The organism is Stenotrophomonas sp. STEN035 (assembly GCF_056759935.1).
On record NZ_JBRRDY010000025.1, the window covers coordinates 1 to 56989 of the forward strand.

48 protein-coding genes, 1 tRNA gene and 2 pseudogenes (1 of these 51 cut by a window edge) are annotated in these 56989 nt (G+C 62.2%); 15 read left to right on the forward strand and 36 right to left on the reverse strand.

From position 1 onward, the window contains the following. Nucleotides 1-551: 551 nt before the first annotated feature. Both ACVOLL_RS13840 and ACVOLL_RS13845 read right to left on the reverse strand, forming a co-directional pair. A complete protein-coding gene (locus ACVOLL_RS13840; RefSeq protein WP_481513421.1) occupies nucleotides 552-800 on the reverse strand; it encodes a hypothetical protein in 249 nt (82 codons plus the stop codon). Nucleotides 801-1850: 1050 nt separating this feature from the next. Continuing rightward, nucleotides 1851-2216, reverse strand: coding sequence for a hypothetical protein (locus tag ACVOLL_RS13845; protein WP_481513422.1), 366 nt, complete (start codon nucleotides 2214-2216; stop codon nucleotides 1851-1853). Nucleotides 2217-3996: 1780 nt separating this feature from the next. Here ACVOLL_RS13845 and ACVOLL_RS13850 point away from each other — a divergent pair. Next, nucleotides 3997-5022 (forward strand): integron integrase, encoded by a 1026-nt coding sequence (locus ACVOLL_RS13850; protein WP_481513423.1) that lies wholly within the window; start codon nucleotides 3997-3999, stop codon nucleotides 5020-5022. Nucleotides 5023-5031: 9 nt separating this feature from the next. Here the strand turns inward: ACVOLL_RS13850 and ilvD are convergent, their stop codons facing one another. Continuing rightward, nucleotides 5032-6870: a dihydroxy-acid dehydratase gene (gene ilvD / locus ACVOLL_RS13855; protein ID WP_481513424.1), complete on the reverse strand. Its 1839-nt coding sequence runs from the start codon at nucleotides 6868-6870 to the stop codon at nucleotides 5032-5034. Between the two features lie 507 nt (nucleotides 6871-7377). Here ilvD and ACVOLL_RS13860 point away from each other — a divergent pair. After that, nucleotides 7378-7944, forward strand: a complete 567-nt coding sequence (locus ACVOLL_RS13860; protein ID WP_481513425.1) for a DUF1190 domain-containing protein — start codon at nucleotides 7378-7380, stop codon at nucleotides 7942-7944. 4 nt (nucleotides 7945-7948) lie between these two features. Next, nucleotides 7949-9136 carry a glutathionylspermidine synthase family protein gene (locus ACVOLL_RS13865; protein ID WP_481513426.1) on the forward strand — a complete coding sequence of 396 codons (1188 nt, stop codon included), beginning with the start codon at nucleotides 7949-7951 and terminating at the stop codon, nucleotides 9134-9136. A 172-nt stretch (nucleotides 9137-9308) separates the two neighbouring features. Here the strand turns inward: ACVOLL_RS13865 and ACVOLL_RS13870 are convergent, their stop codons facing one another. The 10 genes from ACVOLL_RS13870 to ACVOLL_RS13915 form a co-directional block, all read right to left on the reverse strand. Further along, nucleotides 9309-10607 (reverse strand): DUF58 domain-containing protein, encoded by a 1299-nt coding sequence (locus tag ACVOLL_RS13870; RefSeq protein WP_481513427.1) that lies wholly within the window; start codon nucleotides 10605-10607, stop codon nucleotides 9309-9311. 238 nt (nucleotides 10608-10845) lie between these two features. Next, entirely contained in the window at nucleotides 10846-11871 is a 1026-nt protein-coding gene (locus tag ACVOLL_RS13875) for an AAA family ATPase (protein WP_481513428.1), read from the reverse strand. Beyond that, nucleotides 11868-13016 carry a DUF4350 domain-containing protein gene (locus tag ACVOLL_RS13880; RefSeq protein ID WP_481513429.1) on the reverse strand — a complete coding sequence of 383 codons (1149 nt, stop codon included), beginning with the start codon at nucleotides 13014-13016 and terminating at the stop codon, nucleotides 11868-11870. Before ACVOLL_RS13880 ends, ACVOLL_RS13875 begins: the two co-directional genes overlap by 4 nt. Then, a complete protein-coding gene (locus tag ACVOLL_RS13885) occupies nucleotides 13013-14602 on the reverse strand; it encodes a DUF4129 domain-containing protein (protein WP_481513430.1) in 1590 nt (529 codons plus the stop codon). Before ACVOLL_RS13885 ends, ACVOLL_RS13880 begins: the two co-directional genes overlap by 4 nt. After that, the gene (locus tag ACVOLL_RS13890) at nucleotides 14592-15584 is read right to left on the reverse strand and encodes a stage II sporulation protein M (RefSeq protein ID WP_481513431.1); all 993 of its coding nucleotides are present in this window, start codon (nucleotides 15582-15584) and stop codon (nucleotides 14592-14594) included. Before ACVOLL_RS13890 ends, ACVOLL_RS13885 begins: the two co-directional genes overlap by 11 nt. Then, a complete protein-coding gene (locus tag ACVOLL_RS13895; RefSeq protein ID WP_481513432.1) occupies nucleotides 15581-16276 on the reverse strand; it encodes an RDD family protein in 696 nt (231 codons plus the stop codon). Before ACVOLL_RS13895 ends, ACVOLL_RS13890 begins: the two co-directional genes overlap by 4 nt. A 183-nt stretch (nucleotides 16277-16459) precedes the next feature. Then, nucleotides 16460-17380, reverse strand: coding sequence for a DUF2167 domain-containing protein (locus ACVOLL_RS13900; RefSeq protein ID WP_481513433.1), 921 nt, complete (start codon nucleotides 17378-17380; stop codon nucleotides 16460-16462). A gap of 78 nt (nucleotides 17381-17458) precedes the next feature. Beyond that, nucleotides 17459-17998, reverse strand: a complete 540-nt coding sequence (locus ACVOLL_RS13905; RefSeq protein WP_481513434.1) for a gamma carbonic anhydrase family protein — start codon at nucleotides 17996-17998, stop codon at nucleotides 17459-17461. 331 nt (nucleotides 17999-18329) lie between these two features. Next, nucleotides 18330-20219: a tRNA uridine-5-carboxymethylaminomethyl(34) synthesis enzyme MnmG gene (gene mnmG, locus ACVOLL_RS13910; protein ID WP_481513435.1), complete on the reverse strand. Its 1890-nt coding sequence runs from the start codon at nucleotides 20217-20219 to the stop codon at nucleotides 18330-18332. A 491-nt stretch (nucleotides 20220-20710) separates the two neighbouring features. Further along, a complete protein-coding gene (locus ACVOLL_RS13915) occupies nucleotides 20711-21325 on the reverse strand; it encodes a hypothetical protein (RefSeq protein WP_481513436.1) in 615 nt (204 codons plus the stop codon). Between the two features lie 144 nt (nucleotides 21326-21469). Here ACVOLL_RS13915 and ACVOLL_RS13920 point away from each other — a divergent pair, with 144 nt between their 5' ends. Continuing rightward, nucleotides 21470-22432 carry a pyridoxal-phosphate dependent enzyme gene (locus ACVOLL_RS13920; protein WP_481513437.1) on the forward strand — a complete coding sequence of 321 codons (963 nt, stop codon included), beginning with the start codon at nucleotides 21470-21472 and terminating at the stop codon, nucleotides 22430-22432. Then, entirely contained in the window at nucleotides 22429-23037 is a 609-nt protein-coding gene (locus ACVOLL_RS13925) for a YdcF family protein (RefSeq protein WP_481513438.1), read from the forward strand. The genes ACVOLL_RS13920 and ACVOLL_RS13925 overlap by 4 nt, the downstream gene beginning before the upstream one ends. Before the next feature lie 224 nt (nucleotides 23038-23261). On the opposite strand, the gene bioC is transcribed toward ACVOLL_RS13925, so the two are convergent. From bioC to bioB, 4 genes are all read right to left on the reverse strand, one after another. Next, complete coding sequence (bioC, locus tag ACVOLL_RS13930) at nucleotides 23262-24149, reverse strand: malonyl-ACP O-methyltransferase BioC (RefSeq protein ID WP_481513439.1); 888 nt, start codon at nucleotides 24147-24149, stop codon at nucleotides 23262-23264. A gap of 98 nt (nucleotides 24150-24247) precedes the next feature. Further along, nucleotides 24248-25015 (reverse strand): pimeloyl-ACP methyl ester esterase BioH, encoded by a 768-nt coding sequence (gene bioH / locus ACVOLL_RS13935; RefSeq protein WP_481513440.1) that lies wholly within the window; start codon nucleotides 25013-25015, stop codon nucleotides 24248-24250. Nucleotides 25016-25032: 17 nt separating this feature from the next. Beyond that, nucleotides 25033-26241 (reverse strand): 8-amino-7-oxononanoate synthase, encoded by a 1209-nt coding sequence (gene bioF / locus ACVOLL_RS13940; protein WP_481513441.1) that lies wholly within the window; start codon nucleotides 26239-26241, stop codon nucleotides 25033-25035. A 90-nt stretch (nucleotides 26242-26331) separates the two neighbouring features. After that, nucleotides 26332-27360, reverse strand: a complete 1029-nt coding sequence (bioB, locus tag ACVOLL_RS13945; RefSeq protein ID WP_481513442.1) for a biotin synthase BioB — start codon at nucleotides 27358-27360, stop codon at nucleotides 26332-26334. Nucleotides 27361-27433: 73 nt separating this feature from the next. Here bioB and ACVOLL_RS13950 point away from each other — a divergent pair, with 73 nt between their 5' ends. Both ACVOLL_RS13950 and ACVOLL_RS13955 read left to right on the forward strand, forming a co-directional pair. Further along, nucleotides 27434-28135: a ComF family protein gene (locus ACVOLL_RS13950; protein WP_481513443.1), complete on the forward strand. Its 702-nt coding sequence runs from the start codon at nucleotides 27434-27436 to the stop codon at nucleotides 28133-28135. A 144-nt stretch (nucleotides 28136-28279) separates the two neighbouring features. Then, complete coding sequence (locus ACVOLL_RS13955; RefSeq protein WP_481513444.1) at nucleotides 28280-28861, forward strand: HdeD family acid-resistance protein; 582 nt, start codon at nucleotides 28280-28282, stop codon at nucleotides 28859-28861. A gap of 158 nt (nucleotides 28862-29019) precedes the next feature. On the opposite strand, the gene ubiA is transcribed toward ACVOLL_RS13955, so the two are convergent. Beyond that, on the reverse strand, nucleotides 29020-29913 hold the full coding sequence (gene ubiA / locus ACVOLL_RS13960; RefSeq protein ID WP_481513445.1) for a 4-hydroxybenzoate octaprenyltransferase: 894 nt from the start codon (nucleotides 29911-29913) through the stop codon (nucleotides 29020-29022). Between the two features lie 127 nt (nucleotides 29914-30040). Here ubiA and ACVOLL_RS13965 point away from each other — a divergent pair. Beyond that, nucleotides 30041-30117, forward strand: a tRNA-Arg gene (locus ACVOLL_RS13965). A gap of 321 nt (nucleotides 30118-30438) precedes the next feature. Further along, nucleotides 30439-31456: pseudogene (locus tag ACVOLL_RS13970) on the forward strand (IS30 family transposase). Here ACVOLL_RS13970 and ACVOLL_RS13975 read toward each other — a convergent pair. Then, nucleotides 31428-32066, reverse strand: a complete 639-nt coding sequence (locus ACVOLL_RS13975) for an ABC transporter transmembrane domain-containing protein (protein WP_481513446.1) — start codon at nucleotides 32064-32066, stop codon at nucleotides 31428-31430. The pseudogene ACVOLL_RS13970 and the gene ACVOLL_RS13975 sit on opposite strands and share 29 nt — an antisense overlap. Before the next feature lie 337 nt (nucleotides 32067-32403). Between ACVOLL_RS13975 and ACVOLL_RS13980 the strand changes: the two genes are divergently transcribed. Next, nucleotides 32404-32679, forward strand: a complete 276-nt coding sequence (locus ACVOLL_RS13980) for a hypothetical protein (protein ID WP_481513447.1) — start codon at nucleotides 32404-32406, stop codon at nucleotides 32677-32679. Nucleotides 32680-32715: 36 nt separating this feature from the next. Here the strand turns inward: ACVOLL_RS13980 and ACVOLL_RS13985 are convergent, their stop codons facing one another. The 4 genes and pseudogenes from ACVOLL_RS13985 to ACVOLL_RS14000 all read right to left on the reverse strand — a co-directional run bounded on the left by ACVOLL_RS13985 (nucleotide 32716) and on the right by ACVOLL_RS14000 (nucleotide 37411). Further along, nucleotides 32716-33735: a TraB/GumN family protein gene (locus ACVOLL_RS13985; protein WP_481513448.1), complete on the reverse strand. Its 1020-nt coding sequence runs from the start codon at nucleotides 33733-33735 to the stop codon at nucleotides 32716-32718. Between the two features lie 15 nt (nucleotides 33736-33750). Beyond that, on the reverse strand, nucleotides 33751-34671 hold the full coding sequence (locus ACVOLL_RS13990; RefSeq protein ID WP_481513449.1) for an LpxL/LpxP family acyltransferase: 921 nt from the start codon (nucleotides 34669-34671) through the stop codon (nucleotides 33751-33753). 86 nt (nucleotides 34672-34757) lie between these two features. Continuing rightward, complete coding sequence (locus tag ACVOLL_RS13995) at nucleotides 34758-35435, reverse strand: hypothetical protein (RefSeq protein ID WP_481513450.1); 678 nt, start codon at nucleotides 35433-35435, stop codon at nucleotides 34758-34760. Between the two features lie 642 nt (nucleotides 35436-36077). Further along, a pseudogene (locus tag ACVOLL_RS14000) lies at nucleotides 36078-37411 on the reverse strand (IS701 family transposase). A 259-nt stretch (nucleotides 37412-37670) separates the two neighbouring features. Between ACVOLL_RS14000 and ACVOLL_RS14005 the strand changes: the two are divergent. The 4 genes from ACVOLL_RS14005 to ACVOLL_RS14020 all read left to right on the forward strand — a co-directional run bounded on the left by ACVOLL_RS14005 (nucleotide 37671) and on the right by ACVOLL_RS14020 (nucleotide 43115). After that, entirely contained in the window at nucleotides 37671-38090 is a 420-nt protein-coding gene (locus ACVOLL_RS14005) for a helix-turn-helix domain-containing protein (protein ID WP_481513473.1), read from the forward strand. Between the two features lie 298 nt (nucleotides 38091-38388). Beyond that, on the forward strand, nucleotides 38389-38898 hold the full coding sequence (locus ACVOLL_RS14010; RefSeq protein ID WP_481513451.1) for a sigma-70 family RNA polymerase sigma factor: 510 nt from the start codon (nucleotides 38389-38391) through the stop codon (nucleotides 38896-38898). Between the two features lie 5 nt (nucleotides 38899-38903). Further along, the gene (locus ACVOLL_RS14015; RefSeq protein ID WP_481513452.1) at nucleotides 38904-39887 is read left to right on the forward strand and encodes a FecR domain-containing protein; all 984 of its coding nucleotides are present in this window, start codon (nucleotides 38904-38906) and stop codon (nucleotides 39885-39887) included. Between the two features lie 78 nt (nucleotides 39888-39965). Continuing rightward, nucleotides 39966-43115: a TonB-dependent receptor gene (locus tag ACVOLL_RS14020; protein WP_481513453.1), complete on the forward strand. Its 3150-nt coding sequence runs from the start codon at nucleotides 39966-39968 to the stop codon at nucleotides 43113-43115. A gap of 162 nt (nucleotides 43116-43277) precedes the next feature. Here ACVOLL_RS14020 and ACVOLL_RS14025 read toward each other — a convergent pair whose 3' ends face one another. From ACVOLL_RS14025 to ACVOLL_RS14085, 13 genes are all read right to left on the reverse strand, one after another. Then, nucleotides 43278-44033: an energy transducer TonB family protein gene (locus ACVOLL_RS14025; RefSeq protein ID WP_481513454.1), complete on the reverse strand. Its 756-nt coding sequence runs from the start codon at nucleotides 44031-44033 to the stop codon at nucleotides 43278-43280. Continuing rightward, nucleotides 44030-44452, reverse strand: a complete 423-nt coding sequence (gene exbD / locus ACVOLL_RS14030; RefSeq protein ID WP_481513455.1) for a TonB system transport protein ExbD — start codon at nucleotides 44450-44452, stop codon at nucleotides 44030-44032. The genes ACVOLL_RS14025 and exbD overlap by 4 nt, the downstream gene beginning before the upstream one ends. A 2-nt stretch (nucleotides 44453-44454) precedes the next feature. Further along, nucleotides 44455-45153: a tonB-system energizer ExbB gene (gene exbB, locus ACVOLL_RS14035; protein WP_481513456.1), complete on the reverse strand. Its 699-nt coding sequence runs from the start codon at nucleotides 45151-45153 to the stop codon at nucleotides 44455-44457. Then, nucleotides 45150-45467: a hypothetical protein gene (locus ACVOLL_RS14040; protein WP_481513457.1), complete on the reverse strand. Its 318-nt coding sequence runs from the start codon at nucleotides 45465-45467 to the stop codon at nucleotides 45150-45152. The genes exbB and ACVOLL_RS14040 overlap by 4 nt, the downstream gene beginning before the upstream one ends. 11 nt (nucleotides 45468-45478) lie before the next feature. Continuing rightward, on the reverse strand, nucleotides 45479-45850 hold the full coding sequence (locus ACVOLL_RS14045; RefSeq protein ID WP_481513458.1) for a YbaN family protein: 372 nt from the start codon (nucleotides 45848-45850) through the stop codon (nucleotides 45479-45481). Next, a complete protein-coding gene (locus tag ACVOLL_RS14050) occupies nucleotides 45850-46458 on the reverse strand; it encodes a biliverdin-producing heme oxygenase (protein WP_481513459.1) in 609 nt (202 codons plus the stop codon). Before ACVOLL_RS14050 ends, ACVOLL_RS14045 begins: the two co-directional genes overlap by 1 nt. Nucleotides 46459-46492: 34 nt before the next feature. Continuing rightward, entirely contained in the window at nucleotides 46493-48004 is a 1512-nt protein-coding gene (locus ACVOLL_RS14055; protein WP_481513460.1) for a surface lipoprotein assembly modifier, read from the reverse strand. A gap of 94 nt (nucleotides 48005-48098) precedes the next feature. After that, the gene (locus ACVOLL_RS14060) at nucleotides 48099-48926 is read right to left on the reverse strand and encodes a HupA family protein (protein ID WP_481513461.1); all 828 of its coding nucleotides are present in this window, start codon (nucleotides 48924-48926) and stop codon (nucleotides 48099-48101) included. An 88-nt stretch (nucleotides 48927-49014) separates the two neighbouring features. Beyond that, on the reverse strand, nucleotides 49015-52101 hold the full coding sequence (locus ACVOLL_RS14065; RefSeq protein WP_481513462.1) for a TonB-dependent receptor: 3087 nt from the start codon (nucleotides 52099-52101) through the stop codon (nucleotides 49015-49017). A gap of 186 nt (nucleotides 52102-52287) precedes the next feature. Beyond that, nucleotides 52288-53244 (reverse strand): FecR family protein, encoded by a 957-nt coding sequence (locus ACVOLL_RS14070; RefSeq protein ID WP_481513463.1) that lies wholly within the window; start codon nucleotides 53242-53244, stop codon nucleotides 52288-52290. A gap of 106 nt (nucleotides 53245-53350) precedes the next feature. Beyond that, nucleotides 53351-53857 carry an RNA polymerase sigma factor gene (locus ACVOLL_RS14075; RefSeq protein ID WP_481513464.1) on the reverse strand — a complete coding sequence of 169 codons (507 nt, stop codon included), beginning with the start codon at nucleotides 53855-53857 and terminating at the stop codon, nucleotides 53351-53353. 379 nt (nucleotides 53858-54236) lie between these two features. Continuing rightward, nucleotides 54237-55193, reverse strand: a complete 957-nt coding sequence (locus ACVOLL_RS14080; RefSeq protein ID WP_481513465.1) for a hydroxymethylglutaryl-CoA lyase — start codon at nucleotides 55191-55193, stop codon at nucleotides 54237-54239. After that, on the reverse strand, nucleotides 55193-55363 hold the full coding sequence (locus ACVOLL_RS14085; RefSeq protein ID WP_481513466.1) for a hypothetical protein: 171 nt from the start codon (nucleotides 55361-55363) through the stop codon (nucleotides 55193-55195). The genes ACVOLL_RS14080 and ACVOLL_RS14085 overlap by 1 nt, the downstream gene beginning before the upstream one ends. Before the next feature lie 516 nt (nucleotides 55364-55879). On the opposite strand from ACVOLL_RS14085, the gene ACVOLL_RS14090 reads away from it, so the two are divergent. Further along, nucleotides 55880-56989, forward strand: partial view of an aminotransferase-like domain-containing protein gene (locus ACVOLL_RS14090; RefSeq protein WP_481513467.1) — the 5' portion only. 306 nt of this gene lie beyond the right edge of the window; only the first 1110 of its 1416 coding nucleotides appear in the window; it begins with the start codon at nucleotides 55880-55882; its stop codon lies off the right edge, out of view.

Here is a 56989-nt window from a genome sequence, read left to right on the forward strand (position 1 = left end):
CTTGCCGCTGCCAAGAGCAGTTGGAACTGTTACCCGGAGCCGACCGGTGACTTGCCGATGTTGCTGTCGAAAGAAGAAGGGCCAGCCAACCAATACACCGCCGCCTAACTCCGGAATTAAGCCGCGCCGTGAAGCGGCGTCGGCTTGAATGAATTGTTAGGCGGCAGCTTACCGCCCATAGGCCCGACTAGCCTCCTGGAAGAGCGTGGCCAGATCTGAGTCGGACATCTTGCTGAGACTGTCATATGCGGGCTCGGTAGCGGACTTGGCCCCAGTACCTTCGCCGTGAAGTGCAATGCCGCCGCCACCGTCCGGGGTAAGGATAAAGACGAACGGAGCAGCGGGATTGGGCGCGCCGGCAGTGACTACTACGGAATGGCCGTCAGCACAGCCATACACAAGCCAGTCATTGCCTCCGAATTGTTTCACGGCAGGTCCAATGTTGCATTCAAGCGCTGGTCGCTCAGTGACAGGCACAGTCGCCGTGCCAGTAGCAAGAAGTGCGATGATTAGAGTTGCGATCATGTCTGCTGTGCCGCCTAACTCTGGAATTAAGCCGACCCGCGCAGCGGGTTCGGCTTGAATGAATTGTTAGAGGGCACCCGCGCCAAGTCATCGGCAAAGTAGCGCTTTGACACCTGTCCTCCGTCTACCTCTAAGTAGTAGTTGTAGCAGGCGTCTTTGTGGTGCCAGATGGCACGAGCAATCAGACCCGTGCGAGTTGTGCTGTTGCGTTGATTTGTCAGCACCTCGACTGGGTCTCCGATCTCAAACTCCTGCTGCGGCAGTCCGGATGACATGAGTGACCTCTAACTCTGGAATTAAGCCGACCCGCGAAGCGGGTTCGGCTTGAATGAACTGTTAGGCATCCTGATCTCGAACTACAAAGGATTCAAGTCTTTGGGCTGCGGGCTGAATTGCTGGGTGTCGCATGACCCATAACTCTCCGAGGAACTGGGGGACGGTAGCCGAGCTCAATGCGCTATTGAGGTTTCCGGCTTTGCTAGCTCGAAGCAATTCGTGCGCGAGACTTAGGACATGCTCCGTGGTATCTGCGGCTGAGGTGCCCAGCTCTGAACCCCATTCCTTCTGGACCGCTGACACCAACATGCCTGCAGCTACTTCGGCTCCGGTGCGCGTTTTCGGCATGCCTAACTCTGGAATTAAGCCGCGCCGCGAAGCGGCGTCGGCTTGAATGAACTGTTAGGCGGCTGTGGCCAACTACCGCCCTGACCAATACTGTCTTGCTTGTGCAACCCAACGCGAACCGATCATGCCACAGCTCGCGGGATGGAGCTTGCCCGGGAAACCTTGCCGAGCGCTGCCGCCGAAGTGCGATGAAATGATTGCGGCAGAGCAGTGAGGCGTAAGACGAAATGGCGAGCTTGCTATTCCGGGAACAATTGGAACTGTTACCCGGAGCCGACCAGTGACTTGCCGATGTTGCTGCCGAAAGGAGAAGGGCCAGCCAACCAACACACCGCCGCCTAACTCCGGAATTAAGCCGACCCGCGTCGCGGGTTCGGCTTGAATGAGCTGTTAGGCCTCACGGTCCTGTCTGGTGTGCCAGCTGTCATGAACTGTATTCCGCTCGGCCACCCATCCAGGACGAAGGTCCGCAATGGTCAGGAGGGAGCTATCCATGTCAACGATCTCTCCCATACCGACCACTCGTGCGTCATTGCTAGAGGGCGAGTCGGCTCCTAGGAATGCCCAAGAGTGATCATCGGAGTAGTGGATCACCACGAGAACTGGAGCTCCTTCTTGCAGCACCTGTCGGGTAGTGATCGTTGCTACGTCGCGATCTTGATCAAACGGCCAAGTTTCAGTCATGAGGCCTAACTCTGGAATTAAGCCGACCCGCGCAGCGGGTTCGGCTTGAATGAATTGTTAGGCGGCGCCCCGGGATGCAGGCGCTGAGCGCTAAGAAAGTAGATGCAGAGCGTTGCACAGCCGAGCGCAAGGAGAAGTGCGCCGAAAAGCAAATGAACGTCCAGGCTCAATCGCAATGTGTCGATAATTTGAAGCGTCGCCTCATGTAGATAGGATGCTGCGGATTGTTGCGATTGATCGGCAATCCAATGAGAGATGTCGCCGCGGTTACGGATGGGTGATCCGAGATGAAGTGAGGCCTCTCCGGCCCACAGGACGAACCATAGCTGCAGTATGCCTGCGGCCAATTGGACGATCCCGATACACAGGATTGTGATCCTCATGAAACTCCCCTAGCCGCCTAACTCTGGAACTAAGCCGACTCGCGAAGCGAGTTCGGCTTGAATGAACCGTTAGGCCTCGCAGCAGAACAGCGTGGCTGCAGGCCTTTGGCAATGCTAGAGCCCACGAAATGATCCACTGCATGTGCCGCAAGGACAGGAGTGTACCCACGCACAGGGGGGATTGCCTCGGGCCTCTACTGAAATTGGCGCGCCACACCTGGGACAGCTGGAGGTAACTGACTCGCCGCTATTGAACTGACCAAGCGCGATTAGTACCGGGCCTGCATGGTCCGGAAGTCGAGACAGATCGAGATCAGCCAGGTATTTGCTTGTGTCGTCGCTCATCTAGAGGCCTAACTCCGGAATTAAGCCGACTCGCGAAGCGAGTTCGGCTTGAATGAACTGTTAGGCCTCTTTGCTGCCAGTGCGAGGAGGCCTGCGCTTGCGAAAACGAAGTTGAAAAATGGCTACTGCGCACGCGAATAGACCGAGGTACGGACCAACATCGCTTGCGACTTGCCCAATGTAACCCCCGAACCTGTAACCCGCAGCATAGCCTGCGCTGTAAGGACTATCGCTGGCAAATGCCATCATTGGAATGGCGGAAAGAGCAACCAATAGGGCTAAAGCGGTCTTTGCCATGCGGGTTCCGTTCTCCAATATGACGCCTAACTCTGGAATTAAGCCGACCCGCGAAGCGGGTTCGGCTTGAATGAACTGTTAGGCCCCATTTTGCACCATCAGAATTTGCTGAGGTTCTAGCCCCAGGGAGTGCGAATCGACTACGTCTTGCCCCTCATACCAGAACTTTTCCACCCAGGCGCGTCCCCACTGATCTACTTCATACACTTTGAAGGCCTCGCCTATCATGGATAGAACGCGATCCTTCTCAGGTTGCGACAGGTATCTGGTGGTGGACTCCTGCAGATGGGTAATGCGGATAACCGCACCTACATGTACTGATTGGCCAGTGCTATCAGTCGTGGCGTGATCTGCCATGAGGCCTAACTCTGGAATTAAGCCGACCCGCGAAGCGGGTTCGGCTTGAATGAACTGTTAGGCATCCTGATCTCGAACTACAAAGGATTCAAGTCTTTGGGCTGCGGGCTGAATTGCTGGGTGTCGCATGACCCATAACTCTCCGAGGAACTGGGGGACGGTAGCCGAGCTCAATGCGCTATTGAGGTTTCCGGCTTTGCTAGCTCGAAGCAATTCGTGCGCGAGACTTAGGACATGCTCCGTGGTATCTGCGGCTGAGGTGCCCAGCTCTGAACCCCATTCCTTCTGGACCGCTGACACCAACATGCCTGCAGCTACTTCGGCTCCGGTGCGCGTTTTCGGCATGCCTAACTCTGGAATTAAGCCGACCCGCGCAGCGGGTTCGGCCTGAATGAATTGTTAGAGGGCACCCGCGCCAAGTCATCGGCAAAGTAGCGCTTTGACACCTGTCCTCCGTCTACCTCTAAGTAGTAGTTGTAGCAGGCGTCTTTGTGGTGCCAGATGGCACGAGCAATCAGACCCGTGCGAGTTGTGCTGTTGCGTTGATTTATCAGCACCTCGACTGGGTCTCCGATCTCAAACTCCTGCTGCGGCAGTCCGGATGACATGAGTGACCTCTAACTCTTAGTAGACCGCCTAAAAGCGGCGTAAAACCGAGTATGCCCACTTCTTCTTCGGTTTTAAATCGGAAGATTCTCACAAAGAAACAATGGCTTACGAGATTCTCCAGCCCGCATCGCCATATCAAGCTTCAACTTTATTGCCGCCCGGAAGGCGTCATATGGAATACACCCCTGTCTCAGCAGGCGTAAAAGCGGCTAAACCCCAACGATTGCTGGATCGAGTCAGGGAGCATATCCGGGTCCGGCACTACAGCTTGCGTACCGAGCAGGCTTACGTTGGCTGGATACGGCGTTTCATCCTTGCCAATGGCAAACGCCATCCGCAGGAGCTTGGTGTAGTTGAAGTTGGGGAGTTTCTGACCCGCCTGGCGACGGTGAGACACGTGTCGGCTTCTACCCAGAATCAAGCGTTGTCGGCGTTGCTGTTTCTCTACCGCGTGGTGCTGGACATGGAGCTGCCGCGCTTGGATCAGGTGGTGCGCGCCAAGCAACCGCGTCGCCTTCCGGTTGTTCTGTCACCGGACGAGGTTGCGCGTCTGCTGCAAGCCATTCCTGAGGGGCAAACGGGGATGATGGCGCAACTGCTGTACGGCACCGGCATGCGCTTGATGGAGTGTGTTCGGCTTCGCATCAAAGACGTGGATTTCGGACGCAACGAGATATGTGTGCGTAGTGGCAAGGGCAACAAGGACCGACGTGTGCCGCTGCCCATCTCGCTCTGTGAGCGCCTGCTGCGGCAACGCGAGCGGGCGCTGCTGATACTCCGCACCGATATCGACGAAGGAAGGGGTCGGGTTCAGTTGCCGTATGCGTTGGCACGCAAGTATCCAAATGCAAACGCAGAACCGGGTTGGCAGTACCTGTTCCCTTCTGCGCGGCTGTCTACCGATCCGCGAACCAGGGCAATCGGGCGGCATCACGTCAGCGAAGAGCCGTTGCAGCATGCGGTGAAATCGGCACGGGCCCTTGCAGGCATCACGAAGCCCGCAACCTGCCATTCCTTGCGCCACTCCTTTGCGACGCATCTATTGGAAGCTGGGCATGACATCCGTACTGTGCAGGAACTGCTTGGGCACAAGGATGTCACTACCACCCAGATCTACACGCACGTGCTTGGGCGGGGTGCAGGCGGTCTGCTCAGCCCCTTGGACCGGCTGCCGGGAGTGCCGCCACTCCCGGCGTGAAGGCAGTGATCAGCCGTCCAGCAGTGCCTTGTCGCGCACCGCGCCCTTGTCGGCACTGGTCGCGAGCAGGGCATATGCCTTCAACGCTGTGGTGACCTTGCGCGGACGCGCTTCCGCGGGCTTCCAGCCCTTGGTATCCTGTTCACTGCGGCGACGTGCGAGCTCAGTATCGTCGACCAGCAGGTTGATGCCACGCTGCGGGATGTCGATCAGGATGCGGTCGCCGTCGCGGACCAGGCCGATGGTGCCGCCTGCGGCTGCTTCTGGCGAACAATGGCCGATGCTCAGGCCGGAGGTGCCACCGGAGAAGCGGCCGTCGGTGAGCAGGGCGCAGGCTTTGCCCATGCCCTTGGATTTCAGGTAGCTGGTTGGGTACAGCATTTCCTGCATGCCCGGGCCGCCCTTGGGCCCTTCGTAGCGGATCACCACCACGTCGCCAGCCTGCACCTCATTGCCGAGGATGCCCTTCACTGCGGCGTCCTGGCTTTCATAGACGCGGGCATTGCCTTCGAACACATGGATGGATTCGTCCACGCCGGCGGTCTTCACCACGCAGCCATCGGCGGCGAGATTGCCGTACAGCACGGCCAAGCCGCCTTCGTTGGAGAACGCATGGGCAACGTCACGAATGCAGCCTTCAGCACGGTCCATATCCAGCGACGGCCAACGCGTGGACTGGCTGAAAGCAACCTGCGTTGGAATACCGGCAGGGCCGGCCTTGTAGAACTGATGTACCGCCGCGTCCTGGGTCTGGGTGACATCCCATTGCGCGATGGCATCGCCCAGGCTGCGGCTGTGCACGGTGGATGCGTCGGTATGCAGCAGGCCGCCGCGCGCCAACTCGCCGAGAATGGCCATGATGCCGCCAGCGCGGTGCACGTCTTCGATGTGGTACTTCTGCGTGTTCGGGGCCACTTTGCACAGCTGTGGCACGCGCCGTGACAGGCGATCGATATCGCGCTGGTCGAAGGCCACTTCGGCCTCCTGGGCAGCGGCCAGCAGATGCAGGATGGTGTTGGTGGAGCCGCCCATGGCGATATCCAGCGTCATCGCATTCTCGAAGGCTTCGAACGTTGCGATGCCGCGCGGCAGCACGTTGGCTTCTTCGCCGCCGTACCAGCGATGGCAGAGCTCGACGATCAATCGGCCGGCGCGCTTGAACAACGCCTCGCGGTCGCTGTGCGTGGCCACCACGGTGCCGTTTCCCGGCAGCGACAGGCCCAGTGCTTCGGTCAGGCAGTTCATCGAGTTGGCGGTGAACATACCCGAGCAGGAACCACAGGTTGGGCAGGCGCTGCGTTCGATCGCGGCCACCTGTTCGTCGCTGACCTTGTCGTCGCCTGCTGCAACCATCGCGTCGATCAGGTCGAGTTTGTGGTCGGCCAGTTTGGTCTTGCCGGCTTCCATTGGGCCGCCGGAAACGAAAACGGCGGGGATGTTCAGGCGCAGCGCGGCCATCAACATCCCCGGGGTAATCTTGTCGCAGTTGGAGATGCACACCAGCGCATCGGCGCAGTGGGCATTGGCCATATATTCGACCGAGTCAGCGATGATCTCGCGGCTGGGTAGCGAGTACAGCATGCCGTCATGGCCCATCGCGATGCCGTCATCCACGGCGATGGTGTTGAATTCCTTGGCAACGCCGCCGGCCGCTTCGATCTCGCGGGCCACGAGCTGGCCGAGGTCCTTCAGGTGCACGTGGCCAGGCACGAACTGGGTGAAGGAATTGACCACCGCGACGATGGGTTTGTGGAAGTCACCATCGGTCATGCCGGTGGCACGCCACAGGGCGCGGGCGCCGGCCATGTTGCGGCCAGCGGTGGAGGTTTTAGAGCGGTAATCAGGCATGGCGAGCGAGCGGGGCGGTCGTGCAGAAGTGCAGTGCGATTGATTCTGCATGAAGTTCCCGGTTGCAGCTGCAACCATTGGTTTGTGGTGGTTTGAAGGTGGAATGGGGCAGTTGGTTGGGGGCTGGAGGTTGCTTGGCCGGGTTGGTGGAAGGGCCGGGGCCAAGCGAAGCCAAAAGCACCCCTCCCCAACCCTCCCCTGCGCTGCGCGCAAGGGAAGGGGTAAAGGCGGCTTGCTCGTGGTCTGAACGAGCGCAGCAGACAGCCCCCTCCCTTGCGCGCAGCGCAGGGGAGGGTTGGGGAGGGGTGCTCTGGATTTTGATCTTCCAAAGCATCAACAGCGCCCGCGCGCTGAATATCTACGCAAGCAAAGAAATACCCAAACCCCAGCCACCCCAAGGCTTCCCCCGCACCAGCTGAAAACCGATTCAGTTTCAGGAGTTTTCCGGTTTCCGCCTTGCAGCCCTCATCGGGCATTATTGGGAATCAAATTGACGGGGAACCGACCATGAAGCGATCCAAGGCCACCGCACTGGTGCTGATGAGCGCCGTGCCGCTGCTGCTGACCGCCTGCCAGAAGGAAGAGGCCGTGCAGACGCAGGAAGGGCTGTACACCTCGGTGGAAGCCTGCAGCGAAGCGACCGGCGATCCGTCCAGCTGCCGCGAGGCGTTTGCCACCGCGCAGAAGCAATCCGCCGATGCTGCGCCCAAATACGCCAGCAAGGAAGAGTGCGCCAAGGAATACCCGGCCGAGCAGTGCGTGCAGCAGCAGACCAGCGCCGGCACCTCGTTCATTGGCCCGATGATGATGGGCTTCTTCATGTCGCAGATGCTCAACGGCAGCCGTGGCGCCGTGGCCGCACCGCCGGCATCGCAGCCGGCGTTCAAGGACAAGGCCAATGGTTGGGCCAAGCCGGCCGCACCGGGCGGTACAGGCGGTTTGAACACCGGTAGCGGCATTGGTGCCGGCAAGGCTGGCCTGGCGCCGGTCAACGCCACCCCGAACCGTGCCGTCACCGCCAGCCGAGGTGGTTTTGGCGCGCGTAGCGGCGGCCGCAGCAGCGCAGGCGGTTGATGCAGTGAAGCGCGTTGCAATTGCCGAACGTGGTAACTGGAAGGCCCGTGCTGCGGAGGCGGGCTTCCGCTTCCACACCATCGACGGTGCGCCGTACTGGGATGAAAGCGCGTACTACGCTTTCACCCTGCGCCAGATCGAAAACGATATCGAAGACCCCAGCGCCGAGCTGCATGCGATGGCGATGGATCTGGTTGGCGAGGTGGTGGGCAGCGAAGCGCTGATGGCGCAGCTGGCCATCCCCGAGGCGTTCCGCGACTGGATCGCCGAAAGCTGGCGCCGGCGTGATCCGCATCTGTATGGCCGTTTGGATTTCGCCTACGACGGCAATGGCCCGGCAAAGCTGTACGAACTGAACTACGACACGCCGACGTCGTTGTACGAGGCATCGTTCTTTCAGTGGCAGTGGTTGGAAGACCAGCGCAACCGTGGCGTGCTGCCGCAGCAGGCCGATCAGTTCAACTCCATCCACGAGACCTTGGTTGAGCGTTTTGCCGAGTTGACCTCACGCCTGCCACCGCCGTTGTATTTCAGTGCGGTTGGCGAATCCGAGGAAGACCAGGGCACGGTGGCTTATCTGCGTGATTGCGCGGCACAGGCCGGGCTGCACGCGGCGGCGATTGCGATCGAAGATATCGGCTTGTCGGCCGACGGCCGCTTCACCGATCTGGATGACGTGGTGATCGGCAGCCTGTTCAAGCTGTACCCGCTGGAAGACCTGATGCGCGAAGAGTTCGGCGCAGCCTTGCCGCGTTCGGGTGTGCAGTTGCTGGAGCCCGCGTGGAAGGCAGTGCTGAGCAACAAGGGCATCCTGCCGTTGTTGTGGGAGCGCCATCGCGGCCACCCGAATCTGCTGGAGTCCTACTTCGACGATGGCAGTGCCTTGCCGGCCGGTTGGGTGCGCAAGCCACTGCATTCGCGCGAAGGTGCCAACGTGGCGATGCACATGAGCGACGGTAGCTGGCAGGAAAGCGAAGGGCCGTACAACGGACCGAGCATTCGTCAGGCGTTCCATGCCTTGCCGGTGTTTGATGGCAATTACCCGTTGGTTGGTAGCTGGATCGTGGGTGACCGCGCCTGTGGTGTTGGCATTCGCGAAGACAATAGCCGCATCACCCGCGACAGTGCTCGTTTTCTGCCGCACGCCATCATTGATGATGCGCCGCAGGGCACCACCCGGATCTATCTGTAAGCGGTTGTGTTTTTTTGTAGGAGCGGCGTAAGCCGCGAAGCCGATGATGTCTGTAGAGCCGAGCCATGCTCGGCTGAGGCTCTACCGATGAAGCCCCTGCCGAGCATGGCTCGGCACTACATGACCCGTTTTTTGTGGGAGCGGCGTGAGCCGCGAAGCCGGGACAAATGGGCTATAGCAGGCCGTCGCGCTTCACTGCCAGATAGCGTTCCACCAATGCTGCCGGTAGCTCTTCTGCCGTGACGTCCAATACCATCACCCGATGGCTGCGCAGCGCTTCATGGGCGTCGCTGCGCTGCTGCAGGTAGGCGGCAATGGCGCCGGCCTGTATCGCCTCGGGCACGGTTTCCACTTCGCGCGTCAGTGCCTGGTCCAGTTCGCGTTCGCGCAGGCTGGCCACGCAGACCAGATGCCGTTTCTGCAGCAGGCGCACGGCGGCCAGCAGGTCTTCGATGTCTTCATCGCGTACGTTGGTTACCAGCATCACCAGGCTGCGCCGCGATTGCCGCAGCGACAACTCGGTGGCCGCAGCAAGATAGTCGGTAGCCACCGGCTTGGGCTGCAGGTCGTAGCTGGCACGCAACAGGCTGTCGATCGCGCCCATGCCGCGTTTTGGTGCTACCCAGCGACTGTCACCACCACTGGCGAACAGGCCTACGCCGTCGCCCTGGCGCAACGCCAGATACGACACCACCAGCGATGCGTTGAGTACATGGTCGAAATGCGACAGGCCACCTTCGTCGGCCATCATCCGCCGGCCGGTGTCGATCATCATCACCAGCTGTTGGTTCTTTTCGTCCTGGTATTCGCGTGAAATCAGCTTGCGCGCACGTGAGGTAGCCTTCCAGTCGATCTGGCGCAGGCTGTCGCCGACGCGGTACTCGCGCATCTGATGGAAATCGGTACCTTCGCCGCGACGCCGCTTCAGGTGCGCGCCTACCAGTCGTGATGCCATCTCCGCGCTGAGCAGGGCGAAGCGGGTGAGTGGGGCAAAATTGGGATAAACACGCACGGTCTGCGGTGTGCCTACGGTGCGTTGCTGCCACCACAGGTGCAGCGGTGAATGCAGGCGCAGGTGCACGCCATCAAACACGAAGGTGCCGCGATTGCTTGGGGTGAAGCGGTAGCTGAAACGCGTTTCGCTGGCTTTGCCCAGTTTCAACCGGCGCGGCAGGCCGTCGCTGTTCCAGCCATCGGGCAGCAGGTCGAATATGTCGACGCGCTGCTTGCCGTAGGAATCCAGTTGCAGCCATGTCTCACGTTCGACACCCAGGGCGAGGGAGTCGGGTAGTTCGCGACGCACCTGCGGGCTGGGTTTGCGCCAGAGCAATGCGAGGTCAATCAGGGCGAGCAGGGCAATTGCCGCGGCGCTGATGGTCCATGCCTGCATGGGCAGGTAGTGCAGGGCGACTGGCAGGCCTAGCAGGCTCCAGAGCACCAATAGGGTGATCAGTAGGGGAGCGGGTCTCACTGCGTGGCCCTGGTTGTTTGGAGATTTTGCGCTTGGCATGGACGCGCGAAAGCAAAAACCGAAGCACCCCTCCCCAACCCTCCCCTCCGCGCTGCGCGCGCAAGGGAGGGAGCAAGATCAGCAGCCGAAGCCGAAGCCGAAGCAACAGGTGCCCTCACCAAACCGCTCCGGTGCGCTACGCGTGCAGGGGCCAAGGCAAGGGCTTCGTTTGGCGTGCTGGCGCTTGTTGCCGTTTTGCTCACTTGCGCGGCGCCTCCACCTTGGCGAGCAGGGCGGTCAGGGCGTCGTCGGCGGATTGGCCTTCGATCTGCAGTTCCGGGGCCAGCGCGATGCGGTGACGCAGTGCCGGCTTGGCGATCTCGCGCACGTCGTCCGGGGTGACGAAGTCACGACCGGAAAGTACGGCCTGTGCGCGGGCGGCGCGCACCAGCGCGATGCTGCCGCGTGGGCCTGCGCCCAGGGCGATACCTGGCCACTTGCGGGTCGCCGCGACAATGCGCACGGCGTAATCAATCACCTGCGGGTCAACGGTGATTGCGGCAACCGCCTTCTGTAGCTCCACCACATCGGCACCGCTGAGGACGCGCGGTACCTGGGTGAGGTTGAAGTCGCTGGCGGTGCGGCCAGTGGTGATGGCCTGCACCATCTGCTTCTCGTCTTCCAGCTGTGGGTAGTCGATCAGCACCTTCAGCAGGAAGCGGTCCAGCTGTGCTTCCGGCAGCGGATAGGTGCCTTCCTGTTCGACCGGGTTCTGCGTGGCCATGGTCAGGAACGGGGGAGTCAGCGCGAAAGCCTTGCCTTCGATGGTGACCTGGCCTTCCTGCATTACTTCCAACAATGCGGACTGGGTCTTGGCCGGGGCGCGGTTGATTTCGTCGGCCAACAGCAGGTTGGTGAAGACCGGGCCGCGACGGATCTTGAAGCTCTCGGTCTTAGGATCGTAGACGGCGTGGCCGCTGACGTCGCTGGGCATCAGGTCCGGAGTGAACTGCACGCGCGCGTAGTCCAACTCCAGTGCCTGCGCCAGGGCGCGGACCAGTAGCGTCTTGCCGAGTCCGGGCACGCCTTCGATCAGTACATGGCCGCCGGCCAGCAAGGCGATCAGGATCTGGTCGAGCACATCGCTCTGGCCGATGAAGGCATGGCCAACTGCTTCGCGGATGCGTTCGACGCGTTCAATCAGGTCCGTATTGAACGGCGCCGGAGCAGGCGTCGGCGCGGGTGCATCGCCGGGGAGGGCGGGCGGAGTGAGCTCGTCGGTCATAGCTGGTTTCTCATCTGGATGAGCAAGCGGATACGGTCACGCAGGGCGATGTCGTCCTGCGAAGGGGGAATCTGCAAGGCGGTCTGCACGCGGCTCATCGGCCATTGCAGATGATCGGCAATGGCTTGTGCCTGGGCATCGCCGCTCAATGCGGCGGCCACCGGTGCACGGCGGCGCAGTCGGGCGAGGAAGGCCTGGCGTACTGCGTCATACAGCAGCGGTGACTTGCGGTAGCGGTGCAGGTGTTCGCCGCTGGCGCGCACGTGTTCCAGCAGCGAGCGGCGGTCTTCGCGCGGCGAGGGCAGCAGCGCGCCGAAGCGCTGGCAGCGCATACACAGCCACGCCAGCAGCGCGAGCAACAACGGCACCCACACCGGCCAGCCGCGTTGGAACAGCGTCTTCCACAGCGATGGCAGTTCCATCGCGTAGATCAGGTGGGTGATGCCCTTGCCGTAATTGGGTGCCAGCACCAGCCGGGCCAGATCGCGGTGCGGGATGTCGCGCAGGCCGGTGTCGCGTTCGCCACCGCCATTGAGCAGGAAGTCCATGCTGCCCAGTACATCCACCCGCCCCAGGCCGTAACGCAGGCGGGCATAGGCCAGCGTGCCATCGTCGCCGGCATCGGCCCAGCGGTGCTCGGCGCGGGCCTTCTCGGCGAGGGTGAAGCGGTTGCCGCTGCAGAACTCGTTGTGCGATTCCTGGCCGGGCACCTGCCAGATCTGGCAACGCGCCGGGACTTCACTGGTGACCACGCCCAGGCGTTCCAGCAGGCCTTGTTCGTTGCCATCGAGGTCTTCGTCGGCGTCGGGCGCCTGCAATAGCAGGTGGCCACCAAATTGCAGCCAGTCCAGCAGGCTTTCCACCTGTGCCTGCGTGAGCAGGCGCGGGTCATCGCGCATCAACACAGTATCGCCCGGCTGCAGTTGCATGGCCGGCAGATCAAGCTGGCGGCGGGTTTCAGCCTTGCTGCCATCGCGGATCAGGGTTTCGCGCAGCGCATACAGCGCGTTGTAGGTCGGCTCGCCGTAAGCGGGCAGGGTGATCTCTTCGCTGGCCCGCTCGAAGTTGCGCACGAACCAGAATCCAATCAGCGCCGCCAGCAACAGCAACACGATGATCAGCGAGTTACGCAGGGCAGCGTTCATGCCGGCCACCCGTACTGCTGCTGCAGCTCCTTGGTCAGCGTTTCGAACTCGTCATCGCTGGGCAGGCGGCCGGCATAGGCGGCGTACTGCCAGGTGCGCACCATGCGCGCGAACAGGCTGCGGTCGGCTTCCTGCGGCATCTTGCGTGATGCACGCAGGCACTGCGCTTCGGTGGCGCCGGGTGGCAGGATCACATTGCCGCGTTCGACCAGCACTTCAACCGAAGCACGGTATAGCAACGCCAGCGCATGCCGCGGCTTGCCGTCGCGCCACAGTTGCCGCGCGCTGCCGAGAATGTTGGGTGGCAGTACTTCAGGCAGCAGCAGCGCCTCCTGGGTTGCCGGTGCCTGCTCCTCGCGGGTACTGCGGCCATCGCCGCGGAACCACGGCAGCCACCAGCGTGCGGTGAGCGCGAGTACCACCAGCAGTACGCCGAGCAGGATCCACAGGATGCTCTCGCCGATCAACGCCACCGCCTTGGCGATGGCGTTGAAGATTGGACCTGCATCGGGACGGTCTGCGTCTTCCTTGGGATCGCGCGTCTTGTCCGAGTCCTTCCTCACCCAGCGGGTGACGTTGCGCTTGGCGCCCAGCTGCGGATCCTCATAGGCGCGTGCAGCGGCCTGGCGGAAGCCGGCGGTATCGGCTGGTGTGGCACCGAACAGCTGTTGCGGTGTGGTTGTACTGGCTGGGGCAGCTTCTGCCTGCACTGCGGCTTTGTGGTTGTGGTGGCTGTTGCCGCCATCCGTGTCTGCAGGATCCTGCGCCCGCGCCTGCAGTGATGGCAGCGCGAACACGGCCAGCAACAACACCAGCATGGGTGCCATGCCTGCCAGGCGTTCGCGCAGGCGGCGGAAGGCGATCTCCACATCCCAGGCTTCCAGCTGGGTGCGGCGGTTGAGATACAGGCCAAAGCCGGCGCCGCTGTAGAACGGACTGATCAAGGTCATGGCCAGCCATGCCAGCAGGTTGAAGCCTACCCATGCCCAAGCCGGGGTGTCCTCCCCAATCAGTTCCCAGGTGGCGCGCAGTGATTCGGACAGCAGTTCCACCGGCACGAACATGAAGACCAGGGCGACACCGGCAAGCTGCAGCATCGCCTCGAAATGCCAGCACACCCAGGTGAGCAGGGAGGCGTGGCCATAGGCGGCACCGCCAAGTGCATGTCGGCGTCCGCGCCGCTGGCTGGCGTCGCCGCCTTCCAGCAGATCGACCGGCATCAGCAGCGAGCGCGCAGGGCTGAGCCGACGCCAGCCGAGGTAGGCGCCGAGACCGCGCCAGCCCCAGTTCCATTGCGCGCGCAGGGTTTGGCCGGTAGTGGGCTCGGCACCAAACGCGCCGCGCGAAATCACATACAGCGGTATGCGCTCGAACGCGGGCTTGAGCCACCACAGGATGAAACTGGACACCCAGAAGTTGTCCAGCCACCAGCCCAGCAGGTTGAGCAGGGCAAACACGGGCAGGGTCAGCAATATCCAGGGCTTCCAGATCGCCGCTGCGTGGCGGCGCACCAGGGCCGTACCCAGCTCCATCGCTTCCCATTGCGAACGCGCCCGCAGTGCGACATCGAGCTGATCAATCCGCATGATCACCTCCACGCCCGCCGCGCCACAGCCACAGCAGCACTACCGTCCACAGTACGGCAGACACGCTGAGCTTGCCCCACATCGGCACCCACGCGATCGAGGACCAGAACGCTTCGATGAAGGCGGCCACCAGCAGCATGAAGGCCACGCCCAGGCACAGCCGTGCACCAATCACGCCGCCTTCGATCAGTGCATCGATGCGACGTTTGCGACCCGGTGCCAGCAGGCGCAAGCCCAGCTGCAGGCCCGCACCGCCGGCAATCACAATGGCGGTCAGCTCGAACGGCGCGTGGCCGACCACAAAGCGCCAGAACGGATCACCTGAGCCTATCTGCTGCAGATGCCCGGCCACCGCGCCAATGGTGATGCCATTGAACAGCAATACCAGGATGGTGCCGATACCGGCCAACAAGCCGCTGGCAAAGGTGCGCAGGCCAATGCTGATGTTGTTCATGATGTAGTGGCCAAACATCGCCCAGTCGGTGCCGCTGTCGCGACCCAGATTGTCGGCGGCGGGGTCGTACATCTTTTCCATCTGCGCGACCTGGCGCGGGTCCAGCAGCATGTGGATCAGCTCAGGCTTGTACTGCAACAGCACGAAGATGCCGACCAGCGGAATCACGAACAGCGCGCAGGCCACCCACATCGCCCCGGCCTGGCTGCGCACGGTGCTTGGGAAATCAGCGAACAGGAATTCAAGCGCACGCTGCCAGCGCGGTGCCGGTGTGCGGTACAGCAGGTTGTGGCCGCGCTGCATCAGCTGCTGCAGTTGTTCCACCAGCTGCGGGCTATAACCACGACGACGCGCCAAGGCAAGCTGCTGGCAGAGGCGACGGTAGCGTTGCGGAATGGTCTCATCGCCCAATAAGTCAGGGTCGATGCTGCGCCGCTCTTTTCGTGAGCGCTCGCCACGGCGTTGCAGCCAGTCCTCGAACTGCTGCCATTCGCGCTGATAGCGGGTGACGAACTGTTCCTGTCTCATCGCCGCCCCAGCAACCAGTTGGCCATTGCATACAAGCGCACTACGCCGGCCTGGCCGCGCTCCTGGCTCAGACCGCTGACGATGTCGGCCAGTTCACGCTGGCGTCCGGGTGACAGCGCCGGTGCGCGGTCGGCATAGGCGATCAGCGCGGCCTGTTCGTTGGGTTGCAAGGGCAGCGGCGGCGCAAGTGCGGTATCGATGCGGGCCGGCGGCGTAACCGGACGCGGCGCGGTATGGATCACCAGGGAACCGGCAACCAGATCGCCGAGGCGACGGCCATGCGGATCAAACAGGCAGGTGACCAGGCCCAGTGCGTAACCAAACGGCAGCGCGTCGACGGTGCGTAGCAGGTTGCGCACGATCGCCGCCATCCAGCCCAAGGGTGCGCCGTCGCGGGCGACCACGCGCAGGCCCAATGCCTTCTTGCCCAAGGTGCGGCCGAGCCACACCTCCAGCACGATCGGGTAGGCCCAGAACATCAGGAACATCAAGCCCAGGTAGATGCCTTGGCCGAGCTCACCCAGTGCGACCAGCAACGGGCTCATCACCATCAGCACGCCAAAGCGCACGCACAGGTCGATCAGCCAGGCCAGGGCACGCGGCACCGGACCGGCAGCGGGCAGTTGCAGGGGCACGCCTTCAGGCGTGATGACCTCGCGATAGGTGTCCAGCATCGGCCGCGCTGTGTTCATTGCAGTGGCTCCAGCAACAAGTGCTGGTGCTGCATGCGGCGGATGGAAGCCCGGAGTCCGGCCCGGACGGATGCCTGTGGCATTCGTGTCTCTGCTACGTCCTTATCAGAGTGCTGACTTTAGCTGGCGGCAGCGTGAAAACCCAGCCCACTGCCGGCAACAGTGGGCTGGTTGCGGCAAGCCTCAACGCACGGTGCGGTTGTCGTCGCCACGCACGAACAGCTTCTTGATGGCGGCACCGAAGAACAGCACGCCGATCAACAGCAGCTTCCAGAACTTGGCCAACAACAGGCCTAGCTTGGCAAAAAGCCCGGCTTTGGCCGCCAGCCCACCGCCGATCAGGGTAGCCACGCCATAGGCGGCGACCTTGTCGGTGCTGGGGTTGTGATCGGCATAACGTGCGCCCTGGTCGAACTCGGCCATCGGCAGCAGCTTGTCCATGCCTTCGCGCACGGTTGCCAGCTCGGACATGCCGGAAACGGCATTCAAGCTCAGGTAGCCGTGGCGGCCAAGCACGCGGATGTCGTAGTTGAGGGTGTGATCGGGCTGGTCGTTGAAGGCCAGCTCGCGTGCCCAATAGAGCTTCTTGCTGCCTGCCTCGTAGCGGGGCGGCACCGCCCAGCCCACCAGGTCGAGCGAGCCATAGCCGGCCTTGATGCGCTCCGGGTTGCTGTCGCGGGTCTCGGCCTGCATGGTCTTGAGCATGTCAGCGTAGTCGATCTTGCTGGCATCTTCGTCGGACACGTAGCCATCGTCGGACCAGGTTACAACCACCGCCCAACCGTCCTGTTCGCTCAAGCCCGGACTGCGCGGCACGATCATGCCCAGCACGCTGTCATCGGGCGGGTTGCCCCACATGTCCTCCAGCACCCGGCGCGCGTCAGCCTTGTCCAGATAGCGGAACTCGTCATTCAAATTGAAGTGGGCCCGCGCCTCGGGAACCTCGATCTGCCCGCTACGGAAATGCAGCGATTGCTCGAACTGCTCTGCGCTCATGCCCTGTTCTTCCTGGGCAGCGTCCTGGGCGGAGGCGGCAAAGCAAACCACACACAGCAGTGCCACAGCCGCCAACAGACGCTGCGCCACGATTCGCATCGACTTCATGTCAAACCCTCGAAGGCGTCCCCACGCCAAGGCCGGCAGTGTGCACCCGCGAGGCGGGTACCGACAATGCCTGCTCGCTCAGCCCTGCATGCCGCGGTACTGGTCCTTGACCTTGACGTAGTGATCGGCCGAATAGCGCAGGCCCTCGATATCCTTCTCGCTGAGCTGGCGCATCAGCCGTGCCGGATTGCCAGCCCACAGTTCGCCACTGCGCACCACCTTGCCCGGGCCAACCACCGCGCCGGCGGCGATGAAGGCATTGGCCTCGATCACCGCACCATCGAGGATGCAGGCGCCCATGCCGATCAGGCAGTAATCACCGATGGTGCAGGCGTGGATGATGCAGCCATGGCCAACGGTAACGCCTTCGCCGATCAGGGTCGGGTAGCCACCCTTGTTGTAAGGACTGTCGTGGCTGACATGGATGATGGTGCCGTCCTGCACATTGGTACGCGCACCAATACGCACATGGTTCACATCACCACGGATCACCGTGCACGGCCACACCGACGCATCATCACCAATCTGCACATCGCCAATGATGGTGCAGGCCTCGTCGATATAGACGCGCTCGCCGAGGGTGGGGGTTTTATCCAGGAAGGGGCGGAGTGCGGGCATGCTGGAACTCAAAGTCGGTGGGGCGTTGATGCGCATGATAGCGCGCGGCTTGGTAGCGGCTTTGCGTGGCGGGCTTCAGGCGCTTGAGGCGTTGTCTGGAAATCAGATGCAGTAGGGATGCATTGATGTGGTCTGGGCGACGTTGGGATGTTCGCGAAAGGCACCCCTCCCCAACCCTCCCCTGCGCTTCGCGCAAGGGAGGGAGCTGTTTCGCGTGTTCTTTCCGCTGGCGGAGCGCCGCTTTTGCCCCCTCCCTTGCGCGAAGCGCAGGGGAGGGTTGGCGAGGGGTAAAGCTCCTGGGCTCCTACCACCAACAACCCAAATCAGAACCTCAAGCCACCTTGCCGCGTCGCGCCCGCTCCAGATGCACCAGCAGCAGTGAAATCGCCGCCGGCGTCATGCCCGGAATACGTTGTGCCTGACCGATGGTCTGCGGGCGCACGCGCTCCAGTTTCTGCAGTGCCTCAGCCGACAAGCCACGCACCGAGGCAAAGTCGAAACCTTCGACAATTGCGGTGTTCTCATGCCGCTGCTGGCGTTCGATCTCATCGCGTTGGCGGTCCAGGTAGCCGGCGTACTTGACGCTGATTTCCACCTGCTCGGCCACGCGCGCATCATTGACGCCTGGTCCGAGTGAGGGCACCTGCATCAGCTTGGCGTAATCCAGTTCCGGGCGTTTGATCAGGTCCAGCACATTGGTTTCGCGGCTGACTGCCACGCCGGTTGCTTCGGCAACTTCGCGGCCCAGCGCATTGCCTGGCGTTGCCCAGATGCCGCGCAGGCGTGCGCTCTCGCTGGCAACGGCGGCCTGCTTGGTTTCGAACGCGGACCAGCGGCGGTCGTCGACCAGGCCAAGCTTGCGGCCGGTCGGGGTCAGACGGGTGTCGGCATTGTCTTCGCGCAGCTGCAGCCGGTATTCGGCGCGGCTGGTGAACATGCGGTAGGGCTCGCTGGTGCCGTGGGTGATCAGGTCGTCGACCAGTACACCGATATAGGCTTCGTCGCGACGCGGGCACCAGCCGTCCTTGCCCTGCACGAACAAGGCGGCGTTGATGCCTGCCAACAAGCCCTGCGCACCGGCTTCTTCATAGCCGGTGGTGCCGTTGATCTGGCCGGCGAAGAACAGGCCGTTGACCTGACGGGTTTCCAGCGTGTTCTTCAGGCCGCGCGGATCGAAGAAGTCGTACTCGATCGCGTAGCCGGGGCGGGTGATATGCGCTTGTTCGAAACCACGGATGCTGCGCACCAGTTCCAGCTGCACGTCGAACGGCAGCGAGGTGGAAATACCGTTGGGATAGATCTCCACCACGTCCAGGCCTTCCGGCTCGACGAAGATCTGGTGGCTGTTCTTCTCGGCGAAGCGCACCACCTTGTCTTCGATCGACGGGCAGTAACGCGGGCCGATGCCTTCGATCTGGCCGCTGTACAGCGGCGAGCGGTGCAGGGCGCCACGGATGATGTCGTGGGTGCGCTCGCTGGTATGGGTGATCCAGCAGCTCACCTGTTGCGGATGCTCGCTGACGTCGCCCAGATAGGACATCACCGGCAGCGGATCGTCGCCGGGCTGCTCGTCCATCACGCTGTAATCCAGCGAACGGCCATCGATACGCGGCGGCGTGCCGGTCTTCAGGCGATCAATGACGAACGGGCGCTCGCGCAGGCGTGCGGCCAGCGTGGTCGCCGGCGGGTCGCCCATGCGGCCAGCGGTGTATTGGGTTTCGCCGATGTGGATCTTGCCGGCCAGGAAGGTGCCGGCGGTCAGCACAACGGCGGCAGCGTGGAAGGTCAGGCCGGTCTGGGTGATGGCGCCACGCACGGCGTCGCCTTCAATCACCAGATCATCCACGGCGGCCTGGAACACGGTCAGGTTCGGTTGTGACTCGACGATGCCGCGGATCGCCATCCGGTACAGGTTGCGATCGGCCTGGCAACGGGTGGCGCGTACGGCCGGGCCCTTGGAGGCATTGAGTGTGCGCCACTGGATGCCGGCGCGGTCGGCGGCATGTGCCATGGCGCCACCGAGCGCGTCGATCTCCTTGACCAGGTGGCCCTTGCCGATGCCGCCGATGGCCGGGTTGCAGCTCATCGCGCCAACGGTTTCGACGTTGTGGGTCAGCAGCAGGGTGCGGGCGCCGCCACGCGCAGCAGCCAGGGCTGCTTCGGTGCCAGCGTGGCCGCCGCCAATGACGATGACGTCGTAACGGTAGAAGGAGTCGCTCATGGGCGTGAGATCGGTCAAGAAAGTGTGAAGTCCGTCGGCGGGGGATTCCCACGGTACGACGGCGTGTGTGGTGATTTTACTGCCAAGCGCAATCAGGTACGCATCAACCCTAAAGTTGGCACGCAACCTGCAGTTAATACATTGCACCCAACGTGGCATGCGACATAGGCGCAACAAGGTCGGAATTGGAACAGGGGCCGACCGAAGCGTACGTTGGGGTAGCAGGGGGCCGGTAGTCGGGGGACTACCGGCCTTGCAATCCAGCAAGGCCCGCCTTGGCGGGAAAGCGTTAAAAGACAAAGCCCCGGCCTAGGCCGGGGCTTTGTCTTTGTAGGCGCCGATGCCCGACAGGGCCGGAACAGGGGGGATCCAGATTTCCTGACGGACATCGACATTGAGCTGTCTGGGCGAGACCGGTTTAGGTCACTATGCGACGCAAGCGGTCACCCGTAGGACCAAGAATGCCTGCATTTACGGCAATTGCAACCTTTTTATGGTTCCTGGTTCCTGACTCCGCGCGCTTCACGGGTTTGTGACGGCTGTCGTGCCGGCATCGGCCGTGCCTGAATAGCCGGACGAGCAGACGCCTGTGGTCGCTGCATTGCCTGCTGCATGGGCTGTGGCCGTTGCATCGGCTGGTTGTTGGCACGCGGCGGCCGGCTCAGATTGTCCAGGTCACGCCACGGCGACTTGTTGCCGCCGCCATTGACCGGCGGTGGGCGGGTTGGACGGCCATCGTTGCCACCATTGCCGTTGCCCGGCGGACGCGGACGGTTGCCGCCATGGTTGTGATCACCGTCACCACCGGGATGCGGCCGATTGCCATGGCCTGGCGGACGCTGCCCGTTGCCGTGATACGGCGGGCGCGGGCGGTTGTAGTTGGGCCGGTAGACCGGGTAGCCATAGCTGCCGTAGCCGTAATAGCCGCTGCCATAGCCATAACCGCCGTAGCCGTAGCCACGGTCCGGGTAACCATACGGATAGCTGTACTGCACCGAGGGGGAGCCGTGGTAATAGCCGCCCGAACTGCCGCCTACGTAGTCGTAAGTGGCGCAGCCAGACAGGCCCAATAGCAGGCCGGTGGAAATAATCAGGCGCTTGATCATAAAAAATCCCCCCCTCGTGGGTATGGCATCCAGCTTCGGGCCGCGGCGTTGAATCGGCCCTTAATTCGCGTCTACATGGCTGAACATACAACGTGTGCGCAGATGAGATGGTCGCAGGCCCGGGGCCTGGGCTAACCTTTCACCATGAATGAACTCCCTTTGCCCGGATTTGCCGAGGTTCTGGCAGCGGCGGCGCGGATTGCCGCCCATGCGACGGTCACCCCGGTGCTGCGCTCACGCGCGCTGGATGCGTTGGCCGGCGCCAGCCTGCACTTCAAGGCTGAACACCTGCAGCGCAGCGGCGCGTTCAAGTTCCGCGGGGCCTGCAACGCGGTGTGGTCGCTGGATGTGGAGCACGCCAGCCACGGGGTGGTGACACATTCTTCGGGCAACCACGGTGCCGCACTGGCGCTGGCGGCACGCTCGCGCGGAGTTCCCTGCCATGTGGTGGTGCCCGAAGGTGCGGTGGCGGCCAAGTTGGCCAATATCGAACGCAACCAGGCCACGTTGTGGCGGTGCGCGCCAACCCAGGCCGCACGCGAAGCTGAATGTCTGCGCGTACAGCGGGAAACCGGGGCGACGCTGGTTCATCCCTATACCGACCCGCGGGTAATCGCCGGGCAAGGCACGGCTGTGCTGGAGCTGATTCGTCAGGCCGGCACGCAGTTGGATGTACTGGTGGTGCCGGTCGGCGGCGGCGGCCTTGCGGCCGGCAGCCTGCTGGCGATGCAGCAGCTGCTGCCGAACTGCGAGCTGGTGCTGGCCGAGCCGGCCGGTGCTGCCGATACCGCACGTTCGCTGGCTGCGGGTGAGCGTTTGATCGATTTCGTGCCGGATACGCTATGCGACGGCCTGCGCGGCGCGCTGGGTGCGCCCAACTTCGCGTTGCTGCACGGCGCGGCACAGGTAATCAGCGTGGACGATGCCCATACCGTGGCCGCGATGCGCTTGATCTGGCAGGTGATGAAGCAGACCGTCGAGCCGTCCTCGGCGATCACCCTGGCTGCGGTGCTGGCCCAGCCGCAGCGCTTTGCCGGGCGCACGGTGGGGCTGGTTTTGTCCGGTGGCAATGTGGATCTGGATGCCTTGCCCTGGGTGCAGGCATGAAGGCAGCTGTTCGGCGCACGGGGTTGATGGGATGGTTGTGGCGCTTGTGTGTGTTGCTGCTGCTGTGGGTGCTGGGCGTGGCGGCGTGGATCATCTGGGTGGGTGACCGCGACCAGGCCGCGCCTGCCGATGCCATCATCGTGCTCGGCGCAGCGGCCTATGACGCCAAGCCTTCGCCGGTATTTGAAGAGCGCATCCGCCATGGCCTTGATCTGTACCGGCAGGGCTATGCACCGAAGTTGATTTTCACTGGCGGCTTTGGCGGTACGGGCGCGCGCTTCTCCGAATCACAGGTGGCACGGCGTTATGCGTTGAAGCAGGCGATTCCGAGCAAAGACATCCTGATCGAAACCCGCTCGCGCACCACCCGGCAGAATCTGGTCGAAGCCAAGCAGGTGATGGCCAAGCACGACATGCACAAGGTGATCGTGGTCAGCGATCCATTGCACATGGCGCGCGCGCTGCGCTTATCGAACGAGTTGGGGATTGATGCATTGGCGTCGTCCACACCGAGTACGCGCTTCCGCAGTTTCCACACCAGCTGGCGTTTCCTGCTGCAGGAAGTGTATTTCTTCCACCGCGACCTGTTTGTAAAAGGGGCTTGAGCGGTTCGGCACGCGCTCCCCGTTCGTGTGGGAGCGGCGTGAGCCGCGAAGCTGGCGCACTGTCCGCTGGATTGTCTGCAAGGCCACTGCCGAGCATGGCTCGGCACTGTCGCTTTAGCCCCTCTCCCGCCTGCGGGATAGGGGGTGGGGTGAGGGCAGTTTTTCGCTGGTAAAGCCCCTGCCGAGCATGGCTCGGCACTACGGAGCAGCATCTTCCCCTGTCCCTATTCCTTCGTCTTCCGTCGAATCGGAATAGCCGACAACGGTACGCTCGCCACATCCTGCCCCTGCTCGCGAATCGGCGCGCCCGGTGCCGGTGCCCAGGCATGCGCATACACCACTTCCCAGCTGCTCGGGAGCTTGCCGTCAGCGCGACGCATCGGCTCGTAAGCATCGCGTGCTGCCGCAAAACGGCTGCGGCCAGTCAGGGTGTGGCGACGGTTGTGCATGGCGTTGGTGGCGCCGATGGCCTTGAGCTCGCGCATCAGCGTCGGCAGGTCGTCATAGGTGAGGGTGAACATGTCGCGATCCAGTACCGGATCGCGGAAGCCAGCCATCATCAAGGCGTCGCCGAACTGGGCGATCTGCACGAAGTGGCTGACATGCGAGGTGTCATCGGCCTGCGCAAAGGCCTGTCGCAGCTCCACCAGCGTGTCGTGGGCAAACGTTGAACAGACCAGCAGGCCATTGGGCTTGAGCACGCGGCGGAAACCGGCAAATACCGCCGGCAGGTCTTCCACCCACTGCAGGCACAGGTTGCTGTAGATCACGTCGACGCTGTTATCGGCCAGCGGCAGGGCGCGGGCGTCGGCGCAGACGCGCGAGAACGGGCGCCACCAGCCGGCCTGCTTCTTGGCCTCGGCCAGCATTGGCAAGGCCAGGTCCAGCGCGATCACCTGCGCCTTCGGCCAGCGCTTCTTCATCGCCGCGGTGGCGTGGGCCGGGCCGCTGCCGACATCCAACACCACCTGCGGTTGCCGGTCTTCCAGGTAGTCCAACGACTCCAGCAGGCGCTTGGCCACTTCCTGCTGCAGCACGGCGGCGGCGCGGTAGCTGCTGGCGGCGCGCGAGAAGGCGCGGCGGACATGTTTTGGATCGAACAGAGAAGACATGGCGGTGATTCGGCTTCGTAATTCAGGATGGGAGCGCTGCGGTGTTCAGGCGGCCGGCGACATCATCGGCCAGCCAACACCAATGGCCGCGTAACCGCTCACGCGCAGCCAGCAACAAACTGTTGCAGCAGCCCGGCAACGTGATCGGCGTGGCCAAGGAACGGGGCGTGGCCTCCGCCGTCGATGGTGTGGGCGTTGTGCAGGCCTGCCGGCGCCAATGCGGCGGCCTGGTGCATGGCCTTGGACGGCACCAGCCGGTCGCGCTGGCCGCCTATCCACAGGCCGGGTTTGTGCAGGCTGGGCAGGCTGCCGCGCAGGTCGCTGCGCTCCAGCAGGGTCAGGCCTTCGTGCAGGGCGCGCGGGGCCGGTTCGCCGCGTTCGACCAGAGCATCGCGCAGGGTGCGCAGTTCGCTGCGGGCGTGCTGCGAGCCCATCACGTCGAGCGCGAGGAAGCGCTCCAGGGTGCCGCGGTAATCCTGTTCCAGATCGCGGCCGAACTGTTCGAACACCACCGGCTCCACCGCGTTGGGCCAATCCGCATCACGGACGAAGCGCGGCGTGGCCGCCAGCATCGCCAGTCCGCGCACCTGCGGCAGCGTTGCTGCACCATGCAGTGCAACCAATCCGCCCAGCGACCAGCCGCACCACACTGCTGCCGGGGTGGCGATGGCGATGGCGTTGACCAGATACGGCAGGCGCAAGGGCGTGCTGTCGTCGCGGCTGTGGCCATGGCCGGGCAGGTCGACCACATGCAGTTCAAAGTGCGGTGCAAGACGTTCCACCAGCGGCGCGAAGATGCCGCCATGCAGTGCCCAGCCGTGGATCAGGACCAATGCCGGTCCGCTGCCGGTGACGTGGATATGCATGGCGTTACAACCGGTTCTCAGGCAACAGTGTTCAAGGACTTCTGGTACAGCACCACATCGCGGGCCTTGGCGATGGCTTCCACCAGCGCCTTGACCTGCTCGACGCTATGCAGCGCCGACAAGGTCACGCGCAGGCGTGCCTTGCCTTCGGGTACGGTCGGCGGACGGATCGCGCTGACCAGGAAGCCGGACTGCTCCAGCGTCGCCGACAAGGCCATCACCGTGGCTTCGTCGCCGCACAGCAGCGGTTGGATCGGGGTTTCCGAGGCCATCAGCTCCAGCCCGTTGCGACGTGCGCCTTCGCGGAAGCTGGCGATCAGTTCGGTGAGCTTGTCGCGGCGCCAATGGTCGCGACGCGCCAGCTTCACCGCCGCCAGCGAGGCGGCCGCCTGTGCTGGTGGCAGGGCGGTGGTGTAGATGTAGGGCCGTGCGGTTTCGGCCAGATGCTGGATCAGCGCGTCTTCGCCCACGACTACGGCGCCGTGCCCGCCCAGTGCCTTGCTCAGGGTCAGCAGCTGCAGCGGAACTTCGTTCACGCCCAACCCGGCATCGGCTACGCAGCCGCGGCCGTGTTCGCCGATCACGCCAATGCCGTGGGCGTCATCCACATAGAACAACGCCTCCTGCATGCGTGCCACCAGTGCCAGCGAGCGCAGCGGGGCGATGTCGCCATCCATGCTGAAGACACCGTCGGTGACCAGCATGGCGGCGCCATCGGCGGTGTTCTTGAGCTGGCGCATGGCGCCTTCGCTGTCCAGGTGCGGATAGCGGCGCAGGCGGCAGCCGGCCAGGCGGCTGGCATCGAGCAGGCTGGCGTGGTTGAGCCGGTCCTGCACGCAGATATCGGTTTCTTCGCTCAGCAGCGCCTGCTGCACGGCCAGGTTGGCCATGAAGCCGCTGTCGAACAGCAGGGCGCGCGGATAGCCGAGCCAGTCAGCCATCTCGCGTTCCAGCTGCTCGTGCAGGCTGTGATGGCCGCAGACAAGGTGCGAGGCGGTGCTGCCGGCGCCTTCACGGCCGGCGGCGTCCTGCAGCGCGGCGATCACCTCGAACTGTTGCGACAGGCCGAGGTAGTCATTGCTGCAGAAGCCGGTCAACCAGCGCCCGTCCAGTTCCAAACGCACCCCGTCACGGCGGCTGATGCTGCGCCGGGTGCGGATGCGGCCCTGGGCAAGCCGCAGCTTGCGCTGGGCGTGGATGCGGTCGTGGATGTCAGGACGGGCCATGGCAAGGTTCATGGTCAAGCGGGCGGCTAGCGTACCCGGTTGCCTGTAAGAATGCCCAAGCGGCGCCCCGCGGGCGGGGCGCCGCCGGGATCAGGCGCTACGGGCGCAGAGCGGGGCGATATCCAGGTGCACCGTACCGGGGTGGTCGTGGTCGTCGGCATCCACATGTACCTGCATCGGGCTGATGCCGAGGCGGGCGAACAGGGCCTGGTCGCGCTCGGTGTCCGGGTTGCCGGTGGTCAGCAGCTTTTCGCCGTAGAAGATGGAGTTGGCGCCAGCCAGGAAGCACAGCGCCTGCAGCTCGTCGCTCATGCTCTCGCGGCCGGCCGACAGCCGCACCATCGAGCGCGGCATCACGATGCGGGCCACCGCGATCATCCGCACGAATTCGAACGGGTCCAGCTCGGCGCTGCCATGCAACGGCGTGCCGGCGACCTGCACCAGACGGTTGATCGGCACCGAATCCGGGTGCGCCGGCAGGTTGGCCAGCGCCTGCAGCAGGCCGGCGCGGTGTTCGCGGGTCTCGCCCATGCCGACGATGCCACCGCAGCAGGTCTTCATGCCGGCGTTGCGCACGTGCTCCAACGTATCCAGGCGGTCCTGGTACTGGCGGGTATGGATGATGGAGTCGTAATAATCCGGCGCGGTGTCCAGATTGTGGTTGTAGTAGTCCAGCCCGGCGTCCTTCAGCGCCTGCGCCTGGTGGCCTTCGAGCATGCCCAGGGTGGCGCAGGTCTCCAGACCCAGCGACTTCACCTCGCGGATCATCGCCGCGACCTTGGGGATGTCACGGTCCTTGGGCGAGCGCCAGGCCGCACCCATGCAGAAGCGCGAGGCGCCGGCCTGCTTGGCGGCGCGGGCACGCGCCACCACGCTGTCGGTGTCCATCAGCTTCTGCGCGTCCACGCCGGTGTCGTAGCGCTGTGCCTGCGGGCAGTAGGCGCAGTCTTCCGGGCAACCGCCGGTCTTGACCGAGAGCAGGGTGGAAACCTGTACCTGCGCCGGGTCGAAGTGCTGGCGATGCACGCTGGCTGCGCGATGCAGCAGCTCGGGGAAGGGCAGTTCGAGCAGGGACAGCAGCTCTTCGCGCTTCCAGTCGTGGCGGATGACGGTGGACATCGGTATTACCTGACAGATGGGGCGATGGAAGCGGCGCAGTCTGGTCAGCATACACATTGCTGTCAACTATCCAATGAAAGGTCTGGTTTACAGGATTGGGGGCCAGTTGTCGGCGCTGCTGTTCCCGCCGCGCTGCCTGGTCTGTGGTGAGGATGGCTTGCCGGGGCGGGATCTGTGCCTGGCCTGCAGCGTTGGACTGCCATGGCAACGCACCGCTTGCCGGCGTTGTGCGCTGCCCTTGCCGGGCATGGATGCCGGTGGGGTGTGCGGCGCCTGCCAGCGTTCGCGCTCGCCCCTGCAATCGACGCTGGCGGCATTTAGCTATAGCGCGCCGGTTGACGGCTTGTTGCTGCGGTTCAAATTCCACCATGACCTCAGCGCCGGGCGACTGTTGTCGACCTTGTTGCTGGAGGCGGTGCGCGACGCCGAGCGTCCGCAGGCGATCGTGCCGGTGCCGCTGCATCTGTCTCGGCTGCGCCAACGCGGCTATGACCAGGCTTGGGAGCTGGCCAAGCCGGTGGCGCACGCGCTGCAGCTGCCGCTGTGCCGGGGCCTGCATCGGCGGCGTTCAACCCAGCCGCAATCGGAGTTGGACGCATCGGAGCGCAAACGTAATCTGCGCGGCGCCTTCATCGCGATGGGGCAGTTGCCCGCACATGTGGTGCTGCTCGATGACGTGATGACCACCGGTGCTACCTTGCATGCGGCGGCGCTCACCCTGCATCGCGCGGGTGTGCAGCGGGTGGATGCCTGGGTCTGCGCGCGGGTGCCGTGATTGCCGTCTGTGTGATCACAAGGCCGTATCTGCGCCGCAACTGGCTTGAAATCTCGGGTGTCATCTCTACATGTCATCACTACAGCTATGGGCCTAGACTGGGTACGCGAGGCCTTTACACCTGTTCAACATGAGGAGACAGACATGGGTGCTTCCCCGGGATTTCCTGCTGGATCGCTGTTTGGCACATTGACGCGCAACTGGTGGGTGCTGCTGCTGTTTGGCCTGTTTGCTGTGATATTCGGCGTACTGGCGGTAGTGGCGCCGGTGCGTACCGCGGCCGTTCTGGCGTGGTGGCTTGGCATCATGGCCATTGTTGAAGGCGTGGTGGTGCTGGTCTCGGCCTTCAGCGGTTCGGCACCGGTCTCGCGCGGTTGGGCGCTGTTCTATGCGCTGGCTTCCATCGCCTTTGGTGTATTGGCGGTGATCAACCCGCTGGCAACGGCGAGTGTGCTACTGCTGTTCCTGGCCGCCTGGCTGGTGGTTGGTGGCATCTACCGCATCGTGTTCGCCATCCGCGTGCGCAAGCAGATCACTGGCGAGTGGATGCTGATTGTCAGCGGCCTGCTGGCGGTGGCCTTGGGCGTGATGTTCGCACTCAACCCGATTGCCGGCTTGGCAGTGACCTCGCTGTGGATCGGCGTGCTGGCCTTGATCTACGGCGTGCTGCAGATAATTGCAGCGTTCCGCCTGCGTTCGCTGGGCAAGACCATCGGCGCGGTCTAATGCTGCTTGTAGGAGCGGCGTAAGCCGCGAAGCAGATAGTCCATCAGATCCAAGAAAGACTGCGCCATCCGACATTGTGGGCTTCGCGGCTTACGCCGCTCCTACAAAGGGTCAACGGCACAGCAACAACGAAACGGCCCGCACTGCGGGCCGTTTCTTCAATCCAGATACTGGCTGGCAACAATGCCAGCAAACAACACCGCGCCGACCCAGTTGTTGTGCAGGAAGGCCTTGAAGCAAAGCTCTCGCTCGCGGTCACGGCACAGCCAGAACTCATATACCACCAAGGCCATCGCCACGCCGATGCCGGCCCAATACGTCCAGCCCAAGCCCGCGCGCTGCCCGACCAGTGCCATCGCAGCGAAGAACAGTGCGTACAGGATGCCCTGGATGACCAGGTCCAGATCGCCGAACAGGATGGCGGTGGAATGCGAACCGACCTTCAGGTCGTCGTCGCGGTCGACCATGGCGTACCAGGTGTCATAGGCGGTGGACCAGAGGATGTTGGCGGCATACAGCACCCAGCCCAGCGGAGGAACCTCGCCCTGGATGGCGGCGAAGGCCATCGGGATGCCCCAGCCAAAGGCCATGCCCAGGTACACCTGCGGCAGATGCGTGTAGCGCTTCAGGTAGGGATAGCTGGCGGCCAGGAACACGCCGATGAAGCTCAGCGCTATGGTCAAGGCGTTCAGGGTCAGGACCAGCGCGAACGCGACCAGCATCAAGCCGACGAACAGCATCAGCGCCGCGCGGCCGGAGATTGCGCCGGTGGCCAGCGGCCGGTCCTTGGTGCGTTTGACGTGCGGGTCCAGCCAGCGGTCGGCATAGTCATTGATCACGCAGCCGGCCGATCGGGTCAGCCAGACGCCGGCGCTGAACACGAACAGGATCCACAGCGGCGGCAGGCCGTCGGCAGCCAGCCACAGTGCCCACCAGGTGGGCCACAGCAGCAGCAAGGTGCCGATCGGGCGGTCGGCGCGCATCAATTTCCAGTAGTGCCCGAACCGCGACGTGTCAGCTGCGGTGGACGGTGTAGTTGGGAGACGGCTCATACGTAAAGGTTACCAGCTGGGCCGGTTTTTCCAGCCCAACTGCAGCGATCCATAGGTGGGGGCAGACCTGCGGATGCTTTTGCCGTTAGAATGCGCGTCCGCCCGGCTCAGCCGGTCGGAGCACAATGCGCCCGTAGCTCAGCCGGATAGAGTAGTGGCTTCCGAAGCCATTGGTCGGGGGTTCGAATCCCTCCGGGCGCGCCAACAATATCAGTCACTTGCGGTGTGGGGCTCCCAGAACTTCCTGGACAGAGCCAGCCTCTGGCGGGGATAGCCTCGGGAGACGGCTATGTCTGCAGGGAAAATCACCAGCAAGACCCGGTGCGCTTACACGTTCATTGCTGCACATCGGGATGAGCTCAGCATCCCGATGGTGTGCCGTCCGCTTGGGGTTGATCGAGCTGGTTGCTGCGCATGGCGTAAGCATCCGGTTTCCGATCGAGCCCGGGAAGATGCGCGGTTGATACGTGCTTGCTTAAACTCAATTATCAAATGCAACACCCTTTCAGCAGGTAGGGTGTTCGCATGTCCAGAAATTACTTCCACTTGAGCGCGGACGAACGCGTTGTTATCCAGATAGAAAGAAGCCGAGGCCAGAGTGCGCGATCAATCTCCAGGCTGCTCGGTCGCAGTCCATCCACATTGACCAGGGAGTTGGCCCGGCATACGGGAGCCAGCTACTGCGCCCGCACAGCCGGTAACGCCTATCGGGAACGAAGGCATCGGAGCGTTCGTCGACGTCGGCTCATTGAGGGAACAGAACTGTTCCAAAGGGTAAAAGACCACTTGGTTCTGTGGCGGTGGTCGCCCCAGCAGATTGCTTCCAAGCTTCTGAGCATGCATCCCAATGAACCCGAGCAGCGCGTCAGCCACGAGACGATTTACGCGACCATCTACGCCTACCCGCGAGGCGGTCTGAAGAAGAAGCTCGTGGAAGCATTGCGTCAACACAAGCCAACACGAGGGCTGCGCCGAACCACTGCTGCCAAGCGTAGCTGGGTGCCCGAAGAACTACGCATCATCCATCGTCCCGAAGAAGTCGAGCGTCGCTTGGTCCCGGGTCATTGGGAGGGCGACATGATCAAAGGTGCGTTCAACCGATCTTGCGTTGGTACGCTGGTTGAGCGGAAGACGCGCTTTGTCGTGCTCTGCCGCATGGATGGGTGTACTGCTGAAGATGCATTGGCTGGCTTCACCCGCCAGCTGAAAAAGCTTCCCGCATCGATGCGAACCAGCCTGACCTACGACTGCGGGACCGAAATGACGCGTTACGCCGAGTTGATGGAGCGTTTGAACATCGACCTTTGGTTCGCCGATCCTCACGCACCTTGGCAGCGCGGTAGCAGCGAGAACACCAATGGCCTGTTACGTCAGTTCCTCCCCAAAGGTGTGGACCTGTCGAGCGTCAGTCAGGAATATTTTGAATCATATCGCGCTATTGATGGATATGCGGCCGCGTCAGACGCTTGGGTGGAAGACCCCCGCCGAAGCGATGGAAGCGGAGATCGAAGTATTCAAATCACGTGTTGCACTTGAATCTTGAGAGCGCCCTCTGTGCTGAGATCAGCCTGGTGCTTGGACATCCAGCGTAATCTTTTGGAAGCAAGCGCAATTGGGAAAGCAGTAGCTGGGATAGTAATGAAAGTTAGCAAGGCGAGATCTCTGCTCGTTATAACCAACATTGTTATTCCGCCTATAAGCATTAGCGTGTTCCTGAGTGCCAGCGAAAAGCCGGCGCCAATCATCACGCGAAGATGTTCTGTATCCGAGGTGAGCCGGGACAAAAGCTCCGATGATGCTTGAGCCTGATGGAATGGCAACGGCTGAATCAAATATGTCCTAAATAACTCTTTGCGGGGGGGGCAATAACTACTCTGTCGCTGAGGCGATTTGTCAGGTGGATTTGAAAACCCGGTGGCAACGGCCAATGGCATGATAATCAGGCTGAATGTGGCGAACATCTGACCAATCGTGCCAAATCCTGATTCCATGAAATTCCGGGCAATAAGTGGAATCGACAAGGAGAATCCAGTTGCCAAAATCAGGCTAAGTACTGTTCCCAAGAGTAGGGCTAGGTGGTCACGAGTCAGGCGCAGTAGAAGGGATACTACCCGACCAATTTCAGCACGTTCTTCTTTGGTTATATTCGGCATATTTTTTCTGCAAAAAAGTATTTTTCAACCGAACGCAGCTCGTCATTCTTCGGTGGAGCGGTCATCGCCCGCAACCTCGACGTTGCATGCTGGCTAGAATCGATTCAGCACTAGCTGGGTTTGATTGAAGTGCTCTGCTCAACTCAGCGCAGTCCGCTCTGCGGCTCATTTCGCTTAGCCGGCCCATGACGGTGCTATCTTGCATCGTCAGGCGCAGTCTCCGGGGGGCATCAAAGGCAGGGGAATCACTTTTTCTTGCGAATAAATCGCTGCGAAATTCGGTGGGGACGCTTCCAAGGTCAATCGTCAGATTCAAAGCCGAAGCCGCGCCAGGGTGATGGAATTCTTCGCCCTCCCCGATATTAGACGTTTGATGATCGATCCGGGGCGGGCGAATATCTGTCTCAGCCTGGGTTCTGGTATTGCTGAGAACGGTGCTCGTAGTACGCACATTGTGGTCAGTCGATATTGGTGGCGGGAGGAAATGTACCTCGATACGGTTCTCCTTCTCGCTTGCAGAAGTGAGGTCCGGCTGCCCATGGTTGGCGACCAGCAGCCAAAGTGCAAAATGGATGATGATGACGGCGACGCAAGCGACTATCCGGTCGATTGACGGATTTGAGGTTGCGCTCATTATTTTGAAGTGAACTTAAGGGGGGGTAATCTCATAGCCGAGTGCGCGTAGCCGTGCTAAGTAACCATCTGCGGCGAGAATGTCGCCAATTGGTAGAACTGAGACGGTATTTCTCTTCGAAACGAGTGCCTCCTGCGCTACCGCTAACCAGCGTGTCATCATTGCCTCACGGACATCCGGTATACCGTTCTCTACGGCTACTGATGAACTGGCGAAGGCATCCAGACACAAGTGATCCCTTGCGGCTACGCGATCCATATCGATTCTGGTGATATCTCCAACTGCCCATCCATTCGCGTTGGTTATCAAACGGCCCATGCCGTTATCAGTCAGATCCATCGTTGCAGAGAGGCAAGCGATGTCGTTCAGAGATGATCTTCGTGCTTTCGATAATATATTGCTGGCCGTTTCGCCAGACAAGGTCATGGTGTATCGTGGGATGCGTGCGGATATGCCTCTGCTTTTTACTTCACCAACTACGTACTTTGTGACGACGCCACTCTGAATCATTCCCGACCGGTGCACGGCGGCATTCCACACGATCTCAGCTGCCGCGATTGGACGTTTGAATTCCATGCCTCTAAGGTTAATTGAATAGCGGGAGGAAATCTCTTGCAGTTTACGATAATCGTCAGGACTAAGAACATCCCGTAGTGACTTGCCGTCGGGATTCCGCTGTGCTCGGCGATAGTTGAGGATTAACGCAAGCTTCTTGAAGATCCCAGCATCGACATCAATGCTGAAGTACGGTTCCCATATAACGAAATCGGCTTCCGCGATGGTCCCGCTTACCTCTGCCGGATCCCATTCTATTTCCGCGGGCGAGGGCTTCAACTCACCTAGTAGCCACAATGTGTGGTCACCGGCAACGACACGCCACATGCCGGGCCCTGGTGCCACGCCTTTTACGACAACCATGTCAAGAGTTTGAACGGGGTCATCTTGCGCGTGAGATATTGGTGAAAGAAACAATTGCACGGAAGCAATGAACAAAGAAAGCATTGCAGCGTTATCGCAGATACGGAATTTCGGCATACCATCCTCGATGTTTCACACGGCTGTTGCCGCCGGGTGCTGTCTTAGGTCAAAAATGCGCTCTGGGCCAAGAAAGTCAGGGTCCTTATCGAGCATTGCGGCAACATTGATGGCATGGGTGGCATCTAAATCGGGGTATGTCGTTGATTGCGCAATGTGTTGCCGTACGTTCTGCCAGTAAATGACTTTTCCCAGCATTTCCTTCTCATAGAAAGCAAATAGTCTGCACATAATGTGGTAATCATGAGCGAGCTCGGCGTGACTCGCGTCCCGAATGGTGGCGGGCCCTGTTGCCGAATACGGACTATCGAAAATAGTTCGAAAACCCAAGCCGGTCGAAACTGTGGTGCAAATTGCCGGGACTATTAAGGCGCCGGTCTTACGGGCTATTATTGCGGTGCCCAGCATGAAATCAATACTACGCCCCAGGAACGGGGTGGTCAGCGTAGCGCGTTCGTCTTTGAACACGTCCGGCATGATGAACACTACCGCACCTGCCCTTAGTGCTCGTATGGCCGTCGCGAGTCCCTTGCGGGTGTCGTGGACGATGCCGACGTTGTGATCCTTGCCCCAGAACCATTTTGTTAGATGGTCAAGTACCTCGCTGCCAAGGTGTGTACTCGGCTTTCCATAGAAAAGGTAAACTTTGCATCGGTCCTTCAGCCGCTCAGCGAGCATGGTGATGGACATAATGTAGTGGGCATGATGGAGGATGGCGATCAGAAGTCTGCGACCTGTGCTCAATGCTGAATCGACGATCGTATAATCGGTTTTGTCACTGCTAGTCAGCATCGCAAGGAATGCAGGGCGCTTGGCGCGGCGGAGCGCTCTTGAAACAAAGTATTTCTGTAGATACCAATAATAGAATTCGCCGAACGTGGCCCGCACTGACTCCAGGCACGCTGATCGGATGTTGGCCTCATCTTCATTGGACAACGGAGTCTCAATTATCCGTTCGACGAGCGGTAGCCTGCAGTCCAGTAGTCGTAGCGGTCGTGACAGTTGAACAAGCGCGTGCGGTATCAACATGCAGATCCCTCAAGCCGCTGCGAAATCACTTGATTGAGCCTATCCAAGCGAGTGATCGCGCTATCGATATCACGCTCTACCATGGGAGAGTGAAAGTTTTGCAGCAGAACTGATTTCAGCAGGCGGGCCTTCCTGCGGGCATTGTAGGCGCGAATCGCCGGGGTTCGTTGCGGTTGCGCCGCTAACGATTTCCAATCGAGACCTAGTCCGTAGCATGAGGTCAAGTGGCGAAGCATCGTGCGGAATACTTCACTCTCAGGACACTGACTATCACTCAGTATCATGAATTCACTGGTTGTCCAAATAACCGGCGTGTATCCATATCGCCTAAGTAGGATCAGCTCTAGCGGGGACATGTAGTGGTCGCCGGCGTCAGACCTGACCAGCACCGTGGCGTGCTGCGCATGGACAAGTTGGTCTGAGAAAAGTAATAGCGTAGGGCAGGCCTTTGATCTGACCTGCTCTAGCAGTTTTGAGACCGCGTCAGCATCGTCGTCAACAGAAATTACGGCTGCAACACCTTGTTGAACGTAACGACTTGCCTCCGCCAAGACATTCACTGTTGTGGGCAGGATGAAGGCTGCTGGCAATGGCGAACGCAGCTCATGATCGGCGTGTGCACGAAACAGTTGATGAGATGAAAACTGGACAGTGTCAACGCGCACATCCATGAGAATAGCTCCTGGAACAAAAAGGCGGGGACAAATGTCCTCGCCTTCTGCAGCGAACAGTCGATTACTGGCGGCTCGTCCGGAAAATATGGTTCCGGCAGGCTTGGACTGCAATCATTGCCATTGCTGCTGCAGTCCGAGCAGAATATTCCGAGCGTAGAGGCCCGAGCGACCTCGAATACGTTACGGAGAGTGGCAGCATTTTCCTCAGGCTGCAGCATTCCCCTTTCCAACGAATCCAAACTCAATACACCTGTGCTCATTGTATTATCCTTTTACAACGTAACACCACATGATGACTTGACTTCTTGGTCAAGCCAATTTGGGCGTGATGCCCAAATGCGTAGTATCTAGTGCGCGGATGCAATCCTTTGCTAATGGCTCGCGTCGCTGAACAGGTCATCGGTAAGCTGCTGCAGGCTACATCGACGTGAGGCGGCGATGCAAGGCACGTCACTCGATGCCAGTAAGGTATGGCTGGTGTACTTGGCCGAGCACAGTATCGGTGCAGCTCCCTGCCTGATCGCGATGCAGCTGCGGTAGATCTTCACCAATGTGGAAGTTTAATGGGATTGAGGGATTTGCCGATTCGACCAGTAGGCGGACCGGTCAGGTGGTTTGCCAGCTAGTCCTACTGTGTCATTAAATTCGAAGATGCAATTCGCCCGTTCCACGCAGCATCGCCGCGATCTCAACGGCGATTTTCCAACGTAGCGTCGCGATTGAGCCGGCTATGTGGCACTGAGCTCGAGTCGACTGCACCGCGTGGGCGGTAATCTTCGGGTAAGGCAGATTTCGGGCGTAGTGAAGGTTGTTTTGATGTGCCCCACGTAAACGCTCAGCGACCAAGTATCCATGCGCGGCGATGCAAAGCGTGGCGTGATGGTGAAAGCCACGCCAACCACGTCCTTCGTAGTGATCCAGTCCGAACTCCTGCTTCAAGTCCTGATAGTCGCGTTCGATTCGCCAACGGGCCTTGACTGTGTTCACCAGATCCTTGCGCGAGGTGCTCGCCGGCAGGTTGGACAGGAAGTATCTGGTTGGCTTGGCTTCGTCTTTGGGCCGCTCGATCAATAGCCATTCTTCCTGGGGCAAACGATCACCCTGCGCTGCGCGTACACACGGCGCAGCGAAGCGCCCCGACAGCGTCGTGTTGCTACCTTCCCGCCATAGCACCGTCTTGAAAGCGCGCCAGGTCAACGACAGCGCCAGAGCCTCCACAGACTGCGGCTGACGATCGGCTGTGCGGCGATGGCGAACCGGAGGACGGCCCTGACCCGTCCACAGCGCTGGTGGTTCGGGTGTCCGCCCAGGTGGCCAGACCTTCACGCTCGAGACGATGCCTACCGCATAGTCCAGATCCGACCCAGTCAGTCCATCGCGCCAAGCCGTGTTGCTGCCATAGGCTGCATCGGCCAAGACCGTACCACGCGCAACTGCAGCAGCATTCGCTGCAAGTATCTGTGCCAGCGCAATCTCCGGGTTGGTGGCGAATTGGATCTCCTTGGGAACCCCTGCCTTCTCCGACGTGCTGGATCGCAAGCCCAGGCCTCAGGCAGATACAGTCCAAAGGCAATCGGAACGCTTGCCGCAGGCGTCGCTAATGACAGGCTCACCGTCACCGGGCAGTTGTCTTGCTTGCCGATCTCGCCGCAGTACTGGCGGGCTACGCCTACCGAATGTCGTCCTTTCTTTCGAAAGCCGGTGTCGTCAACGATCCAGTACACCTCGCTCTTCAGATCCAGCCGAGCCCCAACATACTGGCAAACTTGCTCCAACACTGCCGTATCAGACCACTCCGACTTGGCGACAAAATGGTGCAAAGCCTGATGCCGGGCACGCACGCTTAGTGGATCCAGATGTGCTGCCAAGGGCTCTAAGCTCTTGCGCTCAAGCGGCAGCATCAATCCGCTGCAATAGCCTCGTAGGCCCGCCGCCCGATCAGCGTGACCGAGTGTTGCCGATAGTTCATCCAAATATGCAGAGAAACGACTCTCGTTGCTGTAGCCATGACGATCCCAGTGCGTGCCGGACCACGTGCAGGGTGACTTATTTATGACACAGTAGGACTAGTGCGATTTTTTAAAAAAGGCGTATAGGTCTAGTGTTTTGCGGACACCCCGAGCCGAGCCGCAGAGGAGCCTGCTTGGGACCACCAACTGCTGGACTGGCGATTACCAGTGTCGAATGCAGTGAGATGAAGCCGCGGCTGCGGCCGAGATATCACGTACTCGCATCATTCTCGGGTGCGCTGATGGGCTCTTTAGGCAGGCGATAACAGAGCGTCTTGGGATCAGCATGCAGACGGTTTCAAGAATCCGTCGACGTTACGCGCTGCACCGCAAGGATGGTTTGATTGATGCTCCACGCCCAGGCCGCCCTCGTAGCATTGCTGGTGGGCAGGTGCAGGAGGCCGTGGATAAAGTGGGCCAGGCCTCGCCTGCAAGCGCTAGACAGTGGAGTGCGAGGAAAATGAGTGAAGAGACCGGAGTCTCACCAATAAGCCTGCAGTGCATTTGGCAGGCATTTGGTTTTGAACAGCACTTGCAGGAATCCTTCAAAAGTTTCACCAACGAACTCCCCAGTGCCGTAGAACGTCGGATTTTCTACTTTGAAATTCGGCCGTACTCGGGGGCAATCAACACCGGACTTTAAACCCGACGACTACCCAAGGCGGGGCGTCGGGCGGGCATCCGCATCGAATAGATTGGAGCGATTGCGGAGCACTACACCTCGACTGTGCTGATGCACGAACAGCGTGGGTGGAAGCGCGAGCTTCGATGCACGCCCCCTATTGGAATCATGCGCTGGGATTTCCCGGCTCATATTTCCGCCGAGCGCTGGTGCCACCAGTTGCAAGGAATGGCTGTTCTCGAACCCTGACCGGGGCATCGGGTTTGCGCCCAACCCAAACTTATCGGATGATAGTGATTCCCATTCGCAATATTTACCCATGGTCAACGCTTCGCCGGCACCGGCGCCTGATTCCCTGCAGGGCCTGTATGTCGCGCACCATGGGTGGTTGTTGCAGTGGCTGCGCCGGCGCATGTCCGCGGACGAGGCGGCAGCGGATCTGGCCCAGGACACCTTCGTGCGCCTGCTGCAGAAGCCGCAGCTGCCAGCGCTGGAGCAGCCGCGTGCCTACCTGACCCGGATTGCCAATGGGCTGGTCATCAACCTGTGGCAGCGCCGCGCGCTGGAGCGGGCATGGCTGGAGGTGCTGGAGAGCCTGCCTGAGTGCCTGGTGCCTGATGAGGAACAGCGGCAGATAGCGCTGGAGGCGCTGCTGCGCATCGACCGCATGCTGGATGCATTGCCGGCGCGGGCACGTGAGGCGTTCCTGCTGTCGCAGTTGGATGGGCTTACCTATGCGGTGATCGCCGAGCGCATGGGCGTCACCGAACGCACCATCAAGCGCGACATCGTGCTGGCGCTGGCGGCCTGCCTCGAGGCCATGGACTGATCCGTATGCGGGAACCATTGGCCAGGACCGACACGCCCATTCCCGCACCCGTGCTACACGAAGCGGCCGAATGGCTGCTGCGTTTCCGCGAAGGCGACCTCGATGCCAAGGAGCGCGCAGCCTGGCAGCGCTGGCTGTCCAGCAACGACATGCATGCGCGTGCCTGGCAACGCGCGGAGCGCTTGACCGGTCTGCTCGACGATGTGCCCGGTGCGGTAGGCAGTGCGCCCTTGCAGCAAGCTCGCCGTACGCTGCAGGGCCGCCGCGCCGCGTTGGCGGCCATCGTGGGAATGATGGTCGGCGCGCCGCTGGCGCGCCTGGCCTGGCAGCGCGAGCCCTGGCAACACCTTGTTGCCGACAGCAGCACCGGCATCGGTGAGAGGCGCGCGCTGCGCCTGGCAGACGGCAGCGAACTGCAGCTCAACACCGATACGCGGATTGCGTTCACCTTCAATGAACAGCTGCGGCAAGTGCAGCTGCTGCGCGGTGAAGTACTGCTGCGGGAAGCGACGGATGATCGCGTTCCAGCGCGACCGATGCTGCTGCAGCTGCGCAACGCGCATCTATCTGCTCTAGGCGCGCGCTTCGCCGTGCGGATGTGGGATGACCATGCGCGCGTGGCGGTGGGGCAGGGCGCGGTGCGGGTCCGCATCGGCGATCACGGCGATGTCACCCAACTGGTGAGCGCAGGCCAACAGGCGGTCTTCAACGCGACGGGCATCAGCGCGGTCACCGCGCTACAACGCAACAGCCTGGCCTGGGTACAGGGCGTGCTGCATGCCGAGGCCATGCCGCTGGGGGAACTGCTGTCCGAGCTGGCGCGTTATCGCAACGGCGTTGTGCGTTGTGATCCGGATATCGCCAATCTGCTGGTATCCGGCCTATTCCAGCTGGACGACACCGATACGATGCTCGCCCTGCTGCAGGCGGGGTTTCCATTGCGGGTGCGCTACCGCAGTCGCTTGTGGGTAATGGTCGACCCCGCCTGAGACCGGGATGTCCCTTTTTGCCGGTTGGCCGGGCAAGGAAGTGAACCCTTTCAATTCCCTTCTGTCACGGACCCCGCCATGTCTCCGCGTCCCCCTGCTGTCCGAACCTCGCTGGCGCTTGCCTGCCTGGTCGCGCTTTCGCTGCCATTGCCACAGCTGGCCCTTGCCCAGAACGGCGCAACCGCTGTTGGCGAAAGCAATGTGAGCTTCAATCTTCCGGCCGCGCCATTGGCGCGGGCACTGAACGACACTGCGACCGCCGCCGGTGTTTCGTTGAGCTATGACCCGGCATTGGCCGCGGGCCGCTCCGCGCCCGCTTTGCAGGGCCGCTACACGGTGCGCGCAGCGCTTGCGCGACTGCTGCAGGGCACCGACCTGACGGCACGCGAAGTCAGTCCGGGCGCGTGGAGCATCCAGCGCGTGGCCAGCACTGACGGCGATGCCGTTGTGATCGGCACGCTGCGTGTCGGTGGTGAGCGCTCGGCCGATCCCACCGGCATCGAGCGCGACGAGCGCGGCTACGACGATGTGTACGATCTCGACCTTTCCACGGTGTACGCCGGGCGTGAGCAGATCGAACGCTACAAAGGCGCTGCACCGGCCGACATCTTCAAAGACATGGTCAACGTCTACAGCGGCGACGCCCGCAACAGCGGCGCGCTGGACCCTAACATCCGTGGTATCCAAGGCCCGGGCCGGGTGCCGCTGACCATCGACGGCACCGAGCAGGCGCTGACGGTCTGGCGCGGCTACATGGGCGCCAACAATCGCAACTACATCGATCCCAGCCTGATCGGCGGCATGCAGGTCATCAAGGGCCCGGCGATGCTGCGTGGTGCCAACACCTCGGTGGGCGGCGCGGTGCAGATCAAGACGCTGGACGTGGACGACATCCTGCTGGAAGGCGAGAGCTTCGGCGGTGAGTTGAAGATGGAGGCCAGCGACAACGCCATCGATCCGAAGTTGCCGACCCTGTTGACCGGCAAGCCGGTCGGCAGCGTGCCGGGCTTCCCGACCAGTCCGGTCAATTTCTATGACCCGACCCTCTACCAGCACCCGCGCACCAGTGGCAGCGGCAGCTTCGGCAATGACCAGGCCTGGCGCCTGGCGCTCGGCCTGCGCAAGGACAACTTCGACCTGATGGCAGCCTACGCCTTCCGCGAGAAGGGCAACCACTTCGCCGGCAAGCATGGCAGCTCGTTCTATGACAACGCGCCCACCAACAGCTGGGACTATGTTCCTTACCTGGCCAAGGTCTATGTGCCGGGTTCGGAGATCCTCAATTCTTCCAGCCGCATGGAATCGTGGCTGGTCAAAGGCACCTGGCGCTTGAGCGACAGCCAGGTGCTGCAGCTCAACGTGCGTGACACGCAGTCGCGTTACGGCGAGATCATGCCCTCGCGCATCCAGTGGGCCAGCACCGTCACCGATGGCATCCCGCAGTGGCCGCTGAGCCAGGTGGATGCGCGTGCGGTGAACCTGGAATACAAGTGGCGCCCGGGCCTGGACTGGGTGGATCTGCGCGCCAACCTCTGGCGCACCGATACTGACAGCGCGACCTACAGCAGCGGCGGCCTGCCGAACGACCGCATGAACTGGTACAACGACGTCGACAAGGTCTATGTGACGCCGGACCACTTCCGCAACACCGCGGTAGCCAATAGCAAGAACGCGCGCACGGGTTTCTCGTTCGACAACAAGATGCAGCTTAGCGACAGCCTGGACCTGACGGTCGGTGGCAACCTGCAGAAGGAAACCCTCAGCTCCAAGGACGCCTACAACGATCCGGAGATCACCGGCTATTGGCGTGGCAAGCCGCGCGCAGGCTGGCGCCGTGAGTATGATCTCAGTGCCTTGTTTGAATGGCGGCCGATCGACAAGCTGCTGCTCAGCGCGGGTGTGCGCTACCAGAACTGGCAGTCGTTCGATGAGTTCCTCGCGCGCCAGCAGCGGGCCGGCGTGTTGCCGACCAGCAGCCAGGAGTCCTCGGGTCGGGTGATGAAGTGGAACACGCTGGAGCACTACACCCAGGCCGAGATCGATACTTCGATCGAGCAGATGACCAGTCTGGTGGAAAGTCAGTGGTCCTTCTACGAGGAGTTCTTCGGCTATACACGTGAGCAGTTTGTGGCGGAGATACTGAACCCGTCCCTCGACGAGGTCCGCAGCCGCACCACGTACACCGCCAACAACGAAATGCTGTGGAAGCACGATGGCCAGGGCCGTTACAATCGCGCTGACAATCCCTGCATCAATGGCGCCATCGATTTCAGCAACGTCGAGCTCAGCGGCGGCCGCAAGTGCTGGTCTGATGGCCCCTATCCTGGCCAAAGCGTCAATGGCGAGCTGATTCCCTTCGCCACGGTCGACAACACCGCGCGCAGGCAGCGCGGCGCCGGCTGGGTGCCGTCGTTCGCCGCGACCTATGAGTTCAGCGAGCACAGCCGCGTCTACCTGCGCCACAGCCAGGTGCGTCGCTTCCCGGCCTTGTTTGAGAGCACGATTGGCTTCTCCAGCATCCAGGACAGCTACGGACTGAAGCCGGAACATGCTTTCAACACCGAGTTGTCTTGGGTGCAGGACTTCGGCCAGCTGCTGGATGGCAACCCGCTGGCAGACCTGAAGATCGCCTATTACCACCACCGCACCCGCGACGTGATCGAGCGCAGCCCGCAGCTGACCTTCTCCAACATCGACGAGCAGACCATCCGCGGCGTTGAGGTGCAGGGGCGCTTCGACAACGGCCGCTTCTTCACCGACATCAGCGGTGCCTGGAACCTGGAGAACCGCGTCTGCGACGAGCACACCGCGATGCTGCTGGACAACACCGGCGGCGTCTCCAACTGTGTGGAAACCGGCTTCGTCGGTGGCTACCTGGTGACCATGGCGATCCCACGCTATACCTTCAACTGGACGGTAGGGACGCGCCTGTTCGATGGAAAGCTGGAGCTGGGCAGCCGCATCGTCCACCACGCGCCGCAGGAAAGCGTGTTCAAGGACAACTACGGCACCCAGTCGGCGACGATTTCCTACTACCTCAACACGCCGCTGCAATGGGGCCGCATCACTACTTACGACGCCTACGCCACGTGGCGCGTCAATGACCGTGCGACGGTTGAAGTGGTGGGGACCAACCTGGGCAACCTGTACTACATCGATCCGCTGACCCGCTCGTCCATGCTGGCGCCGGGGCGCACGCTGAAGGCCAGTTTCAACTATCGGTTCTGACCCAATGCGGTGTGCTTGAACACGCCGCATGCAATGACAAGGCCCGCTCGGAAGTGACTCCGAGCGGGCTTTTTATCTTTCGTTGCGAGCAATTTCGAACAAGGACGCGATGACGTACACGCAGCGAGCCGGAGAGCAGGCTTGCGTGAAGCATCCACGCAGCTATTGTCTGCGAATGAAGAATTCCACCGGTGTGGTGATCTGCACGGGGTCGCCTTGCACCTCATCCGGCGGCGACGGCAGTGGGCTGGCGCGCTGCACGGCGGCAAGTGCTTCGCCATCGAGCAAGGCATTTCCACTGCTACGGGCCAGCCGCGCCCACTGCACGCCGCCCATGCGGTCTACTGCGTACTCGACCATGCTCACGCCTTCGCTGCGACGGCGCTGTGCGGCACGCGGGTACCGCTTATGGCGCTCCAGATGCGCCAGTACACGCGCCTGCCAGTTTGCCTGCGACGGATTTACCACACCGGACGATGACTGCCGGGCGCTGTACTGGTTGCTGCTGGGTGCCTGCACGCTGGGTGGCGCACTTGCTTGCTGTACTTCGGCGCTTGCGGCCGACGTTTGCGCCTGTTCGCGCTGGTCGGAAGCCGGCGGTGGCAGCGCCGCGTCCGCTGCCTGGGCGGGCGAAGGCGGAACCTCAGCAGCCGTCGTTGCTGCGTTCGCCAGTGCTGGCTGTGCTTCGTGCTGCTGTTGCAGGGGGCCCGGCGCCAGATCGGTCGGTGGCGCAGGTGGTGCGCTCGCCTGTGGTGCCATGTCCACCATCACCGCTTCTGGTGGCGATGGCGGGGCCAGCGGTGGAGATCGCGATGACCAGAAAACTGCGCCGCCCACAGCCAGTGCATGCACGCCAAGCACGATGCACAGGCTGCGGCCCCAGCGTGGGTCATCGGGCATGCGCGATGTCGGCTTCATGGTGCGGTTTGCTCCAGACCGACCAGCGCGACCTTGAGATAGCCGGCAGCACGCAGGCTGTTCAAGGTGTCCATCAGGTCGCCGTAGGCGACGCCCTTGTCGGCGCGCACGAAGATGCGTTGGTCGTGGTTGCCGGCGGTGAGCGTGTCGAGGGCTGCTGACAGCGTAGCTGCGCTCACCGGGTCTTGATTCAGTCGCAGCGACAGATCCTGCTGCACGGTCAGGTATACCGGTTCATCAGGATGCGGTTGCGGCTGTGCGGTTGAGGCCGGCAGATCGACCGCGACGTCCACCGTGGCCAACGGCGCGGCGACCATGAAGATGATCAGCAACACCAGCATCACGTCGATGAAAGGCGTGACGTTGATCTCGTGGTTCTCATCGAGGACATCGTCCTGCTCGTCGGTCCTGGTTGCCATGCTCACGGCGCTCCGGATGGGTTGAATGCGCGGCGGTCGAGGTCGCGCGAGAGCAGTTGCTGCACGCTGGCTGATAGATCGCCGCTGTCGCCACGCAACGCGGCCAGTTGACGGCTCAGGTGGTTGTAGATCACTACTGCGGGGATCGCAGCGACCAGCCCAAGGGCAGTGGCCAGCAAGGCCTCGGCGATACCGGGTGCGACCACGGCCAGATTGGTGGTGTTGGCCTGGGCGATGCCGACGAAGCTGTTCATGATGCCCCACACGGTGCCGAACAGGCCGACGAACGGCGCGGTGGCGCCGATGGTCGCCAGCAGCCCGGTGCCACTGCGCAGCTGGCGTGCGTGCGCGAGTTCGATGCGCTGCAGGCGCGAGCCAACCCGCTCCTTGATGCCGTCGGCACTGCCAATACTGGGTGAGCGCTGCAGCTCGTCCTGGGCCTCGGCCAGCAAGGCTGAAGCGATGCTGCTTTCCTGTACGGCCGTTGCCAACGCCGCTGGAAGATTGTCCGCCGCTGCGAGTGTGCTGCGTGCGGTTTGCATGCTGCGCGCCTCGCGCTGCAGCTGTCGACGCTTGGCCAGCAGTACCGTCCACGTTGCCAATGAAGCAATGGCCAGGCCGACCATCACCGTCTGCACCACCCAGTCTGCATGCTGGAACATCTGCCATGGGCTGAGATTGCTGGGCAGGTTGGTCGTCATGCGCACTCCTGGATGGTCACGCTGTTTGCGGCCGGTGCTGGGTCTGTTTGCTTGAGGGATGGCAGCAAGCCAGCTGCGCCCAGCGCCGACAAGGTGTTGTAGAAAGCGCTGGTGGAGACATGCATGCCGCCCTGTTCCAAGGAGGCGGCATGCAACAGTTGTGGGCTGAGACGACCGTGTGCGGCCAACACCAGCGGTGCCAGCCGCAAGGTGGCGATCCGCGCCGAGGTCACCCGGATACCGGCGCCACGCAGTATCGCCGAGTGGATGTTGCGGACTGGCAGCGGCAGGCTGGCCGGCGTTGTCAGGGGCATGATCGGTATCCTCAGTGGATGAGCGCACGCGGTGCGGGACGCGACAGCACGTAGCTGGCGCTGGCGATGAAAAACAGGCCGATGCCCAGCGCCAGCTTCCAGCCGGGGTGCGCCGTGCAGAAGAAAATCAGGTAACCCATGGCCATGCCAAGCGCGGCAAACGCCTTGCCCTTTGTGCTGACCGCACCCTGCTCGCGCCATAGGCGCAGACTGTGGCCGTAGCGTGGGTGTTGCAGCAGGTAGCGTTCCAGCCGTGGCGAGGAGCGCGCGAAGCAGGCCAGCGCCAGGATCAGGAAGATGGTGGTTGGCATCACCGGCAGCAGTGCGCCGATGATGCCAAGGGATAGCATCCAGCAGCCAGCGCAAAACCATAGCCAGCGCATCAGGTCACCGGCACCGGGTCGATGTGGAGCTCGTCTTCGACGTAGCCGCGCACGCTCTGGAACGCCTTGCGTGCGGCTTCCACCACCAATGCTTCGTGCTCGGGCGGCAGCGGCGCTGCATCCAGCGCGGCGGTGAAGTTGCGCCAATGCCGAGCTGCGCCGTCGGCATGTGTGGCCAGGTGGCGCGCGCCGAAGTCGGCCCGAAGCTGCAGTCGGTCGCGCGCCAGTTTGAACAGCACGGTGCCGCCGAGGTTGGAACCTTCGGCAACGTATAGCCAGCCCAAGGCATTGGGCAGGGCGATGCCAGCGTCCACCAGCGGTGTGCTATGCAATGGAATATAGCTGCCGAGATCCTGCAGGTCGCATGCGACCTTTGGCAGGCGTCTGCGTTCGGCAAGGTCGGGAATCAATGCCAGCAGCCCTTGATGGGCGTATAGCGCATCAATATCGCGATGGAAGCGGTACTGCACGCGCAGGAAGCGCGCGAAGTTGTCGCGATTGGCGAAGATGTCTGCGGCCATGACCCGCTTGTCCAGGCTGTCATGGGTATTGTGGGTGGCGGCCTTGAGTTGCTGGCTGCGCGATATGAAGGTGTTTTTCTCGTTCATGTGCAATTCCCGGTAGTGCTGGAGGCGGTGGGGGTCAGAAACTGCGTTCGAGCTTCAGGCTGGCGGTGCTGCGGTCGTAGCTGTAGAGCCAGTCGACGTTGCTGGAGACGACGTTGTAACGAAGGCTCAGCAAGGGCGTGAAGCCGGCGAAAGCCAGGCGTTTGGCCTTGATGATCAGGGTGTAGTTGCGCTCGTCGTCATCGCGGCGGACGCCGAGCATTGGGCTGTAGAGGTCGTAGCTGCGGCGGCGATAAGAGGCGAACAAGGTGTGGCTGAAGCCTTCTGGCCATTGCAGTGATGCGCCGAGACGGGCGCCAAGCGAGCGGTAGCTGTTGCTGCGGTCGCGGGAATCGCTGTCCAGTGCATCGATGCCGCCGAAGGCCATCCAATGACTGCCAAGACTGCGGAAGTAGGTGGCCGAGGCGGTGCGCTGCACGCCATCGAGATTGCGTGCGTAGTCGCGCTGCCGATAGGCGAGATCCTTCCAGTCGGCTTCCAGTTTCAGCATGGAGCGCTGACCGGGCGTCCAGCTCCATTCTGCATGCACGCCTGGCGCGCCAAACAAGGCGCTGTTGCCCAAGGCGTAGTAATCGAACGAAGGTGCAAGCGCCACAGTGTGGCGCGCACTGCGGAAGCTGTAGCCGGCCTGCACCGCCGCGTTGAGCTCGTTGTAGGCGCTGTTGTCGCGGTAGTTCTGGCCAAAGGCGATTGCACGCAGGTAGACGCCATGATGGCCGCGCAGCGCATGCCGCTTGTTGAGGGTGGCATCGTAGTCAATGCCGGTGGCAGTGATGGCTTCGGGCAATTTGCGTTCGATCAGGCAGTCGCCGTTGATCAGCAGCAACAGGCAGGTGCGACTGGCCGAGGTGCGGTTGGCGTTGTCGGTCCAGCTGGGTCCGGCCGCGTAGGAGCCGCTCCAGCGCTCGCGCTGGGCCAGGGCCTGGCGGAAGCTGGCGATGGTGGTGCGCACGCCTTCGGTTTTCGGGTCGTTGGCGTCGATGCTGGTGCCGACATCGGCGAACAGTGCATCGGCTTCGCGATCCTGCTGATCTTCAAACAAGGTGCGGGCCAACTCCAGCTGTGCGGGCATGAAGTCCGGCTGCTGGGCGAGCAGGGCGCGGTACTCGGCGATTGCCTGTGTGTGTTTGCCCTGCATGCGCAGCAAACCGCCTTGTGCGTAGTGCACCAGCAGTTTGTCGTGGTCGGGCAGGGTCAGGTATTCGTTGAGGAAATGCGCCGCCAGGTCCCACTGCCGCTGCTGCAGCGCCAGATATAGCGCGCGGCCGACGTCGTCGACATTGTGGCCGATGACGTGACGCTCGCCATCAATGGTCAGCGTTGGGCGCTCGGCGTCCAGTTCGTCCTTGAGCAGTTCGCGCTCGCGGGCCTGTGCTTGCTGATCGATATGCTGGTCCAGCAGGCGGCGGGTATCGGCCTGCTCCTGTGCGGAGCCCGCGACGGGCAGCGACAATCCTGCCAGCAGCAGTGCAGCGGGAAGCGCGAAGATGAGCCGGCGTCGGCGACCGGTTGGAGAACGAGAATGCATGCAATGGCCATCGAGGAAGGCAAGGATTGGCGGACGCTGGCTGGTCCTTGCCGGTAGCAGTCGAATTACAGCGGTTGACGGGCAGGCTTACCCATCAGTTCTTGGTGCCGCCCCAGGCGATGTTCATGGCCTGGTCGCCGAAGTCGACGATGCCAGCGACAGCGGCCGCCTGTGCACCGAAGAAGTCACCCTTCACCGCACCGGTGGCGAACACGACGTTGCCTGGGATCACCCATTGGCCGGCGTTGGCTGCATCAAAATGACCGTTGGTGTCGAACGCGATCTGGCTACCACTGGTGCCCAGACGGATCTGCGTTGCGCCGATCGAGAGGTCGCCGTGGAAGGTGCGGCTGCTGAAGTTGGCGGTCAGGCTGCCGGTCAGGTGAGTGTTGGCGCCGTACTGGTGCAGACCGGTCAGCGTGTATCCAACGGCGGTGCCGGTGGCGGCGGTGTAGCCAGTCTTGTCACCGACGTAGTAGACCTGACGGTTCTGGTAGGTGGGGCTGCCGGTATTGCCGTTGGTCGACCATTCGCCGAACCAGACGTCGCTACTGCCAACTTTGACGAAGCTGAAACTACCCAGGCCAAAGTGTGCCGGGTCGTTCGGGTTGCCCGGGGTGCCGGGAGTGATCGGATCGTGCAGGCGGTAGACGGTCATGCTCGGAGTCAGCGCGGTGGCGGCGCTGGAAGGCGTCAGGCCCTGGAAGTCGACCTTGGCGCCGCCGGCATAGCTGGAAATGCCGACGCCGGAGATGCCCGCGGTATGCGGGCCGAACGGTACCTGTGACACACCGACCGTGATGTACGACGCCCCGGTCCCCGTGGACTGGGTACCGACGATGTTGGCAGCGGCGGCGGTGCCGGCCGCGGAAATCACGGTCAGGGCGAGGGCGAGCTGGGAGATGCGCTTGTGCATTTTCATGACTATTTTTCTCTTGATGTAATGAGGGAAAAAGCAGAACTGCAGTGATGGTTCGGGTTGCTGTGGACTCCTTGGTGCTACGGGATGATCAGAAGCGCGCGGTCACGCTCAGCTTCAGCGTGCGGCCAGGGGCAGGCAGCAGCGAACGCGTGGCCGGGTCGGCGTAGTAGCGGTCAGTGAGGTTGGTGCCGATCAGTTCAAGCTGTACGGTGTCGTTGACGCGGTAGCTGGCATAGGCGTCGAACAGCCAGGTGGTATCCCAGGAGAACGGCACGTTGAACACGGCAAGGTTCTGGTTGGTGACCGCGGCAAATGCCTCCAGGTCGCGGTTGGGTTTGCGGCGCTGGTAATAGACAACACGCGTGCCTAGTTCCAGTCGCTTGTCCAGGAAGCGCCCGCCCAGCGACCAATTGGCCGAGGTCTCCGGCGAGGCCTGGGTCAGCAGCCAACTGCCGATGAAACCCTGATCGACGCAGGTGGGCGTGCCGGCGACATTGGGGTCGATGGTGATGGCGGTGTGTTCATCGCAGACCTCGTTCTTCAACGTGTGCGCCACGGCGAGGTCAGTGAAGAAGCGGCCATTGTCATAGCGGCCCTGGAACTCCACGCCCTGCACGAGCTGTTTGTCGATGTTGCGGAACAGGAAGTTGTTGTCGCGTTCGATCAGGTCATCAGTGCGGCGGTGGTAGTAGCTGAGTTTGACGTCGGCGATCGTGTCATCGCCCAGCAGATGCCCAAGTTCCTGGATGTAGCCCAGCTCGTAGCTGTAGGTGTGCTCGGGCTTCAGGTCGCGGAACGGGCTGACGCTGGCACCGAAGGCGATGACGCTCTCGAACATATTGGGGTAGCGCAGCGCCTCGTTGTAGCTGAGGTAGGCGCGACTGTAGTCCGAGAACAAGCCGGTAACGGTAAACGACGGCGCCCAGCCGCCATCACGCCGCTTCTTTGCCACGGCGTAGCTGGAAGCGATCGGGTTGGCGGTGTTGCCGATCCTGCAGTTCCCGCCCTCGAACAGATCGGCTACGCCGGCCAGCGTGCCGTTGCTGCAGGGGTTGTCTGCACGGTGAAATCTACCTTCGGCGTCAGGGAGCCATGCGATGGTGTTCTGTTTGGCAGAATTCTTGATTTTGGAGGCGACGTAGTCCGCTTCGCTTATCCCAGCCGGAATGTTGAACATCTGGCAGTAAAACGGCATCTTCGCGCACAGCTGGTAGACATTGCGGTGTTGTGCTTCGGCTTTGCTGCGCTCCTCCGCGGACATGGTCTGGTAGGTGGCCTGATAGCCGGATACCGAGCCCAGGAACTTGTTGGGGTGGTCAGCGAGGAAATCGTCGTACGCCCAGTACGAGGAGTAGCGGGCGCCAGCATTGATCTTGAGGAAATCTGCCGGACGCCATTCAAAGTTGAAGTTGGCGTTCCATTCCTCGCGGCGGCCGGCGCGCGGGAACATGCGCCAGGCTGCCGAGGGACCGATGTAGGCATCATGCGAGCGCAGCTTCTCATGCTGGAAGTCGCCGCCGACGGTCAGGTCCAGCGTATCGCTGATGCGGAACAGATTGCTCAGGGTCAGGCCGTTGCGGGTATTGGTGGAGTCATCCAGCGCGCCATTCATCACGATAGGCTGGGTCACCGCATTCCAGTAATTCGGGTAGCTGCCGGCGGTGTTCGCGTTGCTGTCGGTGTCGGTGCGCCACAGGTTGGCGTACAGGTCGATCCAGCGGCTGTCCTGCGGCTGCCACTTGTATTCCAGGTTGTAGGCCTTGGAGTCGACCCGGCTCAGCGACCACTGCGGCAGGCCGAGCGCGGTACGGTTGATGCGTGACGGCATGATCTCGCCGTAGTGCGACAGCGTGTCGCGGTAGCCAAAGCGCAGCACCTGGTCGGGCGTCGGGTTCCAGGTGGCCTTGAACAGCCACGATTCCATCTGACTGGAGGTATTGGTCACCTCGTCGCCCGGGCGCAGGCGGTTGGCCATGGTGATGATGTAGTCGCCGGCGCCGATGTTCTCCACCGGCTGCGAGTAGTAGCCGGCGCCGCGCTTGCCGGCGAAGTAGTTGCCACGGTCGCGGTAGGCATAGGCACCGAACAGGCTCAGCGTGTCCGACTTCCAGCCCAGTGCCAGCCGATAGGCGTGGTCCTCGCCATCGAAGACGTTGTAACCGCCGCCACCGGTGTGCGCTTGCACGCGCAGGGTCGGGTCGTTGGCCGGGCTGCCGGTGGCCAGTTCCGGCACGTCGCGGTGGTTCATGCCGGTGTACAGCTTGCCCGGCAGGCGCGGCGCCACCGCGTTGCTGCTGCCTTCGATCTTGAACTCGCCGCCGAACGATTCGTCTTCCGGCACCACGTCGTCAACGTCCAGTGTTTTGATCACCACGCCGCCGCCGATGCCGGTGGTGACGTTGCGGGTCAGCGACGGGCCCTTGAAGATCTGCATGCCGCCGATCAGGTTGGGGTCGACGTAGTTGCGGTTGCCGATACCGTTGTAGCCGCGCCAGGCGGTAACCGCCTGTTCGGTGCCGTCGATGGTGACCGGCACGCGTCCCGGCCCCTGTACGCCACGGATGTTGACGTCGAGCGCGCCGCTGTTGCGGGCATCACCGCTGAACACACCGGCGACGCCGTTGAGCAGGTCCGAAGGCGTCGCGCCCTTGTAGCGCTCGATTTCGGTGCGGCCTAGATAAGCGGTGGACAAGTCCAGATCGTAGACATCGTCCTGGCCGCGCAGGTCGCGCTGCGCACCGGTGGCCTCGATGCCTTGTTGCCCGGTTACGCTCAGTGTGCCGGTGACGATGGGGCTGCTCGCGCCTGCGGCAGCGGCGCCGCTGCGGGTCACCACGGCGGTGCCGGGCTCGCGCCATTGCCAGGCCAGTCCGCTGCCGGCCAGCAGCTGGTCAAGCGCCTGCGCTGCACTGAGTTGACCCTTGATGGCCGCACCCTGCAGCCCGCCGACATCGCTGGAGACAAACAGGATGCGCACGCCGCCTTGGTCAGCCAGACGCGTCAATGCGCTGTCCAGGGGCTGTGCGGGAAGATCGAATGCGACGCTTTGGCTGGGACCGCTGGCGCTGCGGCTCTGTGCGGCCGCAAGCAACGGTGCGCTGAGTGCCAGGGCGATGCTGACGGCCAGCAGTGCGGGCAGTCGCGGAGAACGACGAGGGAGGCTGGAAGGGCTCATGGATCCGACGAAGGCAGAGGAAGAGGACGCTCGGGTGTACCGGTGGTGACTTGATGAGAATAAGTCTCATTCCTATAGACGACAGGCGCGGGCGAAACTTGCAGCGTCAGCCGCAAAAAAGTTTCATCTGCTTGTCCGCGTACCCGGGTGGCGGTCGATTGCGGGGTTACAGCGCTGGCGCGCGGCTCAACGGATCAAAGTCAGCAGCGGCAGCCGGGTTACTTCCGCGCCGGCCAACGCGGCGATATTGCGCAGCGCTGCACCGATATCGTCCAGCTCGAACACACCGGTGAGCTGCAGTTGCTGCAATGGCTCGCCAATGACGACGATGCGTCCCGGCACATACCGCTGCAGCTCGCCTGCGATGGCAGCCACGCTCTGCTGGTTGAAGATCAGCTTGCCGCGTACCCAGGCGGTCAACGCACCGGCATCGACGTCTTCAGCCTTGCCAAGTACATCTGCGCTGAAGGCAACGCGTTGGTTGGGGATCATCTCGATACTGGCGCCGGCGCGGTTGCGCAGTTCGGCCAGGCCAGAAACCACGGTGAGCGTGCTGCGGCGTGATTCGCGGTGCAAAGCAAAGCGACCGACGCTGCAATGGACGCTGCCATCGCGACTTTCGATCACGAACGGCCGCTGCGGGTCGGACGCGACGTCGAACAGCAGTTCACCGGCGGCGACCGAGACGGTGCGGCGGACGTTTGAGAACGCCTGCGAAAACGCACTCCCGCTGTTGAGCCAGGCCGTTGATCCGTCGCCAAGCGATGCCTGCCGACGCTGCCCGATACGCGTGTGGTGGTCGACAAGCACGCCGCTGACCGGCCCCAACATGCCCGTACCAACCACGCCTGCCAGCGCCGCCGCCGACAGCCCGCCTGCCAGCATCGCACGCCGGCTGATCCGGCGTGGCGCAGGCGTCAGCGCCTGCACCCAATGGCGGTGCTCGGCGGCAAGCTCGGTTCGGCCGACAGCATCGAGTAGCGCGAACGCCTCCCTTGCAGCCTCGGCATGGGCAGGGGAGCGTTGGCACCAGCGCTCGAACGCGGCTCTATCGCCCGCAGACGGACGCGCACCCAGACGGATTGCCCACTGGATGGATTCGTCGTTGAGTGTGTTGTTGCGGGTTCGGAAGCGGTCGAACATCGAGGCGTGGCTGGGGGCTGCGCTGAGGGAGGGGTTGTCTATCTATACGACGATTCACCAAGGCCAAAGTTGCAGTGGCTGCGGTGATCATCCTCCATCACCGTGCTCAAGTTGGACCCAGACGGTCGCGACAGTGCCGCAGCGCCTGCGCCAGGTATTTGGCCACCATGCTCTCGGATACGCCAAGGCGGCGCGCGATCAGTGCGTGCGACAGGCCGTCGACGCGGAACAGCAGCAAGGCCATGCGCGCATTGGGCGGCAGCTCGCGCAACGCAGCATCGAGCTGTCGCAGGTGGTCCTGGGCAATGGCATTGCGCTCCGGGTTGGCGACCGGGTCGGCCTGCTGCGGATCGGGCTCGCCGCTGCCACTTGCGCGCTGCTCGCGGCGAGCAACGTCGATGGCGAGGTTGCCGGCGACCCGGAAAATGAAAGCGCGCTGGTCCCGGATCTGCTCCTGTTGCTGGCGACTGTCGGTCTCGAGCAGGCGCAGATAGGTTTCCTGCATGACCTCTTCGGCACGGCTGCTGTCGCCAGTACGCCGCCGCAGGTGCCGCTTCAACTCGCTGTACAGGCCGAGGAAGGCATCGATCAGGCGCGAGCTGGGCGCAGTCATCAGTGCTGGCAGCCGATGGCGACGTGCAGCTGTGACATGCAGGCAGGCGCGGTGTGGGGCAGGGCAGGCGCATGGCGCTGCTGCTTCTGCCAGCATGGCCAAGAACTCGACAGCAGCGGCATGGGGATCTCTCCACGGCGCTGAGCGCCGGCACGGGGTGGTCGGCTGGCCGCTATGCTTGCTGACCGGCACATCTTACTTTCAATGGGAGTGGCGTGTCAGTCACGCGCTTGATCGGGCACTGTTCCAAACAGCACCTGCAGCAGCTGAAGCCAGGGCCGCGGCTATCCCGCCGTCGCGGGAATTGCGGCGTCAAGCAAGGCCACGGCCAGCGCCAGGTTGCATGGCAGGGCGCTGCCGCGAACACGTGCTGCAGCGTTCAACCGGTCCAGGCCACAGCGGTGTCCTTCCACCGGCTTCTTCTGGCGCGCAAGGCCCGACCCACGCGCGATTCGGTCCTGCGCTCAAGCACGCAGTCGATGTAGTCCGCGGCCAGCAGCAGGCCATCGATATCGGCGTTGCAGTGGATCCCCAGCTCGGAGAACAGATAGACCAGATCTTCGGTGGCAAGACTGCCCGCCGCACCCGGCGCATGGCTGTCACCGCCAAGCCCGGAGATGGCGCCGTCGAACGCACGCACGCCGTGCTCCAAAGCTTCGATGACATTGGCGATGGCCAGGCCGAAGGTGTCATGGAAATGCGCGGCCAAACGGTGCATGGGCACTTCGGTGGCGCAGGCACGTAGCAGCACACCAACCGACGCCGGGGTGCCGCTGCCGGTGGTATCACATAGGCTGACCTCGCGGCAGCCCATATCGTAGAACGCGCGGACAATGCGGGTAACCTCCGCAATCGTCACCGCTCCACTGAATGGGCAATGGATGATCGTGGCCAGCGTGGCACGTACCTGGATGCCCAGGGCCAGGGCGCGCTCGGTGATTTCGTCGGCACGGCGCAGGCTCTCGGTGATGTTGCAGTTGAGGTTGGCCCGGCAATAAGCATCCGATGCGGCCGACGCAATGGTGATGTCGCGGCAGCCGTTGGCGATTGCCATCTCCAAGCCCTTCATGTCGGGGACCATCACCGAGCGGATTCGATTGAGCGGCGGCGGCCCCAGCAGTGCGCATACCGCCGCGGTGTCGGCCATCTGCGGCACCCAGCGCGGTGAGGTGAACGAGCCCAGCTCAAGTTCCTTGATTCCGGCCGATTCCAACAGTTCGATCAGGTTGGCACGGACGATGGCTGGAAGTACTTTGGCCTGGCTTTCAAGGCCTCTACGCGCGCCAACCTCGATGATGCGGACACGATCTTCCTGCGGTTCATCCTGGCTGTCCATCAGCGCCCCCGCAGCTTGTCGAGCCGAGCCATCGCGAGATCAACGCGGACGACCCGCGCCGATAGCAGGGCTTTGACCACGTGAACGATCTCACCATCGCTGGCGCCGGCCAGCAATGCCAGATCGCAGACGTGTTGGCCGGTGTCGCTGCGATCTCCACGTGCGGCCACATCTCGCGTGTCGTGTGCGGCTTCGCTTCAATATCCTTGCAGCCACCGCCACCCGAAACGGGTGCCGGAGTCATCGTGTTGTCTAGCCCGATGCGCTGGTTGCATAGCTGCAGTACTTGCATGCGAGCGCCGTGAACATTGCCGATCGCACTGAGCTGGATGCAGGCATGGAGCAGCGGGCCCGCGCCAAGCACACGAAATCCACCAGTGCGTCGCGTTGGCTTGCGCGGAATGTGCGCTATCGCTGACGTTGGATCAGATGACGCTGCGTGTTCTGCATGTGCAAGAGTTGCGTTCAACGTTGATTGTCCTGGTCGATCTGCTTGTGTCGAGCATTGCTCAATCACCAGGACACAATGTGCTCCGAAGAGTGCGGGCGAAAGGTACAGTTTTTCCGTACAGAGAAAGTGCAGAAGCGTATCTGCGAGTTCATATCGAAATGTCTATTTATGCTCTTTACAGGGTGTGTTGGCGCGTAGATACAGTGAGCGCCCGAAGAAATTTGTTTGGATTTTTATGCGCTCTGAACCACGGAAGATTTCACTAGCGGAAAAAGTTGCCATGGACATCGGTCGTCAGATCCTGGCCGGTGTGCTGAAGCCTGGAGACAAGCTGCCGTCGTTGCGCGAGTACGCACGATTGAATGGCTACTCGAAGAATACGGTTATCTCGGCGTTTGACTTGTTGGGCGAGCGAGCGCTGGTTGAGGCACAGCACGGCAAGGGTTTTTTTGTACGTGGCGTCGAGGCGCCGCCGGAACGGGACGTCGATGAGGAGCCGGTTGGCTACAGCAGGGTTATCGATACCTTGTGGATGATGCGTCAGCAGGCCATTCGTGAGCCGGGGCGATCACATCTTGCCGAAGGCTTCCCGCCTGTTGATTGGTTGACCTATATGCGACTTGATCGCTTTCATCGGCAGGTTGCACGCAGCGGCATCGGCAGCTTGTTTCGCTACGGCAATCGCTACGGCTACTTGCCATTGCGGCAGCAGTTGATCCGGCGCATGGCCATGCATGGCATGGAGCTGGGACCGCGACAGCTGGTAACCACCTTTGGCGCCAACCATGCGCTGGACCTGATCATCCGGCGCTACGTCGCGCCAGGCGATACGGTGTTGGTGGAGCAGCCCGGCTACTATCCGTTGTTCGGCAAGCTGCAGCTGCAGGGCGCAAAATCGATTGCAATCACACGCCGTGTAGATGGCCCTGATCTGGCTGAGCTGGAGGCGGCGTTGCAGACCAGCAAGGCGCGCGTTTTCTTCATGCAGACAACCGCGCACAACCCGACCGGCACCGATGTCTCGCCGGAAGTCGGCAAGCGCTTGCTGGAGTTGGCGGCGGCGCACAATGTGCTGATTGTCGAGAACGACGCAATGGCCGACTTCAAACCGAACTCGGCATTTCGCCTGTCCTCGTTGTCGCAGTTCAGGAACACGCTGTATGTCGGCAGCTTTTCGAAATCGGTTTCGGCGGCATTGCGCAGCGGCTTCATCGCTGGGGAGAACGCACACATTGAAGAACTGGCTGATCTGAAAATGCTGTTGCACATCGGCAGCAGCGAGTACGGCGAGCGCGTGCTTGAGGCGATCCTGCGCGAAGGCAACTTCCTGCGCCATGTCGGGCGA

What these genes read in the sequence shown, in the direction of transcription:
- ACVOLL_RS13840 (WP_481513421.1), bottom strand. Translation starts at nt 800, where the DNA reads ATGTCATCCGGACTGCCGCAGCAGGAGTTTGAGATCGGAGACCCAGTC.
- ACVOLL_RS14040 (WP_481513457.1), bottom strand. Translation starts at nt 45,467, where the DNA reads ATGCCCCTGACAACGCCGGCCAGCCTGCCGCTGCCAGTCCGCAACATC.
- bioF (WP_481513441.1), bottom strand. Translation starts at nt 26,241, where the DNA reads ATGGCCCGTCCTGACATCCACGACCGCATCCACGCCCAGCGCAAGCTG.
- ubiA (WP_481513445.1), bottom strand. Translation starts at nt 29,913, where the DNA reads ATGAGCCGTCTCCCAACTACACCGTCCACCGCAGCTGACACGTCGCGG.
- mnmG (WP_481513435.1), bottom strand. Translation starts at nt 20,219, where the DNA reads ATGAGCGACTCCTTCTACCGTTACGACGTCATCGTCATTGGCGGCGGC.
- ACVOLL_RS14015 (WP_481513452.1), top strand. Translation starts at nt 38,904, where the DNA reads ATGCGGGAACCATTGGCCAGGACCGACACGCCCATTCCCGCACCCGTG.
- ACVOLL_RS14060 (WP_481513461.1), bottom strand. Translation starts at nt 48,926, where the DNA reads ATGAAAATGCACAAGCGCATCTCCCAGCTCGCCCTCGCCCTGACCGTG.
- ACVOLL_RS13875 (WP_481513428.1), bottom strand. Translation starts at nt 11,871, where the DNA reads ATGACCGACGAGCTCACTCCGCCCGCCCTCCCCGGCGATGCACCCGCG.
- ACVOLL_RS13885 (WP_481513430.1), bottom strand. Translation starts at nt 14,602, where the DNA reads ATGCGGATTGATCAGCTCGATGTCGCACTGCGGGCGCGTTCGCAATGG.
- ACVOLL_RS13850 (WP_481513423.1), top strand. Translation starts at nt 3,997, where the DNA reads ATGGAATACACCCCTGTCTCAGCAGGCGTAAAAGCGGCTAAACCCCAA.
- ACVOLL_RS13895 (WP_481513432.1), bottom strand. Translation starts at nt 16,276, where the DNA reads ATGAACACAGCGCGGCCGATGCTGGACACCTATCGCGAGGTCATCACG.
- ACVOLL_RS14025 (WP_481513454.1), bottom strand. Translation starts at nt 44,033, where the DNA reads ATGAAGCCGACATCGCGCATGCCCGATGACCCACGCTGGGGCCGCAGC.
- ACVOLL_RS13845 (WP_481513422.1), bottom strand. Translation starts at nt 2,216, where the DNA reads ATGAGGATCACAATCCTGTGTATCGGGATCGTCCAATTGGCCGCAGGC.
- exbB (WP_481513456.1), bottom strand. Translation starts at nt 45,153, where the DNA reads ATGACGACCAACCTGCCCAGCAATCTCAGCCCATGGCAGATGTTCCAG.
- ACVOLL_RS13900 (WP_481513433.1), bottom strand. Translation starts at nt 17,380, where the DNA reads ATGAAGTCGATGCGAATCGTGGCGCAGCGTCTGTTGGCGGCTGTGGCA.
- exbD (WP_481513455.1), bottom strand. Translation starts at nt 44,452, where the DNA reads ATGGCAACCAGGACCGACGAGCAGGACGATGTCCTCGATGAGAACCAC.
- ACVOLL_RS13980 (WP_481513447.1), top strand. Translation starts at nt 32,404, where the DNA reads ATGGAATTCTTCGCCCTCCCCGATATTAGACGTTTGATGATCGATCCG.
- ACVOLL_RS14020 (WP_481513453.1), top strand. Translation starts at nt 39,966, where the DNA reads ATGTCTCCGCGTCCCCCTGCTGTCCGAACCTCGCTGGCGCTTGCCTGC.
- ACVOLL_RS13985 (WP_481513448.1), bottom strand. Translation starts at nt 33,735, where the DNA reads ATGCCGAAATTCCGTATCTGCGATAACGCTGCAATGCTTTCTTTGTTC.
- ACVOLL_RS14075 (WP_481513464.1), bottom strand. Translation starts at nt 53,857, where the DNA reads ATGACTGCGCCCAGCTCGCGCCTGATCGATGCCTTCCTCGGCCTGTAC.
- ACVOLL_RS13995 (WP_481513450.1), bottom strand. Translation starts at nt 35,435, where the DNA reads ATGGATGTGCGCGTTGACACTGTCCAGTTTTCATCTCATCAACTGTTT.
- ACVOLL_RS14010 (WP_481513451.1), top strand. Translation starts at nt 38,389, where the DNA reads ATGGTCAACGCTTCGCCGGCACCGGCGCCTGATTCCCTGCAGGGCCTG.
- ACVOLL_RS14050 (WP_481513459.1), bottom strand. Translation starts at nt 46,458, where the DNA reads ATGAACGAGAAAAACACCTTCATATCGCGCAGCCAGCAACTCAAGGCC.
- ACVOLL_RS14070 (WP_481513463.1), bottom strand. Translation starts at nt 53,244, where the DNA reads ATGTTCGACCGCTTCCGAACCCGCAACAACACACTCAACGACGAATCC.
- ACVOLL_RS14080 (WP_481513465.1), bottom strand. Translation starts at nt 55,193, where the DNA reads ATGGACAGCCAGGATGAACCGCAGGAAGATCGTGTCCGCATCATCGAG.
- ilvD (WP_481513424.1), bottom strand. Translation starts at nt 6,870, where the DNA reads ATGCCTGATTACCGCTCTAAAACCTCCACCGCTGGCCGCAACATGGCC.
- ACVOLL_RS13955 (WP_481513444.1), top strand. Translation starts at nt 28,280, where the DNA reads ATGGGTGCTTCCCCGGGATTTCCTGCTGGATCGCTGTTTGGCACATTG.
- ACVOLL_RS14065 (WP_481513462.1), bottom strand. Translation starts at nt 52,101, where the DNA reads ATGAGCCCTTCCAGCCTCCCTCGTCGTTCTCCGCGACTGCCCGCACTG.
- ACVOLL_RS13880 (WP_481513429.1), bottom strand. Translation starts at nt 13,016, where the DNA reads ATGAACGCTGCCCTGCGTAACTCGCTGATCATCGTGTTGCTGTTGCTG.
- ACVOLL_RS13860 (WP_481513425.1), top strand. Translation starts at nt 7,378, where the DNA reads ATGAAGCGATCCAAGGCCACCGCACTGGTGCTGATGAGCGCCGTGCCG.
- ACVOLL_RS13950 (WP_481513443.1), top strand. Translation starts at nt 27,434, where the DNA reads ATGAAAGGTCTGGTTTACAGGATTGGGGGCCAGTTGTCGGCGCTGCTG.
- bioC (WP_481513439.1), bottom strand. Translation starts at nt 24,149, where the DNA reads ATGTCTTCTCTGTTCGATCCAAAACATGTCCGCCGCGCCTTCTCGCGC.
- ACVOLL_RS14055 (WP_481513460.1), bottom strand. Translation starts at nt 48,004, where the DNA reads ATGCATTCTCGTTCTCCAACCGGTCGCCGACGCCGGCTCATCTTCGCG.
- ACVOLL_RS13905 (WP_481513434.1), bottom strand. Translation starts at nt 17,998, where the DNA reads ATGCCCGCACTCCGCCCCTTCCTGGATAAAACCCCCACCCTCGGCGAG.
- ACVOLL_RS13915 (WP_481513436.1), bottom strand. Translation starts at nt 21,325, where the DNA reads ATGATCAAGCGCCTGATTATTTCCACCGGCCTGCTATTGGGCCTGTCT.
- ACVOLL_RS13890 (WP_481513431.1), bottom strand. Translation starts at nt 15,584, where the DNA reads ATGAGACAGGAACAGTTCGTCACCCGCTATCAGCGCGAATGGCAGCAG.
- bioB (WP_481513442.1), bottom strand. Translation starts at nt 27,360, where the DNA reads ATGTCCACCGTCATCCGCCACGACTGGAAGCGCGAAGAGCTGCTGTCC.
- ACVOLL_RS14045 (WP_481513458.1), bottom strand. Translation starts at nt 45,850, where the DNA reads ATGCGCTGGCTATGGTTTTGCGCTGGCTGCTGGATGCTATCCCTTGGC.
- ACVOLL_RS13925 (WP_481513438.1), top strand. Translation starts at nt 22,429, where the DNA reads ATGAAGGCAGCTGTTCGGCGCACGGGGTTGATGGGATGGTTGTGGCGC.
- ACVOLL_RS13975 (WP_481513446.1), bottom strand. Translation starts at nt 32,066, where the DNA reads ATGCCGAATATAACCAAAGAAGAACGTGCTGAAATTGGTCGGGTAGTA.
- bioH (WP_481513440.1), bottom strand. Translation starts at nt 25,015, where the DNA reads ATGCATATCCACGTCACCGGCAGCGGACCGGCATTGGTCCTGATCCAC.
- ACVOLL_RS13920 (WP_481513437.1), top strand. Translation starts at nt 21,470, where the DNA reads ATGAATGAACTCCCTTTGCCCGGATTTGCCGAGGTTCTGGCAGCGGCG.